Consider the following 43,963-nt stretch of genomic DNA (forward strand, 5'->3'; position numbering starts at 1 on the left):
GAATGGAAAACATGTATTTGGCATGCCTTTTTTCCTAATTAAGCTGAGTAGTTACTTTTTTGCTTCTTCCTGTACTTTTTGTTCGTACACTTCTTGTGCTAACTCTTCAATTTCTTTTCCTTTTTGAGAGATGTCTAACTTCCCTGCTGCTTCTCTTACTTTAGTCCCATAAATTTCTTCCGCGATGTCTTCAATTTCTTTTCCATTTGTTGCAATACCTAATTTATCTGCTTCATCTTTAATTTTAATCGTATTAATTTGAGTAATTAAATCTACAATTGATGTATTCTCTATCGATATGCCTAGCTTTAACGCTTCTTGCTTCACTTTTGTTTCATAGATTTCTTCAGACAGAGTTCCAACATCTTTTCCTTCAATCGAGATGCCTAACTGCTCTGCTTCTCTTCCTACTTCTGTTTCATGAATTTCTTTTTCTAGCGTAATTTGTTCTTTTCCTTCCGTTTCAATACCTAGTTTCTCCGCTTTTTCTTCTGTATTCACCGCATGTATCTTTCCATTGTTTAATTGTTCTTTACTGCGCTGTGTGTAATCTGTCTTTCCTTTTGATGTTTCAGAAGGAGAGGCACCCCCTAATATGCTTAAACTCATTACTCCAATAGTGAATACCGTCATCATTTTCTTTTTCAAAATTAATTCCTCCCTCTTACACTTTCTTTTCCATCATTCCCATAATTTTTTTAATACTATACATACATCTCATCGCTGCTTGAAATAACATTATGATCGATAAAATTCACTCACGTACACCTCTATAATCTCTTCTTCACGTAATGAATTTTCTTTATGCCATACATAATATAAATAGTTTCTTAACTTTATCTAAAAAAAAGACGACCTTGTAAAAACAAGATCGTCTTCTTACTTATATTCTTTGATTTTTAGGGAAAATCACTTCAAAGCAAGTTCCATCTCTCCATTTGCTCTCTACTGATATTTTTCCATAATGCTTTTCTACAATCCAATTTGCAATTGAAAGACCTAATCCAGCTCCTTCTGACGTACTTCTTGCTTTATCCCCTTGATAAAAACGATCAAATAATTTCGGAATATCTTCTTCTTTCACTCCTATCCCGTTATCCTTCACCTGTATACGAATTGCACTACTCGTTTGCGTGCAATCAATTTGAATATGCCCGCCTTCTTTTGTATACTTCATCGCATTATCTAACAGTATGACCATCATTTGATGAATCCGCTCTCTATCCCCCATAAAAGATACGTCACTTTCTACTTTTAGTAACATCTCTTTTTCTTGATAAGAAGCAATCTCTTTATATGGGGCTACTATTTCTTCTAACAATTTATCAAGTTCAAATGTTTTCTTATCCATCTCAATTTGATTAGAATCAGAACGTGCTAGCAATAATAAATTACTAACGAGTTTCGATAACCGCCTACATTCTTTTGAAATTGTAGAAATATCCATCGCTTTTTCTTCTATCGTAGCGGATGGTGACTGGAATAAAACATCCGTTTTTGATTGAATAACTGCAAGTGGTGTCCTGAGTTCATGTGATGCATCAGAAACGAATTGCTGCTGTTTCTCCCATGAATTTTGAATAGGTACAAGTGCTCTACCAGCTAGGAAAAAGCCGATACCTATCGCACAGAGGCTTCCTATGCTACAACCTATAACAAGGATTAAAAATAAAGTATTTAACATTCTTTCTTCCGCTGTTATATCTCGCACGATTTGAACTATTTCTCCATCTTTTTGAAGCGAAAATACTCTAAAATATCGTCCTTGTACTTCAATATCTTGTAACTCCTCTAAATTTTTTGGAGAAAACTTTTCCAAATTCTCTTCAAAAATAGAACGGAATTTACGGTTATCGCCCTCTATTTTCACTATTTTTCCATTCCAAGTTATTCTAGTTACTCGCGGATCTCCAATTTGGATATTCTCCATGCGTTTTCTTGGTGGTATTTTAACATCTAATTTTTCTCTATACTGAGCCAACATTTTTATAGATTGATCCACTTCATTATAAATACGCTTATATGTGTATGAATAAATAATACTACCTAATATACCTATTAATAGGATAAATACTAATGAATTCACTATAGTCAAACGAATGCGTGTCTTTTGAAACATACTTCCCTTTTTCATTGTTCTTTTAATATATATCCAATACCTCGAACGGTTTGAATATCTTTCTGATAACCGAATGGTTCTAATTTTTTACGTAAATGATGCACATACACTTCTACAATCGCTACTGTCGTATCTGAATCAAATCCCCAAACACGATCAAAAATTTGTTCACGCATTAAAATCTTCCCGCTATTTTGAATGAGGTACTCTAGTAGCTCATATTGTTTCAATGTCAACTTAATACTTTTTCCATCTACTTGAACGTCTTTATCTTTTCCGAACAATTCAATCCCTTTATAACGAATCGTTTGCTGCGTTGTTAAACTACCACTTCTGCGTAGTAAAGCGCGAATTCTCGCTTTTAATTCGGGAGCCTGAAATGGCTTAACGATATAGTCATCTCCACCAAAGTCCAATCCCTTCACCCGATCTTCTAAAGAATCTCTCGCTGTCAAAAACAGGACTGGTGTTTCAATCTTTTCATCACGTATTTTTTGAATTACTTCAAATCCGTCCATCCCTGGCATCATCACATCCAGCAAAATTGCATCATATATATTTTGAAGCGCTAAAAACAATCCATCTTCTCCATTTATTGCTGTATCTACTTCAAATTCATCACGCAAAATTTGTACGATAGACTCTAGTAACGAAGCATTATCTTCTACTACAAGTAAGCGCATACTGTCACCTTCCATCATATAGTTCAATTCTATTTATTATTACGTTTCTTCTCTTCGTAACAAAAGAATGTAGTTACATTACGTAATTTCATTTTCAACTATTTTCTTCTGAAGTTTTGCTTTATATAAAATTTTGAAGTTTTATTATAAAAGCTTTGTCTTAAATTTACCTTAATAAAAAATTGAAAGAAATAAGATTCCTCTTATCTCTTTCAATTTTTTATTACATATACCTTTTTACTCGGCAACTCCAAACAATTTAGCTGACCACCATACACAGCCCCGCCATCAATTCCAATAATACGATTACTACCAAAATACACTCCGCAATCCTCACTACCATGAAGCGTTTTTGTTTCCGTATGCCCAAATATAACAACCTTTTCACCGCTATATCCATTATGAAATTCATTACGGATCCACATTAACGTATATGGTTCAGATTCAGAAACTCGTTTCATCGGCTCAACCCCAGCATGTACAAATATATACTCTTCTGTTTCAATGTAATGATCTAATTCTTGAATAAACTTTATATGTTCCTCTAATACACGAGATTGTAAAATCGGTTTTGAGAAGTCTTTCTCATTAACCGCAATATCTTCTTCTACAAATCCATAGCTATATAATGTCTTATCTCCACCATTTCTTTTTACCCAATGGTTCCATGAACGTTCCTCATTTGTCGTTAACGCTTTAATCATCATATCTTCATGATTTCCTTTTAAAATGAGTGCTCCCTCTTCTTTCAATTCTCTTACCTTTTCAATTACAGCACGCGCATTTGGACCACGATCTACATAATCTCCCAGTAATATTAATTGATCCTGTTTCGCATCATATTGAGCTTCTTCCAATAACTGTTCGAACTTTTCTATCTCTCCATGAATATCACTAATAACAAGAATTCTTTTCATATTATCCCCCCTCTTTCTAATTATAGTTCAAAACGACAGAAAGTTCAGAATCGCAATCCCGAATCATATTTATCCCACATTAATGGGCCGTAAAAGCCCGATTGGCGAGGGCTGATAATCAGTGGGAGATGAAGAATCCCCACTGATTAAAGTTTCACTTTATTACAAACTAAACTATTATCCTTACAACACTGTAAGTCTCTTGTCATCCAATTCGATGGTTGTAATTACTGTATTTCCTTATACTGAAAGTAAGAAATGAAACAAAAACAAGGAGAGATGAGAGATGAAAAAAGTAATAGAAGTTATAGTAGCGGTAGTAGAGGTTTTCATAAATGGTAAACAAGTCGCAATGGAGTTAAATAAATAATGAAAAAGACAACATTCATTCTAGACCCTTTACTCATATAAAAGAGATAAGACTTCATTATTTCTTTGATCCCTTATCTCCCTATAAAGAAAGCCGTATCCCTTTTAAGGATACGGCTTTCTCTTATTTTTGACTCGTACGAGCTGAAATACTAATTGCTCTATCTGTTGCTTTGGCAGCTTCATCTAAAGCTTCTTTACTATTCTTCCCGTCATACATCGCTTCTAATGCTTTTACAACTGCATCTCGTGATTCTGGGAATACACTAATTAAAGCACCTTGTGTTGCTGAAGATTGCTTCGTCGCTTGCAGTTGCTCTACTGTTACTTTCAACTGTGGATATTTTTCATATTGCTCTTTTACTAAAGGTTCATTATATGCATCTGGATTAATTGAGAAATAGCCTGTTGCAGTATGCCATTTTGCTTGTACGTCTGGCTTCGTTAAATATTTCATAAAGTCCCAAGCACCTTGTTGCGTTTCTTCTGAAACCATATTCGTCATCCATAATGATGCTCCACCAATAACAACACCATTTTGTTTCGAATCCTCTGGATATGGAATATATGAAACTCCTACATTAAACTTAGATGCATCAATTAAATCACGAACACCTGCTGAAGAATCTAAATACATAGCAACTTGTCCAGACTGGAACGCAGCACGAATATCATCCCAACTTGCTCCATACTTTCCAAGTGCGCCAGCTTTATTTAGATCATCTAACATTCCAAATACTTTCTGTCCTTCTTTACCGTTAAATACCGCCTTCTTTGCAGCATCTTTACGGCCGTTTTCGTTATCTACATATAAAGCACCTTGTGTCGCTAACAATTCTTCAAAGAACCAACCATAGTTAAGCATGGAGAATCCATATTGTTTTACATTTCCACCTTCTTTAATCGTTAACTTCTTCGCTGCTTCTTGTAATTCCGCATATGTTTTCGGAGCTTTCTCTGGATCTAAGCCCGCCTTTGCAAAAGCATCTTTATTATAAATTAATACTGGTGTAGATGAATTAAATGGCATAGAATACATTTTTCCATCAACTGAATAATAATTTGTAATTGCTTTTTCTAATTTTGACGTATCGTACTTATCTTTTTTTATCCAACTATCAATTGGTGTGATTTTTTTGCTATCAATCATATATTTCGTTGTAATTTCACTCGATTGAACAAGAGCTGGCGCTTCTTTCGTTGCAGACATCGTTCTAAATTTTGTTAAAGACTCTTCATATGTCCCTTGGAACTCTGCCTTTATCTCGTATTTATTTTGTGACTTATTATAGTCTGCAACAAGACCATCTAGTACACCTTGTGTTTTTCCACCCATCGCATGCCAGAAGCGAATTACAGTTTTATCACTATTTTTTTCAACTGGTGCTACTTTTGCCTGCGCTTCAGGTTTTCCCTCTGTTTTACTATTTGAACAAGCGGCACTAGATAATGCCATTGTTGCTGCCATTAATAGAGCAGCACCTTTTTTTACTAAACTCATTTTAAGCTCACCTTCTCTTAGTTATTTAATTGCACCTTTTGTTAATCCTTGTTGTAATTGTTTTTGTCCTAAAAATAGTAAAATCAATGTTGGAATAACGATAACCGTCACACCGGCCATTACGCTTCCCCAATCAGTTGCAACTTCTTGTGACTGAAGCTGCTTCACACCAATTTGCACTGTTCTTACTTTTTCATCAGTGGTCACTAAAAGTGGCCATAAATACATATTCCATGTTGTTAAAAAGCTATATACTCCAAGCGTAATAAAACTCGTTTTACAATACGGAATTACAACGCTGAATAAAAACCTTACATTTCCAATCCCTTCAATAAAAGCAGCTTCTTTCAGTTCATTCGGAAGTGTCATAAAATGTTGACGTAGTAAGAAAATACCGAAAGCTGTTGCAAAAAACGGCACTGTCATCCCAGCGAAACTATTGATCCAGCCAAAGTTTTGAATCGTTAAAAAGTTAGGCACCATCGTTGCTTCCCACGGAATAAGCATCGTTGAAATAAACAGGAAGAAAATTAAATTTCTCCCTTTAAACTGAAGAAAAACAAAAGCATACGCCGCTAAGCTTGATACGATAAGTTGTCCAATCATAACGACTGTCGATACAATTAAACTGTTATATAAGTATGTAAAAAGCGGTACTTTTTGAAAAATATTAATGAAATTATCAAAAGTAAATTGAGTTGGAAATAACCTTCTCATTTGAATATCGTCTGGTGTCATAAAGCTTATTAAAAACGCATACAGTACAGGAAAAAACACCATTACTGCACTAATTATGAGCAGCATGTATAATAGGAAATTTTGCTTCCACTGTTTAACAATCATTTATAATGCACCTTTCTCTCAGCAAACTTAAATTGAAGTAATGTAGCAATGAAAATGAAAACAAATAATACCATCGCTTGTGCGCTTGCTGTTCCAAATTGATGATTCACAAACGCCTCTTTGTAAATCGAGTACACAATTAAATTCGTTGCATCATTCGGTCCACCGTGCGTTAAAATATCAATTTGTCCAAAGCTTTGGAACGCACTAATTAACGTTACTGTTACAATAAAGAATAAAGTTGGCGATAGCATCGGTAATGTAACACGGCGAAGCTTATATAAATAACTAGCACCATCTATAGATGCACTCTCATATAAAGACGTATCGATATTTTGTAAACCACCTAATATAACTAAAAATGCAAATCCTGTATTCACCCAAACTGTTGTAACTGATACAGAGAATAGTGCCCAGTCCGGACTCGTTAACCACGCGATTGCAGGAAGATTCATAGAGGCTAATATATTATTAAATAATCCTACACTTGGATGAAATAAAAATAGCCAAATCACTGCACTAGCAGCTACTGATATTCCCATCGTCGAAGAAAACAGAACTCGGAATAACCCAATACCTCTTACCTTTCCATTTGCAATCAATGCAAGAAACAAAGCAAATATAATACTCGTAGGCACTGTATATAAAACAAATAGTAAAGTTGATTTTATACTTTTGTAGAAAGCTGGATCAGAGAATAAATATTGATAATTTTCTAAGCCAACGAAAAGATTAGCTTCTCCATGTATATCGGTTAAATAAAAACTATAGTAAATCGTCCTAAACAATGGATAGAACAAAAAAATCGAAAATAGCAAAATAGATGGCGCCAAAAACAATAATCCTATTCTTAAATCTTTCGTTCTCCCCCATAATTTTTTCTTTTTTGACACCTTTGTTTGAACTGGTAACTTACTTACTTCGATCATTATTTCGCCACCACTTTCAACTCTTCTTCAGCTACCACTTTTAAGCGTTCATTCGTGTTTTCGTTAAAGAAGCATAACTTTTCTTGCGAGAATAATAATTTTACTTTATCACCTTTGTTCAAGAGTAACTGTCCGATGACTTTCGCACTCCAAGTTGTTCCATTTACCGCAAAGTTTAATATAGATTCATTCCCTAATACTTCTACAGATTGCAGCGTCACTGCTTGTCCTTCCTCAGACAGTTCAATATGCTCAGGACGCATGCCTATACGAATTATTCCTTCTGGTAATTGCTTTAACTGTCCAATAGATAACGGAATTTGCAATTGCCCTATATGTAATACACCTTTTTCTTTATCCACTTCTCCATCATTTATATTCATAGAAGGAGAACCTATAAAACTTGCAACAAATTCGTTTGCTGGTTCGTTATATATGTCAAGTGGTGTTCCAACTTGCTGTATACTTCCTTTATTTAAAACCATGATACGATCTCCCATAGTCATCGCTTCTATTTGATCGTGGGTAACGTAAATCATCGTAATTCCTAATCGCTGCTGAATTTCTCTAATTTCAATCCTCATTTGCGCACGTAATTTCGCATCTAAATTCGAAAGTGGTTCATCCATTAAACAGATTGGTGCTTGACTCACGATCGCTCTAGCAAGCGCAACACGCTGTCTTTGTCCGCCTGATAATTGACCTGGTTTCATTTTCACATACTCTTTCAGTCCTACCATTTCAATCGCTTCCATTAATCGCTTTTGTCGCTCTTCTTTTTGTACTTTTCTTACCTTAAGTCCAAATAAAATATTTTCTTCTACAGATAAGTGTGGATATAATGCATAATTTTGAAATACCATTGATAGATTACGGTCTTTCGGCTCTAGATCATTTGCAACACGTTCATTAATAATCAAATCTCCCGAAGAAATCTCTTCTAAGCCAGCGATCATGCGTAATAATGTGCTTTTCCCGCATCCCGAAGGTCCAACTAAAACAAAAAATTCGCCCTTCTTAATATGAACCGATACGCCTTTAACCGCTGTCTCTTCTGCATTTTTATATACCTTTGAAACATTTTTCAATTCAATCACAAGGTTGCACTCCTTTTTTCTTTATGTATCCATACTTCATAATGACTTGTTGAAATCGCACTTGCTCCTGCACGAATTGCAATTTCCGCATCTTCTCGCGTTTGAATCAGCCCGCCTGCAATAATAGGAAATTCTATTTCCTCTGCTAGCTGTTTAATTATAGAAGGCATAATCCCTGGCATAATCTCTACTGCATTTGGTTTAGTCGTTTTACAATTTTCAATTGATTTAGTAAGGGATAAAGTATCTACAATAAAAATACGTTGAATTGTTTTCAATCCAATTTTATTAGCATTTCGAATTGTCGAACCCTTTGTTGAAATAATACCTTGTGCCCCGATAACATCTTGAATATACAAAAGCGCTTCCTCTGTATTCGTATTTAAGCCTTGTATAAAATCACAATGAAGAAATACATCATGTCCATGTTTCTGCAATTCATATACACGCTCTGGTAATTCCAGCATTGAACCAGTCATAAGAAAAACTGTTTTCGGCAATTTTTTGTATGCTTTGTATCCTTCCCAATCTTTTATCATCGCAATATAAGGTTCTTTAAACATTTATTCCACCTAACTGTTCTATTTTTATCAAAACTAAAAACACCTACTTACATAGAACGCCTTTCTCCTTATTTGAACTCTAGGGAATAGAGCACACCTAAGAAAGTGGCACATTATATGTAAGTGGGTGTTCTCAAATGTTCTCTACCCTAGTTATTTTGTTACCTTTACTATATTACGCATTTATTAAGTCAGTTTTGATAGATTGTTAATTAGGTGTTAACCGAATGTTAATATTCACCATATCACCATTTACAATAATCTATATATTTGAATGCAAACAAATAGAACGAAACAATACTTAAAATTCAATCAATATGTAAATTCATTCCATAGTTAATAAGTTTTAGTTTGCTTGCCACTGCTTGCGAAGCAAAGTTATCCCAAGCAGTACTATAAAGTGGAATGCGCTTTTCCTCTTGTATTGATAAGGCCCAGGCTGTAACAACATCAGTACCATACCCATTCCCTTGAAATTCCGCTAAAGTTTCCACACTTGCCTCAGCAGCTACGGGCGTACTTCTGGCACTGCAACAAATGGAAACTACCTTTTCATTTTTTACAATTGCAAAATAAGGTTGCCTCCATTCCATCTGTTCTATTAGATTAGGAAAATTTTCTCGCAAAAGCTCTTTATTCTTCTCAGTTATTTGTATTGTTCTAGTCGGCTTATGTAAAGTATTAGGGAACATGAAAGCAGGACCCATCCAAATATTTCCCACTGTTCTTTCTTCATTTAATACATTAATAATCTTTGCTATCTCTATATACTTTGAAGGTTCTCGAATTAACTTCTCAATCTTACTTACCGTTTCATCATCCACATTACAATGATATCTCGTTATACTCCCTTCACGAGTTCTGCCAAGAAAAAAACGTGGTGCTTTCGGATTTCCTTGTTCATTTACATATTTCATTTTTCCTACTTGATTATGAACAAATAAAACCTCTACCTGAATTACTATTAAATCAAATTCTGAGAGACTCATTTATACCCTCCTTATTTACTCCATATACCATCTATTCATAATCTATTTTTCATGTTCAAAACAAAAATCCCATTCAAATACACATTACTGAATCCATCATACTAACTGATTTCTTCATTCTGTCTATCTAAATGGGATTATTTTTCGTTTTTTACTCTACTGGTTGTTGTGGCTGTACTACTTCATTTGCTCCAGCTACCCTCAACATATTTACAATATCTTTAAAACCTCTTTTTTCAGCGTATTGCAGTGGCGTCAGATGTTCCTTGTTAGCCATATTTACATCTGCACCGTGATCAATAAGCAATTGAATTACTTTCTTATGGTTTTCACTACCATTTCCTAATACAATTGCTTCTAATAGCGCTGTTCCACCACGTTCATTTTTATAATTCACATCAATATCTGTATGCTCTAATAATTCTTTAACAACCTCTACATGGCCACGCTCAGATGCAGAAATAAGTGCTGTTCCACCTGACTTAGTCGTTTCTTTCGTATTAACTCCTGCATTAATTAATACTTTTACAATATCCGTATATCCTTCTCTACTTGCATAAAGAAGTGGATTACTTTTTTTCTCATCTTTAATTTCAATATTAGCACCTGCACCAATTAATGCTTTAACTGTCTCTACATGATTTTGGTACGTCGCTGCAAGGACAGGCGTTTCTCCGTTGTCACCTTCTACGTTTATATTCGCTCCATCCTGAATCAACTTCATAGCTGTCTCTGTGTCTCCAAGAGTAGCTGAAAGTAACAACTGTTTGTCCATTAAATTTATACTTTTCTCTTCTTTAGATTCTTCCTGTTCTTTATGCTTCTCTTTTTTCTTTTCATTTTTCACATGAACCGGTTTCGATTCTGGTTCTTCTTGCTTATCACAAGCCACTACCGTCATTAAAAGTCCTAATAAAATACATAATAAAATTTTTTGTTTTCTCACAACTACAGCTCCTATGAAAGATAATGTTTTCTTAACCATTCCTCCATCACATACAATAACTCTTCTTGAGTACATTTATCCATAAGCCCTTTAGATTCCTTCTTTAATCGGATTATCTTAAGCTTATACTATGTTTCTCAACCTATTGGAATGATACGCCTGATGGTCCCATCATTAACATTATGAAGCAATTAGTTTAGCACGTTTTTACCGCATTTGTATACATTTCTAAAAAGTACATAAAGTGAAACTTTAATCAGTGGGGGTTTTGTTCATCCACCACTGATTATTAGTTGAACCAGGTGGGGGTCTTACTGCCCGTTAATGCGGGATAAATGATTGCTTTAAGTTACTATATTCCATTGTAACCGTTCTTCTAAAAATTTTACACCTTTTCTATATTTGCACCTGAGTAATAATAGAAAAAGACAACTATATAGTTGTCTTTTTCTATTATTAATGATGTCCACCATGATTTCCTGCTTTCGGTTTCCCCATCATCTCTTTATTCATTTCCCATTTGTGCTCTGCTAACTCTTTATACGAAAGAATTTTCCCCTTATAGTTAGATACAAAGCTCTCTGCATCTTTTTTATTTTTGAATGAAATGACATTATAAGCCATCGGTGTCGTTATTGTTTTATCATATACGTAAGTAGCGTCTTCTAACGAAATCCAATCTTTCGAATCATAATCTCGGACAAATTTCTCTTTCGTCTTTTCATCTGAGTTGATCTCCATCCATTTATACATACAACCAATATCATCAAACTTTAACGCTTTTCCATTTTCTAAAATAATTTCTGTTGCAAATTGATTATCTGTTACCCCAATTTGGCAAATATCACATTTATCATGTTTCTCATCAATGGCAACACCTGCTGTTTCCTTTTTCCCACACCCGACTACTGTAAATATGAAACATAAACATATAGCAAGTACGACATATTTTACTTTCATCAATATTCCTCCCTAGAAACCGTATACTCCATGAAAAGAATACCAAAAGGTTGTGTGAGATTTGTGAAAAAACAATGTGCTTTTTGTAATATAGGAAATAAAAAAAGATGTGTAGTTATTTCTACACATCTCTCATCACTCACAACCTGTAATTAATAAATCATCTTCTAATTTAACTAATAATGTATCCGCACTAATTTCCTGTCCAACTTCTACATTTACCAATCTTATATTTCCACTAATCCCGACTGCAATTTTTTTTAGCTCACCGTCATTTTTTCGGATCATCAGTAATTTTTCCCATTCATATACGTAAGAAGATTCATTAATAAAAATCTCCTCTACTTTTCCTTCATAAGAGCTATAAATCTCTTCTATTCTCGTTTTCATATAACATCTACTCCCTATTTCACACTTCACTATTTTCATCTTATTCTACCATTCTTACGAGGAGCGGCTTACTTTTTAAAAATTCAAATTAACTACCGTGAACAAAATGAACAAAATAAAAATTATGCTTCTAATGATGTTATTTTTCAAATTATTTACCATTTGAATAGATGCTTTTATTATAAATAAAAAACCTTTTTCTGAATTTTTATTCTATTTTGAAAGCGCAATCATTCTTTTGAGGGGGAAATTACATGTTAGCACTACTTGGATTTGCGATGGTATTTGTCTTTATGTTTTTAATTATGACGAAACGTATGTCAGCACTAGTAGCCTTAATATTAATTCCGAGTGTTTTTGCAGTAATTGGCGGATTCTATGCCAATATGGGGCCTATGATGTTAGAGGGGATTCAAAAATTAGCACCTACTGGTATTATGCTTATGTTCGCTATTTTATATTTTGGAATTATGATTGATAGCGGTTTATTCGATCCTGTCATTAGTAAGATTTTAAAATTTGTAAAAGGAGATCCTTTAAAAATCGTTGTCGGAACGGCTATATTGACTATTATCGTTTCTCTAGATGGTGATGGTACAACAACATACATGATTACAGTTTCCGCAATGTATCCACTATATAAGCGCCTTGGAATGAACCCCCTCATATTAGCTGGAGTTGTTATGTTAGGGGCAGGAGTAACAAACCTTACACCTTGGGGTGGACCCACAGCTCGTGTTATGAGCGCACTTGGACTTGAGGCTTCCGAATTATTTACACCTCTTATTCCAGGAATGATTGCTGGTGCAATTTGGGTTATTCTCGTTGCCTACTATCTTGGAAAAAAAGAAAGAAAACGTTTAGGTATTATGGATGTACAGTATTTAAAACAAATGCAAACAATGGATGAGCAAGCTGCAACTGTCGAAGCCGCAGCGCATAAACGTCCTAAACTTCTATGGATTAACTTTTTATTAACTGCTACATTACTTGTCTGTCTCATACTAGAAGTTATGCCGTTACCTGTTTTATTTACAGTCGCTTTTGCTATTGCTGTTATGATTAACTATCCAAACTTAGAGCAACAGAAAGAACGTATTGCTTCTCATGCAGGGAATGTATTAGCAGTTGTTTCTCTCGTATTTGCTGCCGGTATTTTCACTGGTATTTTATCTGGAACAAAAATGGTAGATGCAATGGCTAACAGTGTAGTAACTCTTATACCAGATGCACTTGGACCACAACTACCAATTATTACAGCACTTCTCAGTATGCCATTCACATTTTTCATGTCTAATGATGCATTTTACTTCGGGGTATTACCTATCTTGACGAAAGCTGCTGCTACTTACGGAATTAGTGCAGCTGAAATGGGACGCGCTTCCTTACTTGGGCAACCCGTTCACTTATTAAGTCCGCTTGTCGCTTCCACTTATTTATTGGTTGGAATGGCCAAAGTTGATTTCGGTGAACATCAACGCTTCACTTTATTGTGGGCCGTTGGAACGACAATGGTTATGTTAATTACCGGAATTGTAATTGGGATTATTCCAATATAAGATGCAAAAAAACAGTAGAAGAAATAAAATCCTCTACTGTTTTTTATTATGAAGAAGCAAGAAAATAACGTCTCTCCGGTCTCCCAACACTTCCATATATTAGCTCTGCGTGGACTTTCTTCCCAGATATCAAATACTCTAAATAGCGCCTTGCCGTTGATCGGCTTACTCCAATCATTGAGCTTAACATTTCTGCTGTAATCCCTTCTTCATTAACTGTTAACATATGCTTTTTTACTTTCGCTAAAGTATAAGGATCTATCCCTTTCGGGGCATATTCTATTTGATCTCCCTTCACACCTCTTTGAGACCATAAATATTCAATTTGTTCCGTAGATAATTGATTGTTCTTCTTTAACTGTATAATCTTTTTTTGATAGCCTTCTAGACTTGCTTTAAATCGATCAAACATTAGTGGCTTTACGATATAATCTGTTACTCCGCCCCGCAGGGCGTGCCTCACTACATCTGTTTCCGATGCCGCTGTAATCATAATAATATCTGTATCGTGCAAATGATGCCTAATATATGTGACAAGTTCCGTTCCTTGCATATCAGGTAAGTACACATCTAATAAAACAAGCTGTGGCTTCACAAGCTCTAGCCATTCTTTCGCTTGTTCTCCAGTCGTTGCCGTTCCAATTACTTTAAATCCCTCAATTTTTTCAGTAAAACGACGATGAATGTCAGCAATCCGAATATCATCTTCTACAATTAATACTTCAATCTCCTCACCCATTACTATTCGCCTCTCTCTTTCGGTAGTGCAATAATAAATAACGCACCACCTAAATCCCCTTTTTCAATTGCAATACTTCCATTTAAATCTTCTACTAACTCTTTCACTTTTGCTAATCCATATCCTCGCTCTCCTCCTTCTTTCGTCGAAAAGCCTTTATAGAATATGCTAGTAATTATTTCATCATGAATCCCTTGCCCTGAATCTTCCACTTCAATTAATATTTCTTCTCCAATATCAGTTACAAACATCCTTACTTTCTTATCATTCTCTTCATTTTTTTCAATTGCTTCAAATGCATTCGTAATTAAATTTCCTAAAATAGAAACGACATAATTACTCTCAATATGTGGACTTAATTTGTCTAAACCACTTTCTCTATCTAGCATAAAATCAATCTTCAACTCTCGTGCTCTATTATAAAATCCAATTAAAATTCCACCTAGCCATGGATTTTGAATCCGCTTCATAATAAATTGAACAAAATCTTGATATACCGCTGTTTCCTTATGAATAAGCTCTAAAGCATCTTCGTATGATTCTAATTGGATAAGACCTGAAAGCGTATACATTAAATTGTTATATTCGTGCGTTTGCGCTCGTAATGCCTCTGTATATTGCTTCGTCTGAGATAATTCTGCTGTTAACTGATCCATTTCAGATTTCAAACGTAAGCTCGATACAACGCCAGTTACTTTATTCTTTACTTTAATAGGTAGACGGTTCGCAATAACAGCCTGTCCTTTTATATTTAATTGGCGATCAAACTGTTCTTCACCAGTTTGAAGTACATCTAATATCGTTGAATTAGGAATTACATTTAAAATAAATTCCCCAATAATATTTTGTTGTTTATCTAGCGAAAGAATATCATAAGCTGCTTGATTTACTAAACTAATCCTGCCATTTTTATCGATTACAATAATCCCTTCACGTACAGATTGAATCACTGTACTATGCTCTTCATATAAAGATGAAATTTCTTCTGGTTCCATCCCGAACATCATTCTTTTTATACTTGCCGCTAAATATATAGAGCCGATTATCCCAATTAAAAGACCTATTATTGTAATCCAAAATACCCGCTTTCCATACACTTCTACTGCTCCATGAATATCAGCCATTGAAAATCCAACAGACACCACACCAATGATTTCATTTTCCTGATTACGGATTGGAACTTTTCCGCGTAATGAAGGGCCTAATGATCCAGTTGCTTTCGAAACATATGATTTTCCTTCTAATAAAACGCCTTTGTTATCTCCACCAATCATCGCTTCTCCTATTTTATCTCGCTCAGGATGTGCATATCGAATCCCCTCTTTATTTCCAACTACAATAAAGTCAGCCTCTGTATCAATTCGAATTTTTTCTGCGATTGGCTGAATAATAGAAGCTGGATTTTCTTTTTGAAAAGCTTCCTGAATTTCTGGTATCGCGGCAACTGTTTTCGCAACATGCAAGGCCCGTTTACCAATTTGCTCTTCTACCGTTTCAGATAATATGTAATAAAATAAATAACTCGTTAGCATAAGTACAACTAAAATAAGTGTACTAATAGTTAATGTAATTCTCGGTTGGAGTTTTAATTTTTTAAATTTCAAAACCATTCCCCTAACATGATTAAAGATAGAATTTAAAGAAAATACAGTTTTTTATTATCATAACACGGTTACTATATATTTCTTTCTTTTTTATCTTCATAAAAAAAGAAACGAAGCATAAGTACTACTTCGTTTCTTAACAGTTTATTATTATATTTTAAACTTACCAATCATCTCTTGTAATTCTTCTGCCATTTGTGATAAATGGACTGCTGCTGCATTTATTTCATCTACTGAAGCTAATTGTTCCTCAGAGGAACCAGCAATATTTTGAACACTTGCGGCATTTTCTTCAATCGTAGCTGCAATTTCATTAATAGATGCACTTACTTGTTTTGCATCTACCGTCATTTGTTTTGCTACATCTACCATGCTATCAATTTGTACAACTGTATCATTTGTAGACTTCAATATTTCGACAAAGCTTTGCTTCGTTTCATTTGCAACTACAAGTCCTGATTGTACTTCTGCTCCAACTTGATTCATAGAGCTTACTGTTTCTTTTATATCAAATTGAATCTCTTTCACTAGTTTCCCAATTTCCGTAGAAGACTGTCCTGATTGTTCTGCTAGCTTTCGCACTTCATCTGCTACAATTGCAAATCCTCTACCTTGCTCTCCAGCTCTTGCAGCCTCAATTGCCGCATTTAACGCTAATAAATTTGTCTGTTCTGCAATATGTTGAATTACTTCAAGGATTGCTCCAATTTGTTTCGACTTATCATCTAACAAACCAATGATTTTGTCTGACTGTGAAACAGACTCATGAATTAATTGCATTTGATTCACAGTTTGTTCAACTAACTTCCCACCATTTTCAGCTTTTTTCTTCGTATACATAGAGGCTGTAGATACTAATGAAGAACTATCTGCAACACGCTGAATTCCTTCTGTAACTTCTTCTAACAATGTTGCTCCTTCTTCAACTTCTTTCGTTTGTATTTCTGCACCACTTGATACTTGCTCTATAGCCTGTGTAATTTGTTCCGTTGCTTCGCTTGTCTGCTTCATACTAGCTGTTAATTCTTCTGAAGATGCCGCTACATGACTTGCTGAAGTGTTTATATTGGAAATGACACTTTGTAACGATGCAGCCATCTCGTTAAAACTTTCTCCTAGCTGTCCAATTTCATCTTTAGAATGAACTGTAATTGATTCTGTTAAATCACCTTCACTAATCTTCTTCGATGATATGACAAGTTGTTTTAACGGTTTAATAATAGACGCAATTATGAAGTAAATTACAATCCCACCGATTATTAGTGAAATTCCAAGAACAGTTATTGTTTTATAGAAAATAGGTTCAGCCGCTTCGATAATTTCTTTGGAAGGCATAATTCCTGCTATTTTCCATCCAGTTTTCTTATTCGTTTTAAAAGTGATATTGCGATCTTCACCATCTAATGAATAATGAAAATCCCCAGCTTCCTGTTTATACAATTCTTTACTAAGTTTCTCTTCTAATTTCTCTCCTGGCTTCATTTTCGGGTGCGCTACTACATTTTTATCTTGATCAAATATCGCTACATATCCTTCCTTACCGATATTAACCATCTTGGAAGTAGTAACAATATCATTAATGATTAAGTCAATCCCAAGAACTCCACTTTTATCCTCGTTTTGTTTTGCTAGTGTAATAACAATATTCCCTGTCGTTTTTGACTTATATGGAGCAGTTACAATTACTTCTCCGCTTTTCTTCACTGCCTCTTTATACCAATCTCTTTCTGTAGGATTATATCCATCTGGCATCTGAATAGCTGGTGATTGAATGAACTGTCCATTACTAGATCCTGTATAGATTGCTTCCATTTCTGGATGTAGTTTGTTGTATTCTTCTAGTTTATTTTGTATGTTTTGAATTTGATCTGCTTGGTAACTTGATTGTGTGAATAATTTCGTAAAATAAGTTGCATCTATTTTTTTACTATCCAATTCCTTATTAATTACATTATCCAAAATTTTTATATTATCTTTCGCCGAGTTTAAAATTGTTTCATTAAAATTCTTCTTCGCTTGTTGATAAGACGTCCAACCAATTACAATACTTGGAAGAATTAAAATAATAATAAATGATACAAGTAACTTTGTTTTTAAACTACTACTCCTTAATTTCCCTTGAAACATACTTCTACCCCTCCATACCGTTTTAAATGTAATTAATTAACATTTAATCTTTCTATAAAAATAATACGATTTAAATGTATCGATGAGACTCTCTATCTTTTTATAGATCTAAAGAATTGATACATATCTTTTTCATTCTATATAAATTAAATAATTAAAACAATGTATAAAAATGTATATTATTCGAAATATTATAATTCATAGGAGAACCTCTAGTATTTCAATTACTAGAGGTTCTTTCCACCTTATTATTCTTTATCTTTTTCTACTTCTTTTTTCCCATCTTCTACTACAGATACAACAGGTTTATCGCTTGATAATTGTTGTACCGCTCCTTTTCCTGCAAATCCTTCTAATAGCTCTTTTAAGTCAATGCCAGAAGAAGCTTTTAACGTTTCTTGCATCGTTGCCATTAAATCAGTCGCATAACCCGCGACTTTTCCGGCCCCGCTATTTTTACCACCGCCGCCTGTATCAACAACTGTAATTTTATCAATATTGCTAAGTGGGCTTGCAATTTCTTTCGCATAACTTGGAAGCATTTTAAGAACCATATCCATAATCGCGGCTTGCCCATATAATTCAAACGCCTCTGCGATTTTTTGCTTCGCTTCTGCTTCTGCCAAACCTTTTAACCTAATAACATCTGCTTCCGCTGTACCTTGTGCTTTTTGTACTTCTGCCTTTGCTTGACCTTGCGCTTTTTCAATTTCCGCCTTCGCTAAACCTTCTACACGCACTTCTTCTGCACGAGCTCTTGCTTCAGCTTCAATCTTATATTGATCCGCATCTGCCTTCTTAATTTGTTTTACTTTTTCTGCTTCCGCTGATTGCTCAACAGCATAGCGATCTGCATCGGCTTTTTTCTTAACTTCTGCATCATATTGCTTTTCACGACGCGCAATCTCTTTTTCTTCTAATTCAATTTGTTTCTCACGCTCAATGATTTTAACGCGCATTTGCTCTTCTGTAACACCTTGTTGTGCTTTCGCTTGTTGTAATTCGTAAGAAAGATCCGCATCTGCACGTGCTTGCTCTTGTTCCCTCTTATAGGACTGTACTTTTAATTCTTTATGTTTTTCAGCTTCAGCGATCTGTGCATCACGTTGATATTCTGCTTCTTTTGCTTCTTTTTCTGCACGTGCTTTTTCAATACGTGCTTCTTTTTCACGCTCTGCGTTCGCAATTGTTGCATCACGCTTAACTGTCGCAATTTGTGGCTGACCAAGCGCATCTAAGTATCCATTTTTATCCATTATTTCTTTAATTGTGAAGGAAACAATGCGAAGTCCCATCTTCTTTAAATCTGTAGAAGCTACTTCATGTACCTTTTGAGCAAATTGCTCTCTATTACTATACGCATCTTCTACTGTCATAGAAGATAAGATAGCACGGAGATGCCCTTCTAAAACTTCTTTTGCTTCTATTTTTAACTCTTCTGTTTCTTTTCCTAAATATTGTTCAGCTGCCGTGGAAACTTCTTCAATTGTTGATCCCACTTTAATAATAGAAACACCGTTTACTGTGATCGGTACACCTTGTTTCGTATACGTATCACGTGTACCAACTTCTAATTTATAGTTTAATAAGCTTAAAGGCTCTGCTCTTTGCATAATTGGAACTACGAAAGTACCGCCCCCACGAATAATCTTAATCTTCTTTCCATCATCAGTGGTAACTACATTCTTTCCTCCACCAAGCCAGTTCCCTGTAACAATTAACGCTTCATCCGGACCAACCGTACGATACTTCGTAATAAATACTAAAATGAGTAGAATTAAAATTGCGAGTAAAACTCCACCGATAATTAATGGAATCGTCATGTAAATTCCCCCTTATAATTTTGGTTTCTTTAAAGAATAAGCGATGTTTTGTACAAGTAAAACACCATCTTGGACTCCCTCGATAATAACCTCTGTTCCTTGCGAAATATCTTTTTTTCCAACTGTTTTAGCTGGGATTGCATTACTTCCAAATTGGGATGAAATTAATACTTCACCAAATCCTTCTGTAGGAATTGTCGTAATGACTTCTCCTTTGCAACCGATAAATTCATCCATACGTTGTACGGTATTTTGTTCTGCTTCTGCAATCGGCTTTAAAATTAATATTTTCATTATAAATACACCAATAAAGGATATAGCACATGCAGCCCCGAAAATAAGAATGCTATTAAAGGAAAATAAATATTCTCCTATATAACTAAGTCCACATAACATGGCGAAAAAACTAAGTAATAAAGTAACAACGGATACAGATCCGCCCCCAAAACTAAATATCGATTCAAATATATCTCCAAAGAAGATATAAATAACAGTGAGTATAGTAGCAATAATAAATCCATATAAATAAATTGTTTCAAGTGGATAACCAAACAAGACCATTTCTTATCCCCCTTTCTTAAACAATCCCTTTTTTGTTATGTGTATGCCCCACCTCTTTCAAAGATTATCGTTCTTAATTTTCAGTTATTTACCCTTTAAAGAAAAGCCTGTAAGACAGGCCTCTAAAAAAGAACAGGAGAAACCTATTGTGACAGGCTCCTCCTAGAAAATAACCGATATATTATATATCTATATAATATACTATTTTCCACAAAAAGTAAAGTTAAACATACATTGGAAAAGAACTTATTTTACCGACAATTCGTATGTTCCATCGCCATTATCATATTTATATACATACAAGTAATACTTACCTGGTTTTGCATTAAATTTTGCTTCTATACGGTTCCCATTAGCTTGACCGTAAGCCGCATAATTTTGCATATCTGATTCATGGTGAAGTACCCATGTCATCCCAATTCCATACTCATTTAAAACAGAAATGTCGATATCTTTCGCTGATGCTACATTAAATGTATAAACATCAGTGTGGTCCCCGCCAATAAGACTACCTTTTATAGTACTATTTAGCCCGATACGATTTGCTTCCTCTGGACGATTATTTGGTTCTGATTCTGTTAAACTTCCATCTTTAATCGTAACAGTTGTTTCGCTTCTGCTCTCTTTTCCCTTATCATCTTTTACTCTTAACGATACTTTATAAGAACCTTCTCTTTCATATACATGTACTGGATTCACTTCTGCACTTGTGCTTCCATCTCCAAATTCCCATAAATAAGAAGCAATTTTTCCATCTTCATCGTTTGAGCCATCACTTTTAAATTGAATTCCCTCTTTTACAAGACCACTATAAGGGCCATTTATATTAACCGTTGGAGCTTTATTTTCTCCATCATCTTTTGCGATTCCATGGAAGACTACATCATATTCAAATTCATTTGAGCTATTCACACGATAATTGACGAAGTATGCTGTAACAGTTTTGTAGCCACTCCATTCTTTTTGCGCCAATTGTTCTAAAGATTCATTTACTCTTTTACTCATCGCTTTCCAATCTTCTGATTCACCTTTTGTGACACTACCTGTATACGTACCTTCTAATGTAAATGTATTAAAGAATTGAGAATTATGTTTTGTCATTTTTGTATCTTTCATAGGCAACGTATCACTAATTTCTTTCTTCACCGCTGCTAACGACTTCGTTGCATGTTCAGCTAAATAATCATCAGCTACTTCTGGTACAGTGTATGTATCTTGCTTATCAATTAACTGCTGCATATACTCTTGATACTCTTTATTTAACTTAGGATCTTTACTTAGATTTTCACGATATGCATCATAATTTTTTACGTCATTCGCACGAATCAAATCTTGAATTTTATCAAATGTTTCAAACTGATGCGTATATAAGTAAGACTGCAATGCGAACGAGTAATTATAGAAATCCCAAGAACCGTATTTAGCAAATAGTGTACGCTCTGCTGTATAACGGCTTGCAGGATCAGATGATAATCCGCTAATTATACTCTTTCTTGGTACAACGTTATTCGTACGAGTAGATCCTGCGAAAAACTCTGCATTTCCTTCTTGGAACCAAGTTAGCCTTTCATTTTGATACATATCTCCTCTTCCAAATAAACCAGGAACTTCATATCTCCCTTGCAGATAATGAGTAAATTCATGACGGAATAACTCTTCTAAACTATAAATACTTTGCTCTGGTGTACGCTCATATGTAAAGAATGTACCTGTCTCTTCAATATAAATTCCACCGTTGTTTGTTTCATATCCATACAATTGTCTATTTAACTGATATTCATCTGGACTATTATAAATTACGATCGTTAATACATCATCCGCATTTCCTGGCTCTAACGCTTTGTCATTTCCAATTACACGGTGATACTGTGCCTTTACTTCCTTCGCAGCCCAATATAGTCTCTTAATTTTTTCTTCTGATACTTTATCTCCTGTTTTGAACACAATTGATCCATCGTCGAATGTGTACGTTTTTGGTAAGTATTGCTCTTTTCCTTCTTTACGTATTTTCTCTAAATCTACTGTATTCCCGCTATAATCTTTACCATTATAATTTGTTGTAATTTGTTCTACTGCAACAAAATACGGTTCACTTAAGCGCGGGTACATATGCATTGCTTGTGTAACAACCTCTAATCCTTTATTCGGATTGCTATGAAATTTCCCTAAACGGCTAGCAAAATAAATGCCATTATTAACGAGCCATTTATTTTCTGGCGTTACTTCATTTAGAAGAGCAATACGATTTATTTCATTAATAAACCCATCTATTTTTCCATACCACATCGTTTCATTCGCTTCTTTACGAGCCTCAGTTAAGTACGACTGTATATCATAGTCAATACCTTGCATAATATCGTATATTGCTTGTCCCTTCATTCGATCATTTACATAAGTAGTATAATTATCATTGTATTGCTTTAAAATATTCGATGCGTATTGAACCGTTTCAACATCGCTTGAAGCATTACTAATTAATTTACCGTATGCAGATACGACTGTATCTTGTTCAACTGTACCAAGCTTAAAGTTTGGATTTTTTGCGATTGCTTTTAAAGCAGGTAAACATTTATCCTGGAAGCTTCTTTCATTTAAGTCGCTTAATTCACTATTATAAAATGCAAGATAAAAAGCTGAACGCAACACTTCAGTAAACGTTTGAATTCCTTTTGAATCATCTTTCGTAAATGAACTACCTCTATGAGCTAATTCATCTATAATGACTTGCATTTTTCCTTTATCTTTATAAAAAGCCTTTGCATCTTCATTAAACTGGAATAAGTCTGTAATTTGGTGCCACTTAATACTGCCTAACGTTTCAACTAATTCTTGATCATTCATTTTGTTTAAATCAGCCATTGAATAGCTGTCTTTAACTTGCTTTACTGCAGCTTTCTTCGTAATAGATGCTGGTCGCTGTGAAAAATCTCCTACTTTTAAACGTTCTTGAAATGATAAAGTTTCATCCACTTTTGAAATATGTCCAACTTCATCTACCGGCTTTTCAATTCCAACCGGTTTCGTTTTCAACACGTTATATGGTACTTTTTCTTCCGCTGCTGCATGAGTTTGAAGTGCCCCTAACGATAAAGCCATTGTACTAATGCTAAGCATCACTTTATTGATCTTTGATTTCTTGTTCATATCCTTGCCCCCTATTTTAATATTCCATTCAAGAATTTAACATAAAATCTGGATGTAACAATATAAAATGCAATATTTCATATTATTTCTTCCTATAATTTGTACATATCGTGAACGCATTGCTCTTTACCTCCCTAAAACAAATTACATCCTTTCACGTTATAAAAAGGGAATTTTTTGACAATTAAAAACTTAATTGTTATGATTATTATAATTGTTAACTTTATTAAATAAGGGTGGGATTCTATGATAAAAAAAGAAAACAGTGTATTTTATATCTCCTTCTTGCTAACAACATTATTCATTATATGGGGAATTACCCCAGCAAGTTGGATACAAGGCTACGATTTACAAAGTGTTACATCTTCTTTAAACTCATTTATCCTCAATAAATTTGGGTGGTTTTACTCTCTACTTATGACTACAATGATTATTTTGGCTGCTTATTTAGCATTTTCTAAGTACGGTTCTATTCGTCTTGGTAAAGATGGAGAAAAGCCAAAATATAATTATCCATCTTGGCTATCCATGTTGTTTGGGGCAGGAATGGGAATTGGACTCCTCTTTTATGGAATCGCTGAACCGATTTCACATTTTACAGATCCATTAACAGGAAAAGCAGGTACAGAAGAAAGCGCCAAACTCGCTATGCAATATTCATTTTTCCACTGGGGACTCTTTCCGTGGTCACTATACGCAATGGTCGCTTTAACAATTGCATATTTCACATTCCGCAAACAAAAAGGTAGCACTATCGGGGCTACAGTTACTCCATTATTTAATCGATCGAAAAATTCTCGTATCGGAAAAACAGTTGATATTTTAGCTGTTTTAGCCACAGTGTTTGGCATTGTACCATCTGTTGGGATTGGTGCTCAACAAATTGCTGGAGGATTAAGCTATTTATTCCCTTCCATTCATAACACTTTACTTACCCAGCTCGTACTTATAGCTATCTTCGCTGTTTTATATTTAACAAGTGCACAAACTGGCTTAGATCGTGGGATTAAATATTTGAGTAACTTGAATTTCTCTCTTGCAGGTATTTTACTCATCTCTTTCTTACTTTTAGGACCAACTGTATTTATTATGAAATATTTCACATCTACACTCGGTTCTTATATCGGCGGTTTACCTAGTATGGGATTAAATTTAGGAGCATTTAGTGAAAAATCTTCTTCTTGGATTGAAAACTGGACTATTTTCTATTGGGGATGGTGGATCTCTTGGTCTCCATTCGTCGGCACATTTATCGCACGTATTTCTAAAGGGCGTACAATAAAAGAATTTATTTTTGGAGTTGTATTAGTCCCAACTCTTATCTGTACATTTTGGTTTGCAGTATTTGGTGGTACCGCAATTCATATGGAAATGTTCCAATCGCTTGGAATAGCTGATGAAATTGCAAAAAATGGTACAGAGATTGGATTATTTGCTGTTATTTCACATCTACCATTCTCTACATTTTTAACGATTATCGGGTTAATTTTAGTAGCCACATTTTTCGTTACTTCTGCTGATTCAGCAACATTTGTTGTTTCCATGCAAACGAGTAACGGAAGCTTATCACCGAAAAATAGTTTAAAACTTATATGGGGATTAACAATCGCAATCATTGCAGCTCTTTTATTACAAGCTGGAGGATTAAATGCACTACAAATTGCAGCTATAATCGCAGCACTACCATTTTCTATCGTAGTCGTTCTTATGGTCATTTCGCTCTTTAAGGAGCTGCGAAAAGAAGATGTTAATTTGCAAACAAAAGAAGTATCTCAAAAAATAAAAAAGGTTATGTAACGATTAGCACCTCAAATTACTTCTGAATCCGTAACAACTGAGGGAAAAGTAGATTAATAAAACCCATTCGTATGAAATATAATTTTCATACGAATGGGTTTTCACTCTATTATATAGTGTTGTAAACATGCCTTCTCCTCAAATCCTACTTTCTTGTACAATTTCATCGCACGATCATTATTCGTATTCAAACATAATTCTATCTCCTTCATTCCTTGGAAGGAAATAATATACTGAATTGCCTTTTGTAATAACCGCTCTCCGACACCTTTTCTTCTACTATTTTCAGCGGTTGCAATAAATTCGATATTCGCTTCTTGAAACTCTGGATTTACTTCCACATATACATAACCTTCTAACTTATCATTCTTCATACTTACAAATAATTTATTCGTCTTACTTAAACGTTCAATAATTTCGTTTCCGTCATAATACGTATTAGAAAACACATGATTGTGTAAAGCGATAAACTGCTCAAACACTTGTGGTAAAGCCTCTTCTACATTACATATAATACGGTGCTCCACAATATTATTTAAAACGAGAATACTATGTCGACCTTGTTCTTTTGCATGTAAATTCCTCATTAAACGGGCACAATTATTATTTTCCACATGATAAAAACCATAAAATCTCTCAATATGAAAAGGCACCTTTTCTATAAGTTCCTTCCACATATGTAAAGCAACTTCTTCCCAATTCTCTGCGATAATAAACGGTCCCCATATCTCTGCACATTTCTTTACTTCATCCACATCAAATCCTAATAAACCTATTAAATTATTATTCTCATAAGTAGCAACAAAAGATTGTTCCCAGCCTATATCTGAAAAATCATGAATAATTGTCTGTAACAACTCCTCTTTCTCATCTCCACAATAGCCAACATGATGAGTAGCATCTTTATTCATATTCGCAATAAATGCTGCCACCTCTTCAATTTTCAAAATAGAACTGACATACATAACCTCTCCTCCTTCACTAATATATTCACACCTTTTACATTTATCTCCTTCTAAAAAAGACATCACCATAAGCATATTTCAAAATGAAATCGCCATGATAATGTCTTCTCAAAAACTCATATAATCATCTTACGTTATAATAAGATAAAACGTTTTTTTATTTCTTAAATAATCTCTTTCTAAATACAAACATACTCAGTGCTGAAAGAACTAACGCTATGCCTGAAAGTAATGTTGATGTATTCTCTTGTCCACCTGTTGCTCCTAATGATTTCTTACTTTCTTCTTGCTTATTAACAGCTGGTTTATTTTCTTTCACAACTTGATTATTCACGTTTTGTTCTTGGACTACTGCTGATTGATTTACCGCGTCTTTTGAACCTTCAATTTCTTTTCCTGTTTCTTTTACCTCCGCTTTCGATCCTTCAACTCCTGTTGTTGGCTCGTCCACTTCCTCTTTCGCTTCTTCAACTTCTTTCGTTGGCTCTTTTACTTCCTCTTTCACTTCTTTTACCGGTTCTTTCACTTCTTCTTTTGTTTCTTCAACTTCTTTTACCGGTTCTTTTACTTCTTCTTTTGTTTCTTCAACTTCTTTTACCGGTTCTTTTACTTCTTCTTTCGTTTCTTCAACTTCTTTTGTTGGCTCTTTTACTTCTTCTTTCGCTTCTTCAACTTCTTTTGTTGGTTCTGTCACTTCTTCTTTTTTAACTATATTTTGGATTACCGTTCCGTTAAAACTTATGCTAATTTCATCAGAATCTAAATCAAATTTATACACCTTTTCACCTGGGGTACTCCATTTTATTACTCCGTTATTAAACGTCCCTCCCTCACTTGCCAAGTGAATATTTTCAATACTTTCTCCTTCTAAATCATATACAGGAACTTGAATTTCTTCGTTTATTTTTGCATCATTTAAAATGATATTTTGTCTTCCCACGTCAATTGTAAACCACTGACCTAATTGTATTAACGGCCTTACATCACGAATCTCATTTCCAGCTAAATTTAAGCTAAATAAGTTTAGCATGGAACCAATAACCGTTACATCTTTAATATGATTGTCCGCAAGATTTAACCACTGTAAATTTTCCAATGAAGATAGTGGTGTTATATCTTCAATTTGATTATGAGATACATTCACATTATTCAATTGTTTCAAGTTTGAGATGAACTCAATATTTTTCAGACCTACTCCTTCTAAAGTGAGTTTTTCTAAGTTCGTCATGTATTCTAAACCTGTTATATCTTTTATCTCATTTCCTTTTTCTTTAAGTATCTCTAATTTTTTAATCTGTAATAAATCTTCTTTTGTGATAGGAGCGTTTACATTCTCTCTACCTAAATTCTCTTTATTAATATGTTGTTGTAAAGTTTTATCGAGAATTACATTTTGACTTTCTTTTTGTTTTTCAACTATATTCTGTATAACCGTGCCATTAAATCTTATTTTACTTTCAGTAGAATTAGTATCTAGTTTAAATTCATATATTTTTTCTCCAGGACTATTCCATTTTATAAATCCGTTATTCAGAGTAGCCCCCTCACTTTGTAGATTAATATTTTGAAGTGGCTCTCCTTTAAGGTTGTATACTGGGATTTTTATTTCTTCATCTACACTTGCTTCATTTAAAAAGATTTTTTGTCTTTGAATGTCAATTGAAATTCGCTTACCTAATTCCTCAACAGGCCTTACGTCAAAAATTTCATTTGCTCCAAGATTTATCTCATGTAAATTTGTTAAAGTGCTCAACGGCGATATATCAGAGATATAATTCTCTTCTAAATTCAGCACTTGTAAATTTCCTAATTGAGATAGTGATGATATATCTTTTATTTCACTATCAGAAATTTCTAGTTCAATAAGATTACTCATTTTACTAATAGATTCAACATTATTAATTTTATTGTTCCCTATCCATAATAGTTCCACATTATTTAATCGATCAATTCCCGTAAGATCACTGATTTGATTATTTGCTAAGTATAATTGTTTCATAGTTGATAATGTAAATAATGGCTGGATATCTTTAATGTTATTACCGATTAAATCTAATGTTTTAATTTTTTTCATTTTACTTAATGGTGTAAGATCAGAAATTTTATTATCTCTTAAAAAAAGCATATTAATATTCTCTAACTGCTCAATTGGGTGAATACTTTCAATTGAATTAGACGTTAAATCAACGTACTTCAAACCTCTCAATTTCGAGATGGCTGATATGTCTTTTACATTAGACTCTCGTAACGTCAACTTCTCTAAGTTTGTCATATACTCTAAACCAGTTATTTCAGTTATTCCTTTGCCTGAATAAATGGATAATGTTTTAATTTGTAATAAATCTTTCTTTGTGATTGGCGCATCTACATTATCTCTATTTAAGTTATATTTATTAATATATTTTTGTAATTGCTTATCTAATATTACATTTCCGTTTTCATCTTGTCGCTCCTCTTTATTTTCCTTTTGTTTTTCTGGAACATTGTTCTCTAAATTCAATGTATTTACTTCAAACTGTACTTGGTACTTATTATCATAGGCCATTGTTGGAATATAAACATGCATTCGCATATTATACCTTTTTCCTAATTCCCCTACTTCAAACTGAATCACTTTCGTTCCATTTTTCTTTTTATCTTCTGATATTACTTTCACATCATGAAACACACCTGGAGTATGAATATCCTCTGTTTTCAAGTATTGAAAGAAATCACTATCACTTAATGTTGCTGTTACAATTTTCTTTCCATTCTCAATTGTTAATTTCGGATCCTTTATATAAACAGCTGCCATAGACTCTTCATTCGTTTTATCTTTATACGCTTTAATAACAGCGTCATATGTACCATCTTCTAAACCTTGTCCCGTTTTATTCGTCTCAATTGCTACTGCCGCTAAAGCAGGTGTCGAATACACAGCAAACGGAAGTGATAACGTCGCCGCTATAATCATTGCATTTATACGTTTTCTTTTATTTTGTTTCAACTTTACATCTCCTCCGAAATATATAATTCGAAATGTAATCATTTCTCGAATAAATGATAATGATTTTCATTATCATTGTCAATTAAAAAAATAAAAAGTTTACAAAAAAAGAACCTCTTTAAAAGAGGTTATGCCATTTTCTCACCTGATTCTTCTCTAAAAAAGCTTTTCATCGCATGAAATACGTCTGCTTTTTGCTTTAAAATATAGTATCTAAAGTTTTCATCTTTAATATTTTTATAGGCTGACATGAGTGTACTATGGCGGTTGTACTGGTTCACTTCCCCATACCCAAACATATTACACTTCTTCATTAATTCTTCCACAAGCTTTACACATCTAGCATTATCTGATGTTAAATTATCACCATCTGAAAAATGGAATGGATAAATATTATAGCGATCTGGTGAATATTTATTATCGATTAGCTCGAGTGCTTTTTTGTATACGGAGGAGCAGATTGTTCCACCACTTTCTCCTTTTGAAAAGAATTCTTCTTCTGTAACGACTTTCGCTTCTGTATGATGAGCAATAAATTCAATATCAACTGTTTCATACTTTGTGCGTAAAAATCTTGTCATCCAGAAAAAGAAGCTACGTGCCATATACTTCTCCCACATTCCCATCGATCCACTCGTATCCATCATCGCTAACACAACAGCCTTTGAATCTGGCTTTAATACTTCATTCCAAGTGCGGAACTTTAAATCTTCTTGATGAATTGGATGGAAAGATGCTTTACCACGCATCGCATTTCGTTTATATGCAGATATCATTGTTCGTTTCTTATCGATATTTCCCCACAATCCTGTTTTTCTAATGTCATTAAATTCAACATGTTCAATCCGGTTTTCATCTATTTCTTTTCTCTTTAAATTAGGCAGCTCTAACTCTCTGAAAAACGCCTGCTCTAATTCTAAAATAGAGACTTCAGCTTCATAGTAATCTTCCCCAGCTGCATCTCCTGCTCCTTGCCCTTTTCCTGGTCCTTTTTGTTTTTGACCACCTGATCCATCTCTCGCAACGACATCACCAACTTTGCTGTCACCGTTTCCTTGCCCAACATGTTTATTTTTATCATAATTGTATCTAATCTTATATTCATCTAGAGAACGAATTGGTATTTTTACAACATCCTTGCCATTAGACATAACTATACTTTCTTCTGTTACAAGATCGGGTAAATTATTCTTAATTGCCTCTTGTACTTTTTCTTGATGGCGCTGTTGGTCGTCATATCCTTTGCGATGGAGGGACCAGTTTTCCTGTGAAATCGTATAATTTGGTTGATTTTCTTCGCCCATTCCTTTCCCTCCTTACTGTAATTGTCTTCCTGTATGAACAGCAAGCTACAAATTTTGTTCTGTAATGTGCAAGCTAGAATATTTGAAAGGTAACTGCCCATAGAAAATCATCCCATAAACATTTATAACGTTTTTCATACAATACCCCGAGCATCCTAAACAAAATTTTGCCACTCACATAATAGAAAGAAATATTCAGCCACTGATAAGAAAGAAACACAATGCATTGTTGCACACATTTTTACTTTGCAACATATTGTATTGTGTTGGCTTTTTTCGTATGAATGGTTGGTTACTCTATCATATGCATATTGTAAAAATAATTGACAATAAATTCATGAAATTGCATCTTAATTTATTACATTTGGACAAGGTATGACACTTTACACACATATGAACGGATAATAAAACGCTGTCCCGCAAAATACAAGAGACAGCGTTTTGTTATCAAACTATCGGTTTAACAAGCTACCTACATAGCGTAGTAATTCATTTGCTGAAGAAGAATTATAGCCATGCTCATCAATTAAACGCGCAACAACATCATTGATTTTCTTAAGCTGATTTTCGTCCGGTGTTTTCGTTGATGTTGTAATTTTCACTATATCTTTTAAATCAGCAAATAGTTTTTTCTGAATCGCTTCACGAAGACGTTCATGTGAATTATAATCAAAGCGTTTTCCTTTACGGGCATAAGCAGAAATGCGAATTAAAATCTCTTCACGGAATGCTTTCTTAGCATTTTCTGAAATTCCAATTTGCTCTTCAATTGAGCGCATTAATTTTTCATCTGGACTCATTTCTTCCCCTGTTAACGGATCACGTAATTTCGATTTATTGCAGTACGCCTCGACGTTATCTAAGTAATTATCCATAAGCGTCTTAGCTGATTCTTCATATGAATAAACAAACGCTTTTTGTACTTCTTTCTTCGCGATTTCATCGTATTCTTTTCTCGCCAATGAGATGAAATTCATATAACGCTCACGGTCTTCATTACTAATCGATGGATGCTGATCCAGCCCATCTTTTAAAGATCTAAGTACATCTAACGCGTTAATAGATGGTACCTCTTTTCGAATGATTGTAGACGAAATTCGGTTAATGACATAACGAGGATCAATACCCTTCATACCTTCATCTTGATATTCGCGTTGTAATTCTTCTACATCAATCGCATTATAACCTTCTACCGTTTCTCCATCATACAAACGCATCTTTTTAATTAAATCAATATCCGGACGCTTCGGATCTTTTAAACGAGTTAAAATAGTGAACATTGCTGCAACGCGAAGTGTGTGTGGTGCAATGTGAACATTCGACACATCACTTTCACGAATCATTTTTTCATAAATATGTTCTTCTTCACTTACTCGTAAATTATAAGGAACTGGCATTACAATAATTCTTGAGTGTAATGCTTCATTTTTCTTATTTGCTATAAATGAGCGATACTCTGTTTCATTTGTATGCGCTACAATTAATTCATCTGCTGAAATAAGCGCAAATCTTCCCGCTTTGAAATTCCCTTCTTGCGTAAGCGATAATAAGTGCCATAAAAACTTCTCATCGCATTTTAACATCTCTTGGAACTCCATCATTCCTCGGTTTGCCTTATTTAATTCTCCATCAAATCGATACGCACGCGGATCTGATTCTGAACCATATTCTGCAATCGTAGAAAAGTCCAGACTACCTGTTAAATCTGCAATATCCTGTGATTTTGGATCAGACGGGCTAAATGTACCAATCCCTGTACGGCGATCTTCAGAGAAGAAAATACGCTCTACAACTACATCCTCAATTCTTGATCCGTATTCTTGCTCTAAACGCATGACATTTAGTGGTGATAAATTCCCTTCAATTCTAACTCCATACTCATCAAAGAAATCATCTCGTAAATGATGTGGAATTAAATGCAGTGGATCCTCATGCATTGGGCATCCTTTAATTGCAAAAATTGCTCCGCGATCTGTTCTTGAATATGTTTCTAATCCTCGTTTCAACATCGTAACTAACGTTGATTTCCCTCCACTAACAGGACCCATTAATAATAAAATTCTTTTTCTAACATCTAATCGTTTTGCAGATGGATGAAAATATTCTTCTACAAGACGTTCTAGAGCATCCTCTAATCCAAAGAGCTGATTACTAAAGAAGTTATACTTTCTTCTACCATCAACTTCTTCAATTCCGGCATCTTTTATCATATTGTAAATGCGAGAGTGTGCTGTTTGAGCCACCCATGGTCTTTCTTTCACAAGCTCCAAATACTCCGCAAACGTACCTTCCCATTGTAAACGTTCTTCTGCTGCTCGATGCTGTTCAATCTTTTTTAGAATATCCATTATAGCTCCTCCCCCATCTCCTTGTTCAATCGGATTATTATAAAAGGTATGCTAGGATGTCCTTAAACATTCTTTAAATCAAAACGAAATATATAATAGCACGCTAAAATTCTCTCCAAAATTCAAAGAAAATTCTGTATAATATAGGTATTAACGTTTTTACACTGCTATTCATTATAAATAAATTCTTTTCTTCTAAGAACCTTACATACATTTTGGGTAATAAATAAAACTCGTGAACCGAAAAAAGTAAGGAGGATATTAGTATGAAATTATTATTAATTTTAGGTGTATCACTCACATTTCTTACCGCTATTTTTACATCCGGTTACAATGACAAACCAGGTACACATAAAAAATGATGTGCTTTTAGCACATCATTTTTTTATGCATTATTTATAATACATATTTTCTATATCATATTTGGATAGTGGTCGGCTATAATAATAACCTTGTACAAGCTTCACATTCTTTTCTTTCAAAAACTGTATTTGCTCCTTTTTTTCTACTCCCTCTGCAATTACATTCAATTCTAAAGTATGAGCTAAATGAATAATTGCAGCTGTAATATTCGTATCACGTTCATCTATATGTATACCTTCCATAAAAGAACGATCAATTTTTAAAGTATCAATTGGATATGTTTTTAAGTAACTTAAAGATGAATAGCCTGTTCCAAAATCATCTAAATGAATCTTTAAATTTTGTTCTTTTAATTGTAGTAACACTCTCTTCGATATATCTTTATGTATAAGAGCTCCTTCTGTAACCTCTATCGCTAATAAATGAGCTGGTACATTGTACTTATTTAAAGCCCGTGTAATCATCTCTATTAATGTAATAGAGCGAAAGTGTCTAGCTGAAATATTAACTGCAATTGGGACCACTTCATATCCTTTATTTAACCATTCGCGCAGTTGCTGACACACTTGATTTACTACCCATTCATCGAGCTTAATAATAAATCCTGTTCTTTCTGCCAACGGAATAAATTGGTTTGGAGAAACAAATCCTAATTCCTTATTCTCCCACCTTATTAAAGCTTCCATACTAGCTATTTTTTTCGTTTCAATATTAATTTGTGGCTGATAATATAAGAAAAACTCGTTTTTTTCTATAGCACGATGTAACTGGTTTTCTATTATAAACCTTTGTTCACGCTCACAGTCTAATCCACTACAATAAAAATGATAATGTCCTTTTCCTTTTTCTTTTGCTTTTTCTAAAGCAGCATCGACCCTCTGAAATAGTATTTTTTCATCTTCTCCATCTGCTGGAGCCATTACAATTCCAATTGACGCACTTAAATATACATCTTCTTCTTCGATTACAAAATATTCACTAATATTTTTCAGTATGCTTTTTGCAACTTCCTCTACACATTCTTTCGTTATATTTTCTATCAACATAACAAATTGATCATCGTGTTCTCTAAATAAGTGCATACCTTCTATTTTTAGATTGCTTAAACATTCTGTCACTTTTTGTAATACTTTATCTCCCTCTTTATGACCAAATGTATCATTAATACGATGAAACTCATCTAAATCTATAAATACAAGCGCAAAATTTATACTCTCTTTTAAAAAAGTATTTAACTTATTTGTACATGAAATTCTATTCATTAATCCTGTTAACTGGTCATAGTAAGCTAAATATTCTGTTCGCATTTCGTTTAATACTTGCCTTGTAACATCTCTCGTAACAATATAAACTCCAACAATTTCACCGTTCACAATAATCGGGATAGTTCTCAAAGAAATATATAGCTCGTACCCTTCTTTATGAACATATTTCTTTGAAACAATTTGTTTTGCTTTTCCTTGCATCGATCCCTTAAATATAATTTGAAAATCTTTTTCATATTCTTTATTAATAAATTCAAAAATAAATTTATTATTTAATTCCTCATACCGGTATCCAAATATTTCATACGTTGCCGGATTTGCATATGTAACTCTCCCCATAGAATCTATAGATATAATTGAGTCATTATTATATTCCAGTAACGACTTAAATAACATTTGTTTTTCCTCTATCTCTTTCTTCTCCTCAATTTGAGCTGTAATATCTCTTGTAATACAAATAACAAATTGACATATTCCTTCTTCATCGCAGACAGGATTAAGTGAAGATTCATAATGTATCTCACCTTTTGGTAATTTGACTACATCACAAAAGGTGTGTGCTTTCGTTTCTCTCACTACTTTTTCATATTGCCTTTGCAATATCCCCGCTATATCTTTTGGTAATACTTCTGCAAAAGTTTTTCCATAGCACTCTTCGCTTAACCTAGCATAATCCATTCCTATTTTATTCACATACATATATTTAAACGTTTCATCATCAATAACTTTCAATATAAATACTAAATCTTGAATAGCATGTAATAACCCTTCTCTAATTAAATCCATATCTATCATACTTAAAAAGGTATTTTGATTACTATATTCTTCCTTCATACTTATCTCAACCCGTCTTATCTATTTTTAATCATATATCCCATTCTATATGATTATGTCCTCTCTTTTAAATGTATGATTACATATTATTTTTATTTTATAAAAAAAAGTCGCCATATGGCGACTTTTAATAAACGATTTCTAAATCTAATCCAGGGTAATTTTGTTGACGGAATGCTTCATAAATTAAAATTGCTGCTGTATTAGATAAATTTAATGAACGTACTTTATCTGTCATTGGAATACGTAAACAATGATCAAAGTTTTCTTCGATTACATTAGCTGGTAAGCCGTTTGTTTCTCTTCCAAATACAAAATAGTAATCCTTCTCGCGCTTGCTATAGTCAAACGCTGTATGAGCTTTCTCGCCATACTTCGTTAAATAGAAGAATTCACCATCTTTATTTTTTTCATAAAATTCTTCAATTGAATCATAATACGTAATTTTCACGTGCTGCCAATAATCTAATCCGGCACGCTTTAACATTTTATCATCCGTTGAAAATCCAAGCGGTCTAATCAAATGTAATTCTGTTCCAGTTGCTGCACAAGTACGAGCAATATTCCCTGTATTTGCTGGAATTTCTGGCTGATATAAAACAACATGTACTCCCACGCGATATTCACCTCTGTTTTTTGTCTACTACGTATTATACCACTTGAGCGAAAAATCTCTACCCATTAATAATATGAAAGAATTTATATTTCATTTGTGGTGTATATTTACTAGAGTCTTCATAGTTCCAATAACGTCGACGGCTATTCGCTGAATGTGCATTTACAAGCGGCATACCATCTGCATCTTTTGCTACTACAATCGTCGTATGATTCCATCTTCCGTCATCCTCGAAATCATAAGCAATAACATCTCCAAGAATAAGTTCTTCTGGCCTCTCTACCGCCTCTGCTCGAAGTCCTGTTGTAGCACCTGACAAATACCAATAAAAAGAATGTGCAACAGCCCAGCTCCAACTCCACTGATTCTCCCTTTGCCACCATCCTTTACGAATATTAGGATATCCGTTCATAGGTACTTCTCCAGTATGAAGACATTGAGAAATGAAATTCGTACAATTATCAGGGAAATTACGATACATAGGATTTCGGTCATCCCACCAACGCTCTGCATATTTCACTGCCTCTAAACGATTATATTGATAAGAACCGTACTTCTCTTTCGTAATTTCCCTTTCTAATGTCTCAACCATTCTAATTTCTTCTGACACTTCAATATCATAATCGCCTATAATCCGACTATTATTTAAACAAACTCTTCGTTTTAATTGTTCCTCTTCAATATAAAATAATTCTTTATGCTTAATTAAATATTTAAAATGTATTTGATAATCAATTTCTTGATGGTCATTACTATTTAATTGCCTAATGAAAGAAACATCCGCAGTTGCTTTCACTATATGTGCACTACGCCTTTGAAACAATTGTTTCTTTCTCTGTGCCATTTGTAGTAAATCCTCAGCAATACCATCCACGTCTGTTCGTTTCTCTGTGATATATGCTAAAAACTGTTGTACTTGCTTTTCAATATTCATTTTTACAGCCATTTCGTTTCCCTCCCATATTACAATATGAAAAAGGGAAATATTATCTACTCTTTTTTCTGTGCTAACAATTCAAGCCCGCGATCCATTTCATGAAGCACTTCTTCATCTTTCTCACGTTCCATCGCTTTCTCAATCGCTTCGCCTACTCCATCTCCGCCAATTTTCCCAAGTGCCCATGCTGCCGTTCCACGCAATACCGGTCTTGGGTCATCTTTCATAACACCAATTAAATCAGGAATTGCCGATGCTTCTTTAAAATGTGCTAATGCTAAAATCGCATTTCTTTGCAGTGGCTTTTTCCCTCTCCATGACCCTGACATAATCCCATATTTCTCTTTAAAATCACGATTACTAATTGTTAAAAGTGGCGTTAATAATGGTTTAACTAGCTCAGGATCCGGCTCCATCTCAGGATGATTATGAAAATCCATTCCTTTATTTTTCGGACAAACAGTCTGACACGTATCACATCCATATATACGATTTCCTATTTTATCGCGATATTCTTCAGGTAGGAATCCTTTCGTCTGTGTTAAAAACGCAATGCACTTCTTCGAATCTAACTGTCCCCCCTGTATTAAAGCACCTGTAGGACAAATATCGATACATTTCGTACAGCCCCCGCATTGATCTTCTATCGGCTTATCTGGTGGGAATGGAACATTTGTAATCATTTCCCCTAAGTATACGTAAGAACCAAATTCAGGTGTAATAATAGCACAGTTTTTCCCACTCCAGCCAATGCCTGCACGCTCTGATACAGCTCGATCACTTAATTCACCTGTATCAACCATGGACTTCACTTCTATATCTGGAAGTTTTTCAATTAAATATGCTTCTAATTTTTGCAAACGATCTCGTAAAACAAGATGATAATCTTGTCCCCAAGAAGCACGGCAAAAAATTCCACGGCGTTCTCCACGCTTACTTAATGGTGCATTTTTTAATTTTGAAGGATATGCTAAAGCAATCGCAATAATTGATTTAGCACCCGGTAATAAAAGTTGCGGATTCGTTCTCTTCTCTATATCAGGCTCTTCAAATCCAGATTGATAATTTAATTGTTGTTGCTGGATTAAGCGCTGCTTTAATTCCTCAAAAGGAGAAGCACTTGCAAAGCCTATTTTATCTATACCAATTGTTTTACTATACGCAATTACATCTTGCTTTAATTGTTCAAAATCCACTCTTAATCGCCTCCTCAGATGAATCCATCCCTTATGTAACGACTCCATTGGTTAGTAATTCAATTTTGGAATACTATTATTTACTTCTATTTTCGCATGTAATTATATTTTTCAAACATTAAAAAACGCAATGCCTCGTTTATCTCGGAAACGAAACACTGCGTTGATCACAATTTATAGAAAAACATTTAATAAAATTTGGAGCGGGTGAAGAGAATCGAACTCTCGACCAGAGCTTGGAAGGCTCTTGTTTTACCACTAAACTACACCCGCAAATATGAATTACATATAAGATATTAGAATAACTTATGTAAAGTAGTATAGCATGTTAAAAAAATAGAGGCAAGAATTTTATCGAAAAAAGTCGAAAAAGTGATGAGAGACCTCATCACTTTTTCAATTCCTTATCAATTGCCTTCTTCATACTATCGAAATCAGGGTTTGCAAGATTTCCGTTTACATATACTGAAGGAGCACCTTGAACTTTTAATTTTTGAGCACGATCTGAGTCTTTACGTACTTTTTCTGTAATTTCTTTACTGTGTAAATCTTTCTTAAATTGCGCTACATCAACTTTTGGAAGTTTCTCTTTCACAATGCTAAGAAGCAAATCTTCTGTAATCCATTCTTCCGTATCTTTCTTTTGATTTTGATAAATCTCATCATAGAAGATCCAGAATGAATCTTTATCTTGTTTATAAATTGCTTCACCAGCTGCTGCACCTAAATCCGAGTCTTTTCCGATAAATGGGAAGTTAATAAAATATAACTGCACTTTACCTTTATCAATATACTCTTCCTTTAATCGAGGTAATACTGTTACATCCCAAGTACGGCAAGCAGGACATTTGAAATCTCCAAATTCAACTACCTTAACCGGAGCATCATCTTTCCCTAAAGATTGTTGCGTAGAATAAGCAAACATCTCATTCCCTTTATCTTTTTTGTCATTTATGATGCTATACGCAATTGTTCCGATTACAATCAATACTGCGATAGAAAAAACTACCCCAAGAGCCATGAGTTTATTTGATTTCATATACATTCCTCTTTAAATTCATATTCTGTATACAGCATTGTACACAATACACATAATATCAACACTTATATACGTCACGCAATGAACACGCTCACATAAATTACAAAAATACAATATTTGTGACGATATTGTGTCACAAATTGTCACAAATTATTCAAAAAAAGAAGCTCCTCTGTAGGAACTTCTCTTAACTTACTGCTTTTTTACGCGCACTATTTAACATCGACTGCTCTATTTTTATATCATGACGAATTACTAATTTCTCACTAACTGCTTGAACATACTCATCATGGCTTATATAGCCTTCTTTCTCCATTAATCTCAAAACGACATTTCGTCTCTCTACTGCTTTATCATAATTTTGGGCAGGTGAGTAATAAGCAGGTGCTTTTACTACAGCAGCCATCATCGCACTTTCAGCCAACGTTAATTGGTTCACCTTTTTACCGAAGTAAAGGTTTGCTGCTTTTTCAATTCCCCATGCTCCTTCACCATAATAAATGTTACTTACATATAATTTTAAAATTTCATCCTTCGTAAATGTGCGTTCAATTTTTTTCGTATAAAAAATCTCTTTCCACTTACGAGAAAATGTACGTTCATTCGTTAAAAAAGCATTTTTAGATAGCTGTTGTGTAATCGTGCTTCCTCCTTGCACGACACCACCAGCCTTTATATTCTCAACAGAGGCCCTAATAATTGCTATATAATCTAAACCGTTATGATGATAAAATCTTTTATCTTCTGTCGCAATAAATGCATGTGTTAATGATTCTGGCACCTCTAACTTAGCCGGTACATGTAATTTACTAATATCACTTTGCTCGATCATTACATTTCCAATGAATAATAACGTACAACTTAACAATAATAATAATATAATGGCTTTATAAAAAAGTTTAGTCATTGGATTTAATGCAACTTTTTGATGATAGTTCACCCTAGATAATACTCGTTCTTTCATCTTGAACACCTCTTTTCCACACAGCGTATAACTCTTACTTTAAGAATACCTTGTTGTAAAAAAATATCCCATCGATTTCTCTTACACGTACCTTACATCATTGTAAGGTATAAAGTGAAACTTTACTCAGCCCTCACCAATCACGTTCCCGGCAAATAGCGGGGTAAAAAAGTATTGTATCACAGTCCTTTTTTATCTACTATTCATCTGAAATATTGAATGTAGATTATGTTAATGCACGAATAACCAATCACAGAGTAAGCCTTATGGCTATTATATTTTCACTTTATACTTTAATTATATCATCTACAAATATATGTACTTTTGAGTATCTAGTAATCTTAATGTATATAACATATACATTATACAGAACAAACGTTCTTGAAATCAATACTAACACTATTATTATTTTGACCTTTTTCTTAAACAATATACAAAAAAGAGTAGTGATTTGAATGTATCTCAAATCAGCCACTCTTTTCTTTACAATCTTCCTATTAAATTATATGGCTGCACTTCCCACGTTTCATATGGAATACAATGTGTTGCTCTCATTGCATCAAGTGTTCTAGATTTCATATGAGGACGCGTTATATACTCATCTATGTTCTCTTCATTTAAAGCAACAAATTTAGCCTCTTGTATTTCTTCAGGTTGAATTGTTATTTCGCCACTCACATATGCTACTTTGAAAACAACAGCCAGAATGTGCATAGAGGCATTATAATAAACCCCGGTAATTCCGATAGGCTTCACCGTTAACCCTGTTTCCTCTTTTATTTCCCTACAGACAGCTTGATCGAGTGCTTCTCCTTCTTCTACCTGTCCTCCTGGCATTTCCCACGTATCAGCTCGCCAGTGTACCTTTGTTAATAACACTTCATTTTTTTCATTTGTTAAATAACCTGCTACGGCAACTATATGCTTTGGTGTCTTATGTTCCATACTAAGCCTCCTAGAAATAATGGTTATTTCATATATTTCTATAAGCATATTCCCTATCTACAACAAAATACCTTTAATAATTCATCACCTTAATTAACTTCATAAAAAAAGCCCCTATTCGTTAAACGAATAGGGGCTTTCATCGTATTACTCTCCTAAGTCTACGTTGTGGTAAACTTGTTGTACATCTTCTAAATCTTCTAATGCATCAACCATTTTCTCAAATTGTACTTGAGCATCTTCAGGAAGTGTAACATCACTTTGTGCAAGCATTGTTAATTCTGCAACTGTAAATTCTTCAACGCCAGCACCTTTAAGTGCAGATTGTACTGAATGGAATTGATCTGGTTCAGCATACACGATAACAGCATCTTCTTCTTCTAGAATGTCACGTGCATCTACATCTGCCTCCATTAAAATTTCAAGAACTTCATCTGATGTTTTACCTTCAAGGCCGATAACAGCTGTCGCATCAAACATGTAAGCTACAGAACCGTTTACACCCATGTTACCACTGTTTTTGCTAAATGCAGCTCGTACATCTGCTGCAGTACGGTTTACGTTATTTGTAAGTGTATCTACAATAACCATAGCTCCATTTGGTCCAAATCCTTCATAACGAAGCTCGTCATAATTTTCCTCTGAACCGCCTTTTGCTTTTTCAACTGCACGATCAATAATTGTTCTTGGTACATTGTATGTTTTCGCACGTTCTAATACGACTCTAAGCGCTTGGTTTGATTCTGGATCTGGCTCGCCTTGTTTTGCCGCCACATAAATTTCACGTCCAAATTTCGCGTATATACGGCTTGTATTTGCATCTTTTGATGCTTTTTTGTCTTTAATATTGTTCCATTTACGGCCCATACTTTCCACTCTCTTTCTCGTTTTAAATCTACATAAAAATATTAATATGAAATATAATGTGTGTTCAACACATTTTTAAAAGAAATATAAAAAGTTCATTTTTGATTCATATTACAGACATAATATAAATCACTATCATTTTGTTCTTTCGACAAGTTATATTATACATGAATTCCTAAGTTTATTACGAATTTTAGCATCACATAATATAATTTAACAAAAAAGACTCTAACATTTCTGTTAGAGTCTTTTTATATTGCTGATAACAATTTCCATAATATCCCTACAATTACTTTCTATTGTTGTATAATTAAAATAGGAAAAAATTCGAAGGGGAAATGGGGGAGAATTATGACACATTCAAACGAAAAAAACACACATACTCTTAAAGGAATAGGAGAAAAGTTAAACCCAACTATCTATCAAGTAAGATTCATGAAATTAGATGAACCAATCCAATTTGAGGCGTTTCCTGAATTGAAGGAATTAGGGGATTGGTTAAGTACTTCAATGCAAATGTGGGCGTGCCACTCAACAATGTATAAGTACAACAGAGAAGAGTTTAAAAAGAAGTTTTTAGAAATTACAAACTTAACCGTTGATAATGTACTAATATCTACTGGTGGTGTCGGATTTAACTTCATGTCACCGGGGTGGAGAAATTCTCTCTAGAGTGCTCGAAGGGAATATTGTAGAATACCGCAATTAAAAAGATAAAATTGAATGTTTGTTTTTATCCTTTTAATGTTTCACAGTTTACTCACCGTACACTTTTTGCGCTTATTTTGTCATGTAATGAAAAGAAAACACAAAAAAACTCTATACTAATTGTATAGAGTTTTTTTACGACGTTCATGATACCGATGGTCGGGGTCGAACCGACACTCCCGAAGGAACACGATTTTGAGTCGTGCGCGTCTGCCAATTCCGCCACATCGGCACAAAAGAAAAGGCGGCAACCGGATTTGAACCGGTGATAAAGGTTTTGCAGACCTCTGCCTTACCACTTGGCTATGCCGCCATATTAAATTTTATTGGAGCGGAAGACGGGATTCGAACCCGCGACCCCAACCTTGGCAAGGTTGTATTCTACCACTGAACTACTTCCGCAAAAATGGCTGGGCTAGCTGGATTCGAACCAGCGCATGACGGAGTCAAAGTCCGTTGCCTTACCGCTTGGCTATAGCCCATCGAATTCTTACTTAATTATATGTAAGTATCAATTAAATTATTTGTAATTTTTAAAATAAAAATGGGGCGACTGATGGGAATCGAACCCACGAATGCCGGAGCCACAATCCGGTGCGTTAACCACTTCGCCACAACCGCCATGTTGTGTAAATATATTTGGCAGGGGCAGTAGGAATCGAACCCACACTGGAGGTTTTGGAGACCTCAGTTCTACCTTTAAACTATGCCCCTATGTAAATGGTGGAGGGGGGCAGATTCGAACTGCCGAACCCGAAGGAGCGGATTTACAGTCCGCCGCGTTTAGCCACTTCGCTACCCCTCCGAAACTTACATGGTGCCGGCTAGAGGACTTGAACCCCCAACCTACTGATTACAAGTCAGTTGCTCTACCAATTGAGCTAAGCCGGCGTATTTTATTAAAATAAATGGTGGCTCGGGACGGAATCGAACCGCCGACACGAGGATTTTCAGTCCTCTGCTCTA

The 43,963-nt window shown here is 34.3% G+C and carries 33 protein-coding genes, 9 tRNA genes and 2 pseudogenes; 3 read left to right on the plus strand and 41 right to left on the minus strand.

Annotated elements, in window-relative coordinates:
• Positions 1–54: 54 nt before the first annotated feature.
• The 13 genes and pseudogenes from ACODS7_RS17175 to ACODS7_RS17235 form a co-directional block, all read right to left on the minus strand.
• Positions 55–648: pseudogene (locus ACODS7_RS17175) on the minus strand (transporter); the annotation flags it as partial.
• Between the two features lie 235 nt (positions 649–883).
• Entirely contained in the window at positions 884–2,119 is a 1,236-nt protein-coding gene (locus ACODS7_RS17180; RefSeq protein ID WP_142333782.1) for a sensor histidine kinase, read from the minus strand.
• Between the two features lie 11 nt (positions 2,120–2,130).
• Positions 2,131–2,802, minus strand: coding sequence for a response regulator transcription factor (locus ACODS7_RS17185; RefSeq protein ID WP_016083590.1), 672 nt, complete (start codon positions 2,800–2,802; stop codon positions 2,131–2,133).
• Between the two features lie 212 nt (positions 2,803–3,014).
• The gene (locus tag ACODS7_RS17190; RefSeq protein ID WP_016083591.1) at positions 3,015–3,719 is read right to left on the minus strand and encodes a metallophosphoesterase family protein; all 705 of its coding nucleotides are present in this window, start codon (positions 3,717–3,719) and stop codon (positions 3,015–3,017) included.
• Between the two features lie 493 nt (positions 3,720–4,212).
• On the minus strand, positions 4,213–5,589 hold the full coding sequence (locus tag ACODS7_RS17195) for an ABC transporter substrate-binding protein (RefSeq protein ID WP_016083592.1): 1,377 nt from the start codon (positions 5,587–5,589) through the stop codon (positions 4,213–4,215).
• Between the two features lie 21 nt (positions 5,590–5,610).
• Entirely contained in the window at positions 5,611–6,432 is an 822-nt protein-coding gene (locus ACODS7_RS17200) for a carbohydrate ABC transporter permease (RefSeq protein ID WP_000635948.1), read from the minus strand.
• Positions 6,429–7,361 (minus strand): carbohydrate ABC transporter permease, encoded by a 933-nt coding sequence (locus ACODS7_RS17205; protein WP_016083593.1) that lies wholly within the window; start codon positions 7,359–7,361, stop codon positions 6,429–6,431. Before ACODS7_RS17205 ends, ACODS7_RS17200 begins: the two co-directional genes overlap by 4 nt.
• Positions 7,361–8,458, minus strand: coding sequence for an ABC transporter ATP-binding protein (locus tag ACODS7_RS17210; protein ID WP_043935546.1), 1,098 nt, complete (start codon positions 8,456–8,458; stop codon positions 7,361–7,363). The genes ACODS7_RS17205 and ACODS7_RS17210 overlap by 1 nt, the downstream gene beginning before the upstream one ends.
• Positions 8,455–9,021, minus strand: a complete 567-nt coding sequence (locus ACODS7_RS17215) for a glycerol-3-phosphate responsive antiterminator (RefSeq protein ID WP_029441524.1) — start codon at positions 9,019–9,021, stop codon at positions 8,455–8,457. The genes ACODS7_RS17210 and ACODS7_RS17215 overlap by 4 nt, the downstream gene beginning before the upstream one ends.
• Before the next feature lie 308 nt (positions 9,022–9,329).
• On the minus strand, positions 9,330–10,010 hold the full coding sequence (locus ACODS7_RS17220) for a GNAT family N-acetyltransferase (protein WP_098629101.1): 681 nt from the start codon (positions 10,008–10,010) through the stop codon (positions 9,330–9,332).
• Positions 10,011–10,161: 151 nt separating this feature from the next.
• Positions 10,162–11,031: an ankyrin repeat domain-containing protein gene (locus tag ACODS7_RS17225; RefSeq protein WP_000287334.1), complete on the minus strand. Its 870-nt coding sequence runs from the start codon at positions 11,029–11,031 to the stop codon at positions 10,162–10,164.
• A gap of 381 nt (positions 11,032–11,412) precedes the next feature.
• Positions 11,413–11,916: a nitrous oxide reductase accessory protein NosL gene (locus ACODS7_RS17230; protein ID WP_016083598.1), complete on the minus strand. Its 504-nt coding sequence runs from the start codon at positions 11,914–11,916 to the stop codon at positions 11,413–11,415.
• A 135-nt stretch (positions 11,917–12,051) separates the two neighbouring features.
• Positions 12,052–12,306: a hypothetical protein gene (locus ACODS7_RS17235; RefSeq protein WP_000857376.1), complete on the minus strand. Its 255-nt coding sequence runs from the start codon at positions 12,304–12,306 to the stop codon at positions 12,052–12,054.
• Positions 12,307–12,560: 254 nt separating this feature from the next.
• Here ACODS7_RS17235 and ACODS7_RS17240 point away from each other — a divergent pair, with 254 nt between their 5' ends.
• Entirely contained in the window at positions 12,561–13,865 is a 1,305-nt protein-coding gene (locus ACODS7_RS17240; protein ID WP_016083599.1) for a CitMHS family transporter, read from the plus strand.
• A 46-nt stretch (positions 13,866–13,911) separates the two neighbouring features.
• Here the strand turns inward: ACODS7_RS17240 and ACODS7_RS17245 are convergent, their stop codons facing one another.
• The 7 genes and pseudogenes from ACODS7_RS17245 to colA all read right to left on the minus strand — a co-directional run bounded on the left by ACODS7_RS17245 (position 13,912) and on the right by colA (position 23,863).
• Positions 13,912–14,604 carry a response regulator gene (locus ACODS7_RS17245; protein WP_016083600.1) on the minus strand — a complete coding sequence of 231 codons (693 nt, stop codon included), beginning with the start codon at positions 14,602–14,604 and terminating at the stop codon, positions 13,912–13,914.
• Between the two features lie 2 nt (positions 14,605–14,606).
• Complete coding sequence (locus ACODS7_RS17250) at positions 14,607–16,214, minus strand: ATP-binding protein (RefSeq protein ID WP_043935549.1); 1,608 nt, start codon at positions 16,212–16,214, stop codon at positions 14,607–14,609.
• A 144-nt stretch (positions 16,215–16,358) separates the two neighbouring features.
• Positions 16,359–17,306, minus strand: a complete 948-nt coding sequence (locus ACODS7_RS17255) for a methyl-accepting chemotaxis protein (RefSeq protein ID WP_372584488.1) — start codon at positions 17,304–17,306, stop codon at positions 16,359–16,361.
• Positions 17,301–18,335 (minus strand): annotated as a pseudogene (locus ACODS7_RS17260) (HAMP domain-containing protein); the annotation flags it as partial. The gene ACODS7_RS17255 and the pseudogene ACODS7_RS17260, both read right to left, overlap by 6 nt.
• A gap of 248 nt (positions 18,336–18,583) precedes the next feature.
• Positions 18,584–20,158: a flotillin lipid rafts scaffold protein FloT gene (floT, locus tag ACODS7_RS17265; RefSeq protein WP_243168220.1), complete on the minus strand. Its 1,575-nt coding sequence runs from the start codon at positions 20,156–20,158 to the stop codon at positions 18,584–18,586.
• A 12-nt stretch (positions 20,159–20,170) separates the two neighbouring features.
• Positions 20,171–20,719: an NfeD family protein gene (locus ACODS7_RS17270; RefSeq protein WP_016083604.1), complete on the minus strand. Its 549-nt coding sequence runs from the start codon at positions 20,717–20,719 to the stop codon at positions 20,171–20,173.
• 246 nt (positions 20,720–20,965) lie between these two features.
• Positions 20,966–23,863, minus strand: a complete 2,898-nt coding sequence (gene colA / locus ACODS7_RS17275) for a collagenase ColA (protein ID WP_098630221.1) — start codon at positions 23,861–23,863, stop codon at positions 20,966–20,968.
• A gap of 246 nt (positions 23,864–24,109) precedes the next feature.
• On the opposite strand from colA, the gene opuD reads away from it, so the two are divergent.
• Positions 24,110–25,660 carry a glycine betaine transporter OpuD gene (gene opuD, locus ACODS7_RS17280; RefSeq protein WP_048565108.1) on the plus strand — a complete coding sequence of 517 codons (1,551 nt, stop codon included), beginning with the start codon at positions 24,110–24,112 and terminating at the stop codon, positions 25,658–25,660.
• A gap of 101 nt (positions 25,661–25,761) precedes the next feature.
• On the opposite strand, the gene ACODS7_RS17285 is transcribed toward opuD, so the two are convergent.
• The 13 genes from ACODS7_RS17285 to ACODS7_RS17345 all read right to left on the minus strand — a co-directional run bounded on the left by ACODS7_RS17285 (position 25,762) and on the right by ACODS7_RS17345 (position 42,289).
• Complete coding sequence (locus ACODS7_RS17285) at positions 25,762–26,625, minus strand: GNAT family N-acetyltransferase (protein WP_048565109.1); 864 nt, start codon at positions 26,623–26,625, stop codon at positions 25,762–25,764.
• Positions 26,626–26,782: 157 nt separating this feature from the next.
• Positions 26,783–29,611 carry a leucine-rich repeat domain-containing protein gene (locus ACODS7_RS17290; protein ID WP_098630222.1) on the minus strand — a complete coding sequence of 943 codons (2,829 nt, stop codon included), beginning with the start codon at positions 29,609–29,611 and terminating at the stop codon, positions 26,783–26,785.
• Positions 29,612–29,739: 128 nt separating this feature from the next.
• The gene (yhbH, locus tag ACODS7_RS17295; protein WP_000503516.1) at positions 29,740–30,915 is read right to left on the minus strand and encodes a sporulation protein YhbH; all 1,176 of its coding nucleotides are present in this window, start codon (positions 30,913–30,915) and stop codon (positions 29,740–29,742) included.
• 452 nt (positions 30,916–31,367) lie between these two features.
• The gene (locus ACODS7_RS17300) at positions 31,368–33,263 is read right to left on the minus strand and encodes a PrkA family serine protein kinase (protein ID WP_000353273.1); all 1,896 of its coding nucleotides are present in this window, start codon (positions 33,261–33,263) and stop codon (positions 31,368–31,370) included.
• A 392-nt stretch (positions 33,264–33,655) separates the two neighbouring features.
• Positions 33,656–35,725 (minus strand): sensor domain-containing protein, encoded by a 2,070-nt coding sequence (locus tag ACODS7_RS17305; protein WP_098630223.1) that lies wholly within the window; start codon positions 35,723–35,725, stop codon positions 33,656–33,658.
• Positions 35,726–35,852: 127 nt separating this feature from the next.
• Positions 35,853–36,341, minus strand: a complete 489-nt coding sequence (gene trmL / locus ACODS7_RS17310) for a tRNA (uridine(34)/cytosine(34)/5-carboxymethylaminomethyluridine(34)-2'-O)-methyltransferase TrmL (protein ID WP_000538147.1) — start codon at positions 36,339–36,341, stop codon at positions 35,853–35,855.
• Between the two features lie 58 nt (positions 36,342–36,399).
• On the minus strand, positions 36,400–37,287 hold the full coding sequence (locus ACODS7_RS17315; RefSeq protein WP_098630224.1) for an amidase domain-containing protein: 888 nt from the start codon (positions 37,285–37,287) through the stop codon (positions 36,400–36,402).
• Positions 37,288–37,331: 44 nt separating this feature from the next.
• On the minus strand, positions 37,332–38,474 hold the full coding sequence (gene queG / locus ACODS7_RS17320; protein ID WP_050842518.1) for a tRNA epoxyqueuosine(34) reductase QueG: 1,143 nt from the start codon (positions 38,472–38,474) through the stop codon (positions 37,332–37,334).
• Positions 38,475–38,673: 199 nt separating this feature from the next.
• Positions 38,674–38,747: transfer RNA gene (locus ACODS7_RS17325), tRNA-Gly, on the minus strand.
• A gap of 115 nt (positions 38,748–38,862) precedes the next feature.
• Positions 38,863–39,513, minus strand: a complete 651-nt coding sequence (locus ACODS7_RS17330) for a DsbA family protein (RefSeq protein ID WP_016083611.1) — start codon at positions 39,511–39,513, stop codon at positions 38,863–38,865.
• 187 nt (positions 39,514–39,700) lie between these two features.
• Positions 39,701–40,477, minus strand: a complete 777-nt coding sequence (locus ACODS7_RS17335) for a transglycosylase domain-containing protein (protein ID WP_000664718.1) — start codon at positions 40,475–40,477, stop codon at positions 39,701–39,703.
• Positions 40,478–40,960: 483 nt separating this feature from the next.
• Positions 40,961–41,422, minus strand: coding sequence for an NUDIX hydrolase (locus tag ACODS7_RS17340; RefSeq protein ID WP_029441516.1), 462 nt, complete (start codon positions 41,420–41,422; stop codon positions 40,961–40,963).
• Between the two features lie 147 nt (positions 41,423–41,569).
• Positions 41,570–42,289 carry a YebC/PmpR family DNA-binding transcriptional regulator gene (locus tag ACODS7_RS17345; RefSeq protein WP_000532949.1) on the minus strand — a complete coding sequence of 240 codons (720 nt, stop codon included), beginning with the start codon at positions 42,287–42,289 and terminating at the stop codon, positions 41,570–41,572.
• 351 nt (positions 42,290–42,640) lie between these two features.
• Between ACODS7_RS17345 and ACODS7_RS17350 the strand changes: the two genes are divergently transcribed.
• Positions 42,641–42,961, plus strand: a complete 321-nt coding sequence (locus ACODS7_RS17350) for a DUF3884 family protein (RefSeq protein WP_043935559.1) — start codon at positions 42,641–42,643, stop codon at positions 42,959–42,961.
• A 186-nt stretch (positions 42,962–43,147) separates the two neighbouring features.
• Here the strand turns inward: ACODS7_RS17350 and ACODS7_RS17355 are convergent.
• The 8 genes from ACODS7_RS17355 to ACODS7_RS17390 all read right to left on the minus strand — a co-directional run bounded on the left by ACODS7_RS17355 (position 43,148) and on the right by ACODS7_RS17390 (position 43,888).
• A tRNA-Leu gene (locus ACODS7_RS17355) sits at positions 43,148–43,229 on the minus strand.
• A 10-nt stretch (positions 43,230–43,239) separates the two neighbouring features.
• A tRNA-Cys gene (locus ACODS7_RS17360) sits at positions 43,240–43,310 on the minus strand.
• A gap of 14 nt (positions 43,311–43,324) precedes the next feature.
• A tRNA-Gly gene (locus ACODS7_RS17365) sits at positions 43,325–43,399 on the minus strand.
• 5 nt (positions 43,400–43,404) lie between these two features.
• Positions 43,405–43,479: transfer RNA gene (locus tag ACODS7_RS17370), tRNA-Gln, on the minus strand.
• Positions 43,480–43,542: 63 nt separating this feature from the next.
• Positions 43,543–43,618: transfer RNA gene (locus ACODS7_RS17375), tRNA-His, on the minus strand.
• A 19-nt stretch (positions 43,619–43,637) separates the two neighbouring features.
• Positions 43,638–43,711: transfer RNA gene (locus ACODS7_RS17380), tRNA-Trp, on the minus strand.
• 7 nt (positions 43,712–43,718) lie between these two features.
• Positions 43,719–43,802: transfer RNA gene (locus ACODS7_RS17385), tRNA-Tyr, on the minus strand.
• Positions 43,803–43,812: 10 nt separating this feature from the next.
• A tRNA-Thr gene (locus tag ACODS7_RS17390) sits at positions 43,813–43,888 on the minus strand.
• Between the last annotated feature and the right edge of the window lie 75 nt (positions 43,889–43,963).

The sequence above is a fragment of the Bacillus sp. FG16 genome, from assembly GCF_057809515.1.

Excerpts from the sequence above, each read along its gene's own strand:
- ACODS7_RS17335 (WP_000664718.1), bottom strand. The coding sequence starts at position 40,477 with ATGAAAGAACGAGTATTATCTAGGGTGAACTATCATCAAAAAGTTGCA.
- ACODS7_RS17245 (WP_016083600.1), bottom strand. The coding sequence starts at position 14,604 with ATGGGTGAGGAGATTGAAGTATTAATTGTAGAAGATGATATTCGGATT.
- ACODS7_RS17270 (WP_016083604.1), bottom strand. The coding sequence starts at position 20,719 with ATGGTCTTGTTTGGTTATCCACTTGAAACAATTTATTTATATGGATTT.
- ACODS7_RS17180 (WP_142333782.1), bottom strand. The coding sequence starts at position 2,119 with ATGTTTCAAAAGACACGCATTCGTTTGACTATAGTGAATTCATTAGTA.
- opuD (WP_048565108.1), top strand. The coding sequence starts at position 24,110 with ATGATAAAAAAAGAAAACAGTGTATTTTATATCTCCTTCTTGCTAACA.
- ACODS7_RS17305 (WP_098630223.1), bottom strand. The coding sequence starts at position 35,725 with ATGAAGGAAGAATATAGTAATCAAAATACCTTTTTAAGTATGATAGAT.
- ACODS7_RS17240 (WP_016083599.1), top strand. The coding sequence starts at position 12,561 with ATGTTAGCACTACTTGGATTTGCGATGGTATTTGTCTTTATGTTTTTA.
- ACODS7_RS17340 (WP_029441516.1), bottom strand. The coding sequence starts at position 41,422 with ATGGAACATAAGACACCAAAGCATATAGTTGCCGTAGCAGGTTATTTA.
- ACODS7_RS17300 (WP_000353273.1), bottom strand. The coding sequence starts at position 33,263 with ATGGATATTCTAAAAAAGATTGAACAGCATCGAGCAGCAGAAGAACGT.
- ACODS7_RS17345 (WP_000532949.1), bottom strand. The coding sequence starts at position 42,289 with ATGGGCCGTAAATGGAACAATATTAAAGACAAAAAAGCATCAAAAGAT.
- ACODS7_RS17235 (WP_000857376.1), bottom strand. The coding sequence starts at position 12,306 with ATGAAAACGAGAATAGAAGAGATTTATAGCTCTTATGAAGGAAAAGTA.
- ACODS7_RS17185 (WP_016083590.1), bottom strand. The coding sequence starts at position 2,802 with ATGCGCTTACTTGTAGTAGAAGATAATGCTTCGTTACTAGAGTCTATC.
- ACODS7_RS17250 (WP_043935549.1), bottom strand. The coding sequence starts at position 16,214 with ATGGTTTTGAAATTTAAAAAATTAAAACTCCAACCGAGAATTACATTA.
- ACODS7_RS17225 (WP_000287334.1), bottom strand. The coding sequence starts at position 11,031 with ATGTACTCAAGAAGAGTTATTGTATGTGATGGAGGAATGGTTAAGAAA.
- ACODS7_RS17330 (WP_016083611.1), bottom strand. The coding sequence starts at position 39,513 with ATGAAATCAAATAAACTCATGGCTCTTGGGGTAGTTTTTTCTATCGCA.
- ACODS7_RS17350 (WP_043935559.1), top strand. The coding sequence starts at position 42,641 with ATGACACATTCAAACGAAAAAAACACACATACTCTTAAAGGAATAGGA.
- ACODS7_RS17230 (WP_016083598.1), bottom strand. The coding sequence starts at position 11,916 with ATGAAAGTAAAATATGTCGTACTTGCTATATGTTTATGTTTCATATTT.
- ACODS7_RS17220 (WP_098629101.1), bottom strand. The coding sequence starts at position 10,010 with ATGAGTCTCTCAGAATTTGATTTAATAGTAATTCAGGTAGAGGTTTTA.
- ACODS7_RS17195 (WP_016083592.1), bottom strand. The coding sequence starts at position 5,589 with ATGAGTTTAGTAAAAAAAGGTGCTGCTCTATTAATGGCAGCAACAATG.
- ACODS7_RS17215 (WP_029441524.1), bottom strand. The coding sequence starts at position 9,021 with ATGTTTAAAGAACCTTATATTGCGATGATAAAAGATTGGGAAGGATAC.
- ACODS7_RS17200 (WP_000635948.1), bottom strand. The coding sequence starts at position 6,432 with ATGATTGTTAAACAGTGGAAGCAAAATTTCCTATTATACATGCTGCTC.
- ACODS7_RS17315 (WP_098630224.1), bottom strand. The coding sequence starts at position 37,287 with ATGGCTGTAAAAATGAATATTGAAAAGCAAGTACAACAGTTTTTAGCA.
- ACODS7_RS17285 (WP_048565109.1), bottom strand. The coding sequence starts at position 26,625 with ATGTATGTCAGTTCTATTTTGAAAATTGAAGAGGTGGCAGCATTTATT.
- yhbH (WP_000503516.1), bottom strand. The coding sequence starts at position 30,915 with ATGGGCGAAGAAAATCAACCAAATTATACGATTTCACAGGAAAACTGG.
- ACODS7_RS17205 (WP_016083593.1), bottom strand. The coding sequence starts at position 7,361 with ATGATCGAAGTAAGTAAGTTACCAGTTCAAACAAAGGTGTCAAAAAAG.
- colA (WP_098630221.1), bottom strand. The coding sequence starts at position 23,863 with ATGAACAAGAAATCAAAGATCAATAAAGTGATGCTTAGCATTAGTACA.
- ACODS7_RS17255 (WP_372584488.1), bottom strand. The coding sequence starts at position 17,306 with ATGGCTGCATCGTTACAAAGTGTCATTTCCAATATAAACACTTCAGCA.
- floT (WP_243168220.1), bottom strand. The coding sequence starts at position 20,158 with ATGACGATTCCATTAATTATCGGTGGAGTTTTACTCGCAATTTTAATT.
- ACODS7_RS17190 (WP_016083591.1), bottom strand. The coding sequence starts at position 3,719 with ATGAAAAGAATTCTTGTTATTAGTGATATTCATGGAGAGATAGAAAAG.